Annotated in this window: 53 protein-coding genes (1 of these 53 cut by a window edge); 26 read left to right on the top strand and 27 right to left on the bottom strand. The window is 42.9% G+C overall.

Annotation, left to right across the window (positions count from 1 at the left end):
- Positions 1-26: 26 nt before the first annotated feature.
- Positions 27-1670, bottom strand: coding sequence for an arylsulfatase (locus tag FTU72_RS01115; RefSeq protein WP_180010682.1), 1644 nt, complete (start codon positions 1668-1670; stop codon positions 27-29).
- A gap of 193 nt (positions 1671-1863) precedes the next feature.
- Between FTU72_RS01115 and FTU72_RS01110 the strand changes: the two genes are divergently transcribed.
- The 10 genes from FTU72_RS01110 to pal all read left to right on the top strand — a co-directional run bounded on the left by FTU72_RS01110 (position 1864) and on the right by pal (position 12365).
- On the top strand, positions 1864-3204 hold the full coding sequence (locus FTU72_RS01110) for a deoxyguanosinetriphosphate triphosphohydrolase (RefSeq protein WP_166138742.1): 1341 nt from the start codon (positions 1864-1866) through the stop codon (positions 3202-3204).
- 120 nt (positions 3205-3324) lie between these two features.
- Positions 3325-3927: a Holliday junction branch migration protein RuvA gene (gene ruvA / locus FTU72_RS01105; RefSeq protein WP_180010680.1), complete on the top strand. Its 603-nt coding sequence runs from the start codon at positions 3325-3327 to the stop codon at positions 3925-3927.
- A 245-nt stretch (positions 3928-4172) separates the two neighbouring features.
- Entirely contained in the window at positions 4173-5174 is a 1002-nt protein-coding gene (gene ruvB / locus FTU72_RS01100; RefSeq protein ID WP_180010678.1) for a Holliday junction branch migration DNA helicase RuvB, read from the top strand.
- Positions 5175-5699: 525 nt separating this feature from the next.
- Complete coding sequence (locus FTU72_RS01095; protein ID WP_373684852.1) at positions 5700-7049, top strand: amidohydrolase; 1350 nt, start codon at positions 5700-5702, stop codon at positions 7047-7049.
- A gap of 260 nt (positions 7050-7309) precedes the next feature.
- Complete coding sequence (gene ybgC, locus FTU72_RS01090) at positions 7310-7717, top strand: tol-pal system-associated acyl-CoA thioesterase (RefSeq protein ID WP_034170923.1); 408 nt, start codon at positions 7310-7312, stop codon at positions 7715-7717.
- Positions 7718-7744: 27 nt separating this feature from the next.
- Positions 7745-8443, top strand: coding sequence for a protein TolQ (tolQ, locus tag FTU72_RS01085; protein ID WP_179992679.1), 699 nt, complete (start codon positions 7745-7747; stop codon positions 8441-8443).
- Positions 8443-8892, top strand: a complete 450-nt coding sequence (tolR, locus tag FTU72_RS01080) for a protein TolR (protein ID WP_159124030.1) — start codon at positions 8443-8445, stop codon at positions 8890-8892. The genes tolQ and tolR overlap by 1 nt, the downstream gene beginning before the upstream one ends.
- A gap of 3 nt (positions 8893-8895) precedes the next feature.
- Positions 8896-10251, top strand: coding sequence for a cell envelope integrity protein TolA (gene tolA / locus FTU72_RS01075; protein ID WP_180010676.1), 1356 nt, complete (start codon positions 8896-8898; stop codon positions 10249-10251).
- Between the two features lie 202 nt (positions 10252-10453).
- Complete coding sequence (gene tolB / locus FTU72_RS01070) at positions 10454-11737, top strand: Tol-Pal system beta propeller repeat protein TolB (RefSeq protein ID WP_175968221.1); 1284 nt, start codon at positions 10454-10456, stop codon at positions 11735-11737.
- 55 nt (positions 11738-11792) lie between these two features.
- Positions 11793-12365, top strand: a complete 573-nt coding sequence (gene pal, locus FTU72_RS01065) for a peptidoglycan-associated lipoprotein Pal (protein ID WP_159124033.1) — start codon at positions 11793-11795, stop codon at positions 12363-12365.
- A 90-nt stretch (positions 12366-12455) separates the two neighbouring features.
- Here pal and FTU72_RS01060 read toward each other — a convergent pair whose 3' ends face one another.
- On the bottom strand, positions 12456-12641 hold the full coding sequence (locus FTU72_RS01060; RefSeq protein WP_159124034.1) for an NF038105 family protein: 186 nt from the start codon (positions 12639-12641) through the stop codon (positions 12456-12458).
- 183 nt (positions 12642-12824) lie between these two features.
- Between FTU72_RS01060 and FTU72_RS01055 the strand changes: the two genes are divergently transcribed.
- The 5 genes from FTU72_RS01055 (at position 12825) to FTU72_RS01035 (ending at position 16118) form a co-directional block, all read left to right on the top strand.
- Positions 12825-13799 carry a class 1 fructose-bisphosphatase gene (locus tag FTU72_RS01055; RefSeq protein WP_159124035.1) on the top strand — a complete coding sequence of 325 codons (975 nt, stop codon included), beginning with the start codon at positions 12825-12827 and terminating at the stop codon, positions 13797-13799.
- 49 nt (positions 13800-13848) lie between these two features.
- Entirely contained in the window at positions 13849-14625 is a 777-nt protein-coding gene (locus tag FTU72_RS01050) for an RNA methyltransferase (protein ID WP_159124036.1), read from the top strand.
- A 167-nt stretch (positions 14626-14792) separates the two neighbouring features.
- Positions 14793-15407, top strand: a complete 615-nt coding sequence (locus FTU72_RS01045) for an RNA polymerase sigma factor (protein ID WP_159124054.1) — start codon at positions 14793-14795, stop codon at positions 15405-15407.
- Positions 15404-15721 (top strand): hypothetical protein, encoded by a 318-nt coding sequence (locus FTU72_RS01040; RefSeq protein ID WP_004784617.1) that lies wholly within the window; start codon positions 15404-15406, stop codon positions 15719-15721. The genes FTU72_RS01045 and FTU72_RS01040 overlap by 4 nt, the downstream gene beginning before the upstream one ends.
- Complete coding sequence (locus tag FTU72_RS01035) at positions 15711-16118, top strand: DUF3106 domain-containing protein (RefSeq protein WP_159124038.1); 408 nt, start codon at positions 15711-15713, stop codon at positions 16116-16118. The genes FTU72_RS01040 and FTU72_RS01035 overlap by 11 nt, the downstream gene beginning before the upstream one ends.
- A gap of 48 nt (positions 16119-16166) precedes the next feature.
- Here FTU72_RS01035 and FTU72_RS01030 read toward each other — a convergent pair whose 3' ends face one another.
- From FTU72_RS01030 to cxpE, 4 genes are all read right to left on the bottom strand, one after another.
- Positions 16167-18578 carry a CSLREA domain-containing protein gene (locus FTU72_RS01030; RefSeq protein ID WP_180010674.1) on the bottom strand — a complete coding sequence of 804 codons (2412 nt, stop codon included), beginning with the start codon at positions 18576-18578 and terminating at the stop codon, positions 16167-16169.
- Positions 18579-18587: 9 nt separating this feature from the next.
- Positions 18588-20387 (bottom strand): rhombotarget A, encoded by a 1800-nt coding sequence (rbtA, locus tag FTU72_RS01025; RefSeq protein ID WP_159124041.1) that lies wholly within the window; start codon positions 20385-20387, stop codon positions 18588-18590.
- Between the two features lie 121 nt (positions 20388-20508).
- Complete coding sequence (hda, locus tag FTU72_RS01020; RefSeq protein WP_159124042.1) at positions 20509-21213, bottom strand: DnaA regulatory inactivator Hda; 705 nt, start codon at positions 21211-21213, stop codon at positions 20509-20511.
- A gap of 15 nt (positions 21214-21228) precedes the next feature.
- A complete protein-coding gene (gene cxpE, locus FTU72_RS01015; RefSeq protein WP_180010672.1) occupies positions 21229-22449 on the bottom strand; it encodes a chloramphenicol efflux transporter CxpE in 1221 nt (406 codons plus the stop codon).
- A 135-nt stretch (positions 22450-22584) separates the two neighbouring features.
- On the opposite strand from cxpE, the gene purM reads away from it, so the two are divergent.
- Both purM and purN read left to right on the top strand, forming a co-directional pair.
- Complete coding sequence (gene purM, locus FTU72_RS01010) at positions 22585-23655, top strand: phosphoribosylformylglycinamidine cyclo-ligase (RefSeq protein ID WP_159124044.1); 1071 nt, start codon at positions 22585-22587, stop codon at positions 23653-23655.
- 5 nt (positions 23656-23660) lie between these two features.
- Positions 23661-24290, top strand: coding sequence for a phosphoribosylglycinamide formyltransferase (purN, locus tag FTU72_RS01005; RefSeq protein WP_179992669.1), 630 nt, complete (start codon positions 23661-23663; stop codon positions 24288-24290).
- A 63-nt stretch (positions 24291-24353) separates the two neighbouring features.
- Here purN and FTU72_RS01000 read toward each other — a convergent pair whose 3' ends face one another.
- Positions 24354-25157 (bottom strand): alpha/beta fold hydrolase, encoded by an 804-nt coding sequence (locus FTU72_RS01000; protein WP_179992668.1) that lies wholly within the window; start codon positions 25155-25157, stop codon positions 24354-24356.
- Positions 25154-26176, bottom strand: coding sequence for a signal peptide peptidase SppA (gene sppA, locus FTU72_RS00995; protein ID WP_180052282.1), 1023 nt, complete (start codon positions 26174-26176; stop codon positions 25154-25156). The genes FTU72_RS01000 and sppA overlap by 4 nt, the downstream gene beginning before the upstream one ends.
- A gap of 127 nt (positions 26177-26303) precedes the next feature.
- Here sppA and FTU72_RS00990 point away from each other — a divergent pair, with 127 nt between their 5' ends.
- Positions 26304-27278 carry a lysophospholipid acyltransferase family protein gene (locus FTU72_RS00990; RefSeq protein WP_180052283.1) on the top strand — a complete coding sequence of 325 codons (975 nt, stop codon included), beginning with the start codon at positions 26304-26306 and terminating at the stop codon, positions 27276-27278.
- On the opposite strand, the gene FTU72_RS00985 is transcribed toward FTU72_RS00990, so the two are convergent.
- From FTU72_RS00985 to FTU72_RS00975, 3 genes are all read right to left on the bottom strand, one after another.
- Positions 27267-29726, bottom strand: coding sequence for a DNA internalization-related competence protein ComEC/Rec2 (locus FTU72_RS00985; RefSeq protein ID WP_180052284.1), 2460 nt, complete (start codon positions 29724-29726; stop codon positions 27267-27269). The genes FTU72_RS00990 and FTU72_RS00985 overlap by 12 nt on opposite strands.
- 84 nt (positions 29727-29810) lie before the next feature.
- Complete coding sequence (gene lolD, locus FTU72_RS00980; RefSeq protein ID WP_159124049.1) at positions 29811-30494, bottom strand: lipoprotein-releasing ABC transporter ATP-binding protein LolD; 684 nt, start codon at positions 30492-30494, stop codon at positions 29811-29813.
- Positions 30487-31722 carry a lipoprotein-releasing ABC transporter permease subunit gene (locus FTU72_RS00975; RefSeq protein WP_179992665.1) on the bottom strand — a complete coding sequence of 412 codons (1236 nt, stop codon included), beginning with the start codon at positions 31720-31722 and terminating at the stop codon, positions 30487-30489. The genes lolD and FTU72_RS00975 overlap by 8 nt, the downstream gene beginning before the upstream one ends.
- Before the next feature lie 26 nt (positions 31723-31748).
- Here FTU72_RS00975 and FTU72_RS00970 point away from each other — a divergent pair, with 26 nt between their 5' ends.
- Positions 31749-32312 (top strand): PilZ domain-containing protein, encoded by a 564-nt coding sequence (locus tag FTU72_RS00970; RefSeq protein ID WP_159124050.1) that lies wholly within the window; start codon positions 31749-31751, stop codon positions 32310-32312.
- Positions 32313-32332: 20 nt separating this feature from the next.
- Here FTU72_RS00970 and FTU72_RS00965 read toward each other — a convergent pair whose 3' ends face one another.
- Both FTU72_RS00965 and FTU72_RS00960 read right to left on the bottom strand, forming a co-directional pair.
- The gene (locus tag FTU72_RS00965; protein WP_159124051.1) at positions 32333-33226 is read right to left on the bottom strand and encodes a DMT family transporter; all 894 of its coding nucleotides are present in this window, start codon (positions 33224-33226) and stop codon (positions 32333-32335) included.
- 15 nt (positions 33227-33241) lie between these two features.
- The gene (locus FTU72_RS00960) at positions 33242-33727 is read right to left on the bottom strand and encodes a YaiI/YqxD family protein (RefSeq protein ID WP_159124052.1); all 486 of its coding nucleotides are present in this window, start codon (positions 33725-33727) and stop codon (positions 33242-33244) included.
- 249 nt (positions 33728-33976) lie between these two features.
- On the opposite strand from FTU72_RS00960, the gene FTU72_RS00955 reads away from it, so the two are divergent.
- Positions 33977-34909 carry a hypothetical protein gene (locus tag FTU72_RS00955; protein ID WP_159124053.1) on the top strand — a complete coding sequence of 311 codons (933 nt, stop codon included), beginning with the start codon at positions 33977-33979 and terminating at the stop codon, positions 34907-34909.
- 598 nt (positions 34910-35507) lie between these two features.
- On the opposite strand, the gene serC is transcribed toward FTU72_RS00955, so the two are convergent.
- Positions 35508-36590 carry a 3-phosphoserine/phosphohydroxythreonine transaminase gene (serC, locus tag FTU72_RS00950; protein WP_166137710.1) on the bottom strand — a complete coding sequence of 361 codons (1083 nt, stop codon included), beginning with the start codon at positions 36588-36590 and terminating at the stop codon, positions 35508-35510.
- Positions 36591-37026: 436 nt separating this feature from the next.
- Here serC and FTU72_RS00945 point away from each other — a divergent pair, with 436 nt between their 5' ends.
- Genes FTU72_RS00945 through FTU72_RS00930 form a run of 4 tightly spaced genes read left to right on the top strand, consistent with a single transcriptional unit; the run spans position 37027 to position 41830 of the window.
- On the top strand, positions 37027-38508 hold the full coding sequence (locus tag FTU72_RS00945; RefSeq protein ID WP_180010668.1) for a TolC family protein: 1482 nt from the start codon (positions 37027-37029) through the stop codon (positions 38506-38508).
- Between the two features lie 11 nt (positions 38509-38519).
- Positions 38520-39599: an HlyD family secretion protein gene (locus FTU72_RS00940; RefSeq protein ID WP_179992663.1), complete on the top strand. Its 1080-nt coding sequence runs from the start codon at positions 38520-38522 to the stop codon at positions 39597-39599.
- Positions 39600-40742, top strand: coding sequence for an ABC transporter permease (locus FTU72_RS00935; RefSeq protein WP_125278445.1), 1143 nt, complete (start codon positions 39600-39602; stop codon positions 40740-40742).
- Positions 40739-41830 (top strand): ABC transporter permease, encoded by a 1092-nt coding sequence (locus tag FTU72_RS00930; protein WP_179992662.1) that lies wholly within the window; start codon positions 40739-40741, stop codon positions 41828-41830. Before FTU72_RS00935 ends, FTU72_RS00930 begins: the two co-directional genes overlap by 4 nt.
- A gap of 33 nt (positions 41831-41863) precedes the next feature.
- Here FTU72_RS00930 and FTU72_RS00925 read toward each other — a convergent pair whose 3' ends face one another.
- The 6 genes from FTU72_RS00925 to FTU72_RS00900 all read right to left on the bottom strand — a co-directional run bounded on the left by FTU72_RS00925 (position 41864) and on the right by FTU72_RS00900 (position 49240).
- Positions 41864-42283 carry a DUF3887 domain-containing protein gene (locus tag FTU72_RS00925; protein ID WP_125278447.1) on the bottom strand — a complete coding sequence of 140 codons (420 nt, stop codon included), beginning with the start codon at positions 42281-42283 and terminating at the stop codon, positions 41864-41866.
- Positions 42284-42352: 69 nt separating this feature from the next.
- On the bottom strand, positions 42353-45325 hold the full coding sequence (gyrA, locus tag FTU72_RS00920) for a DNA gyrase subunit A (protein WP_179992661.1): 2973 nt from the start codon (positions 45323-45325) through the stop codon (positions 42353-42355).
- Positions 45326-45582: 257 nt separating this feature from the next.
- Entirely contained in the window at positions 45583-46194 is a 612-nt protein-coding gene (locus FTU72_RS00915; RefSeq protein ID WP_373685596.1) for a hypothetical protein, read from the bottom strand.
- A gap of 223 nt (positions 46195-46417) precedes the next feature.
- Positions 46418-47350: an electron transfer flavoprotein subunit alpha/FixB family protein gene (locus FTU72_RS00910; protein WP_125278450.1), complete on the bottom strand. Its 933-nt coding sequence runs from the start codon at positions 47348-47350 to the stop codon at positions 46418-46420.
- Positions 47351-47368: 18 nt separating this feature from the next.
- Positions 47369-48121: an electron transfer flavoprotein subunit beta/FixA family protein gene (locus tag FTU72_RS00905; RefSeq protein WP_159124425.1), complete on the bottom strand. Its 753-nt coding sequence runs from the start codon at positions 48119-48121 to the stop codon at positions 47369-47371.
- Between the two features lie 513 nt (positions 48122-48634).
- Positions 48635-49240 carry a LysE family translocator gene (locus FTU72_RS00900; RefSeq protein WP_180016992.1) on the bottom strand — a complete coding sequence of 202 codons (606 nt, stop codon included), beginning with the start codon at positions 49238-49240 and terminating at the stop codon, positions 48635-48637.
- A 113-nt stretch (positions 49241-49353) separates the two neighbouring features.
- Between FTU72_RS00900 and FTU72_RS00895 the strand changes: the two genes are divergently transcribed.
- Positions 49354-49848, top strand: a complete 495-nt coding sequence (locus tag FTU72_RS00895; RefSeq protein ID WP_180052285.1) for an Lrp/AsnC family transcriptional regulator — start codon at positions 49354-49356, stop codon at positions 49846-49848.
- A 48-nt stretch (positions 49849-49896) separates the two neighbouring features.
- Here the strand turns inward: FTU72_RS00895 and FTU72_RS00890 are convergent, their stop codons facing one another.
- The 7 genes from FTU72_RS00890 to FTU72_RS00860 all read right to left on the bottom strand — a co-directional run bounded on the left by FTU72_RS00890 (position 49897) and on the right by FTU72_RS00860 (position 56004).
- Positions 49897-50271, bottom strand: a complete 375-nt coding sequence (locus tag FTU72_RS00890; protein WP_159124423.1) for a hypothetical protein — start codon at positions 50269-50271, stop codon at positions 49897-49899.
- Positions 50272-50478: 207 nt separating this feature from the next.
- Complete coding sequence (gene xerA, locus FTU72_RS00885; RefSeq protein WP_171069894.1) at positions 50479-51369, bottom strand: site-specific tyrosine recombinase/integron integrase; 891 nt, start codon at positions 51367-51369, stop codon at positions 50479-50481.
- 26 nt (positions 51370-51395) lie between these two features.
- On the bottom strand, positions 51396-52013 hold the full coding sequence (locus FTU72_RS00880; RefSeq protein ID WP_179992658.1) for an alpha/beta fold hydrolase: 618 nt from the start codon (positions 52011-52013) through the stop codon (positions 51396-51398).
- Positions 52014-52108: 95 nt separating this feature from the next.
- Positions 52109-52954: a diaminopimelate epimerase gene (gene dapF / locus FTU72_RS00875; protein WP_004784684.1), complete on the bottom strand. Its 846-nt coding sequence runs from the start codon at positions 52952-52954 to the stop codon at positions 52109-52111.
- A gap of 12 nt (positions 52955-52966) precedes the next feature.
- Complete coding sequence (lysA, locus tag FTU72_RS00870) at positions 52967-54211, bottom strand: diaminopimelate decarboxylase (protein WP_159124420.1); 1245 nt, start codon at positions 54209-54211, stop codon at positions 52967-52969.
- Positions 54212-54235: 24 nt separating this feature from the next.
- The gene (locus tag FTU72_RS00865) at positions 54236-54469 is read right to left on the bottom strand and encodes a lipoprotein (RefSeq protein ID WP_005236736.1); all 234 of its coding nucleotides are present in this window, start codon (positions 54467-54469) and stop codon (positions 54236-54238) included.
- A 131-nt stretch (positions 54470-54600) separates the two neighbouring features.
- Positions 54601-56004, bottom strand: a complete 1404-nt coding sequence (locus FTU72_RS00860) for an amino acid permease (protein WP_159124419.1) — start codon at positions 56002-56004, stop codon at positions 54601-54603.
- Between the two features lie 321 nt (positions 56005-56325).
- Between FTU72_RS00860 and FTU72_RS00855 the strand changes: the two genes are divergently transcribed.
- A protein-coding gene (locus FTU72_RS00855; RefSeq protein WP_180052286.1) for a sodium:alanine symporter family protein crosses the window boundary here: on the top strand, positions 56326-57671 show its 5' portion. Its footprint extends 1 nt past the window's final position; the window shows 1346 of its 1347 coding nt (coding positions 1-1346); the start codon lies at positions 56326-56328; its stop codon straddles the right edge of the window (only 2 of its three bases are visible, at positions 57670-57671).

Genomic DNA, 57671 nt, shown 5'->3' with positions numbered 1-57671 from the left:
AAATTCGATAATTCATTAGAAATAGCTTAGGCAGTTTTATTTAATAAAATTCCCCCGCCTTCAATTTCTACCACACCATTTTCTCGTACATAAACTTTCCAGTCGGCCAGCAGCTCCTGTAATTTTTCTGGATAACGCTCTGCTAGATCTTCAGTTTCACCCACATCTTCTGCCAGGTTATAAAGTTGCCATCTGTTTGGGCCATTCGGTGCGGGAATAAATAAAGCCTTCCAATCCCCTTTACGCAAAGCTTTTTGTCCGAACAGCTCCCAACCCGTGATATGGTCTTCAGCATGAATATAGGCCTGCTGTTGCTGCAAATACGGCAGAATGCTTTTACCACGTAGTGGCACCAGTTTCCGACCTTTATACTGCTGTCCCGGATGCTGAATATTTAATGTTTCCAGTAAAGTAGGCAGTAGATCCATCACCGTTAAAAACTCATGACTGATGCCATTTTGACGTGCAAAGCCCTGATGCTTGATAAATGCCGGTGTACGAATTCCACCTTCACTGGTATGCGCTTTATAAAGTCGAGATGGCGCTGTGGCCGCCTGTGCCCAATGCTCACCGTACCAGACATAGGAATTACCCTTGCCAATATTTTCCAGACGATTGTCATAATATTTGGCAATCACGGTCTCAATATCAGGACCAAAGACTGGTAATGCTTCCAGCTGCGCACCTTCTGCCCCATTGTCCGAAAGAAAAATAATAATAGTATTGTCGTATTGATCAGTCTGTTTTAAATGTTCAATCACACGACCAATATTCTGATCCATGCGATCAACCATTGCTGCGTAGACTTCCATGGTACGCGCCGAGAACTGCTTTTCATCTTCCGTCAAACTGTCCCAGAATTTAGTTTTTGCCAATACTGGATGAATCGTAGCATCTTCACCTACTAAACCAAGCTCTTTGATTTTAGCTAAACGCTTCTGACGTAATACTTGAGGACCTTCATCATATACACCTTTGTATTTGGCAATATCTTCCGGATGGGCTTGCAAAGGCCAGTGTGGTGCTGAAAATGGCAAATACGCAAAGAATGGGCGTTCTGCACGACTCTCATCATCTTGCAGATAATCCAGCAAGCGATCTGTAAAATAGTCTGAACTATAGAAGTCTTCCGGCAATGCAGTAATGTATTCATCATTTTCTGCATAGAGCCCCCGAGTTACTTTCAACAGGCCCGGAATTTCTTCTTCTGGAATATCGGGTTCAAACGCATAGTGATTGGCTGCACCCGGGAGCAAGGTAAATGACTTTTCAAAACCACGGCGTGCCGGAAAACGGTCTGGAGTTAAGCCCAGATGCCATTTTCCAGACATGATGGTGTAATAGCCTGCATCATGTAACAGTTCCGGTAGAGCCGCAACCTGATCATTTAAATACCCCTCATAACCCGGTTGGCCTTTCTGTTCAGGTCGTATGGCTTCGGCCATGGAACCCAATCCTGCCAGATGATGGTCTGTGCCGGAAAGTAGCATGGAACGGGTGGGTGAACAGGTCGATGCGGTATGAAAGTTAGTCAGGCGTAATCCTTCCAGGGCAATTGCATCTAAATGTGGTGTCTGGATCTCTCCACCAAATGCACCCAGATCAGAAAAGCCCAGATCATCAGCGACGATGAGTAAAATATTTGGTTGAGTAATTTGTGCTGTGGTCATATTTGGTCTACAAATTGATTTTATTATCGTGGTAATTTGCCTGAAATTGTTGGCTCAATCCTGTCACCAAATTGACAATCTTTCGCTGTATTTCAGCTAAGCTAATTCAAAATGACATTTCATGTCGCACTGCCCTAGTGCTTTACGCTCTTTTTTGGCATGATGCAGAAAGTAGAGAACTGAATAATGATAAATGACTCAAATGCGTTGGTTGGAACTGCTTTCGACAGTTCGGATTGGTAGTAAAAAGCAGAGTACAGAACTGGCCCGTAGCCCGTTCCACAAAGATTATGACCGTATTATTTTTTCCCAGAGCTTCCGGCAGCTCAACCGTAAAACCCAGGTGCATCCTTTAACCCAGCACGATGGTATTCATACGCGCCTGACGCATTCACTGGAAGTCTCCTGTATTGGCCGCTCGCTAGGGATGTTGGCCGCAGAGAAAATTAAAGACCAGCTTCCACCCTGGGTGTCTCCAGCGGATGTGGGCGCCATCATTCAAGCCGCTTGTCTGGCCCATGATATTGGCAACCCGCCTTTTGGCCATGCCGGTGAATATGCGATCCGCGAATGGTTTGATGATGTATCACATACTGACTTCTTAAAAGATTTAAGTCCTGAACAGGAAGCAGATGTACGTCAGTTTGAAGGCAATGCCCAAGGCCTGCGGCTTCTAACCAAGATTGACTATCATCCAAATGATGGCGGCATGCGCCTGACCTATGCCACTTTGGGTGCTTATTTAAAATATCCGTGGCTGTCAAAAACCATGGCATCACAAGTAGATTTACCTGCCAGTAGCCGTGCCAAATTTGGCTGCTATCAGGCAGAAAAAGAGATTTTAAAGCAAATTGCGGAAGAGCTTGGACTAATCCAGCTCGGCGAGTATCGATATTGTCGTCATCCACTGACCTATCTACTCGAAGCAGCCGATGATATTTGTTATGCCCTGATTGACCTAGAAGATGGCATCAGCTTGAACATGCTCAGCTATGCTGAAGTGGAACCGGTATTTTTAAATCTGCTCGGAGATTATGGAACGCCTTCTGAAATCGGCATGCCTGATACGACCTGGCAACAGAAAATTGCTGCACTGCGTGGCCGTGTGATGAAACGTCTGGTGAATGAAGTGACGACTGCTTTTGCACGCCACCATGACCAGATTCTATCTGGTCAGTTACAAGGCACTTTATTGCAATATTGTTCGTCAGATATTGAAAGTGGTATTAACCGCGCCAAAGAACTGGCACGTGACAAGATTTTTGAACATCCACAGAAAGCGGGCCTAGAGATCATTGCCCATCAAAGTCTGCAAAATATTCTGGATGCCTTTATTCCGCTGACCACACCACATAAAAACCTGAGCTTTAAGGAACAGCGGTTAATGTCGATTCTGCAACGTTCAGGTGCAAACTTTAAAGACAGCCATTATGACAATATTATGCAGGTATTAGATATTATCTCGAAATTTTCGGATCATCAGGCTTATAACCTGTCACAGGAATTGCAGGGTAATAAAGCCGGATTGTTATAAAACATCTGGCTGGATTAGATGATTATTGCAGCAAAATCACCTGTTTTGCAGAAGGAGATTTTGCCTTTCCTGAAAATGCTGACTACTATGCTGCAAAACTGAATTGAGTAATGATAAAAGATGATTGGATGCCTGATTGGTGAAGTGCTGGCGCTGGAAGCACCGACTGTATTATTAAATGTGAATGGTGTAGGTTATGAAATCGATACGCCGCTCACTACTTTTTGCCAGTTGCAAAAAGGCCAGAAAATTACCCTGTGGACGCATCTGGCTGTGCGTGAAGATGCACAATTGCTATATGGTTTTTTAAATGCTCAGGAAAAAACTATTTTCCGTACTTTATTAAAAGTGAACGGCGTTGGCCCCAAAATGGCACTCGGCATTCTATCTACCTTAAGTGTAGAAATGCTAATTCATACAGTTGAGAATGAAGATGTAAATACCTTGGTTAAAGTTCCAGGTGTCGGCAAGAAAACTGCTGAACGTTTGATGATCGAACTGCGCGATCGCTTTAAAGCCATGTCTGCGGGCACTGCTCCAAGCAATTCGACAGCTCCACAAATTCAGTTTATGGGCAATTCAGCCGTGGCTGAAGCGGAAGCTGCATTACAGTCATTGGGCTATAAACCTGCTGAAGCACAAAAACTGGTGAACGCTGCCAAAGGTGAATTTACTGAAGCCAGCGATATTATCCGCGCGGCATTAAAGTCGATGAATAGATAATAGGAAAATGACTTTACTTTAAATAAGACTGTTTATTCTCCTATTTATATAAATTACTCGCGACATGGATGTCGCCGGTTGAGTTGAGGTACAGGAAGTACCTTCAACTCAACAAAAGATTTTTGTTACTTTTGATCTTTCAAAAGTAAGACAACGCCTACACAATGGCAGTTAAACACAAATCATTATTTGAGGCTGTTTCTGCAGCATCAAACAGCTTCGATAAAGAGATTAAGTTAATAGATATGCAAGACCGTCTCATCAGTGGTTCTGAAAAACCCGAAGATCATTTTGATCGTGCCATCCGCCCGACTTCCCTCGATGACTACATCGGTCAGCCGGTGGTCCGCGAGCAGATGGAAATTTTCATTGGCGCAGCACGTGGCCGTGAAGAAGCCCTTGATCACACCCTGATTTTTGGCCCGCCAGGTCTGGGTAAAACGACATTGGCCAATATTATTGCCCGTGAAATGGGTGGCAATCTCAAATCGACTTCCGGTCCAGTATTAGAACGTGCGGGCGATCTGGCAGCAATGCTGACCAATCTTGAGGAAGGTGATGTTCTGTTTATTGACGAGATTCACCGCTTGTCACCTGTGATTGAAGAAATCCTTTATCCAGCCATGGAAGACTACCAGCTGGATATCATGATTGGTGAAGGCCCTGCTGCCCGTTCGATTAAATTGGACTTACCACCATTTACTTTGGTCGCTGCAACCACACGTGCTGGTCTACTCACTTCTCCACTTCGTGACCGTTTCGGGATTGTGCAGCGTCTGGAATTCTATTCAGTCGATGACCTCACTCATATTGTGAAACGTTCTGCAAGCCTCTTGGATGTTCCAATGACCGAAGATGGCGCAAAAGAAATTGCACGTCGTTCACGTGGTACACCGCGTATTGCCAACCGTTTATTGCGTCGTGTACGTGACTATGCTCAAGTCAAAGGCACAGGTGAAGTCACTCAGGAAATGGCTCAACGTGCATTAGATATGTTGAACGTGGATAAAGATGGCTTGGATACTCTCGACCGTCGTTACCTGTCGATGTTGCTAGAACGCTTTGATGGTGGCCCGGCGGGTGTAGAAGCTTTGGCAGCAGCAATGGCAGAAGATTCAGGTACGCTGGAAGATGTGATTGAGCCTTATCTGATTCAGCAAGGTTATGTGATGCGTACTGCGCGCGGTCGTATTGCGACCAATATGGCTTATTTACAGTTTGGCATAACGCCGCCTGAGCCGAAGTAAGGGTTAAAATTCTTTTGGCTTAACCATTTTTTATCATAAAGAAAAAGAGCTAATTGACTACTGCAATCAATTAGCTCCAAAAGCACAAACTCGAATCTTTATTATTAAGTAGTTTATTTAGCTATTATAGTTATTGCTCTTTAAGCAAATACTTAGGCTATTTCTTTTAAATTTTATCAATAATAATTATGAAATAATCAAAGCAACTTTAATGCCAAAATAGTATTTAACTTAGAGAAATAGTTGAAACTTAGATAATGAAAGATTTTTAAATCAGATACAAATTCCTTTTAATAATTCCCTATTAGTTTGAATTTTTTAAATAAAATAGACCGTTAAATTTTTATAATTACATAATTTTACAATATCTACCTCTGTAAAATTCCCTTTATCAGCAAGTACTAAAAATGAATATACCGAAAAGGTATGAAATCCATATTCAGAGGGTTTTGGTCAAATGTAGTGCATTATGTAATGCTCAGGCATCTCTTTAACTCTATTCAGATTTTTAAGGTTCTCCCTGATATGAACATGCATAAGACGCTTTCATTTTGTCTCCCTCTTTTATTTTGCAGTCAACTGGCTTTAGCAGATTGGGTAGATGATTCTGTTAAAGCAGCCGAAGCGCATACCATCAAACTACGCCAGCATATTCACCAATATCCTGAACTGGGCAATATGGAATTCAAAACCTCGGAATTAGTACAAAAAGAATTAAAGTCCTATGGTATTGAAGTACGTAAAGGCTATGCCAAAACAGGTGTGATCGGCGTTCTAAAAGGTTCAAAACCTGGCCCCGTCATGGCATTACGTGCAGATATGGATGCCTTGCCCATTCAGGAAACGGCAGCTGTACCTTTTGCCAGCAAGCAGAAAGGTATTTATCAAGGCAAGGAAACTTATGTGATGCATGCCTGCGGTCATGATGCGCATACTGCAATGCTATTAGGTGCAGCCAAAGTGCTCGCTACCAATAAAGATAAGATTGCCGGAACCGTAGTTTTTGTATTCCAGCCAGCAGAAGAAGGCGGTGCAGATATTGATAACTTTAGTCAAGGTGATCAGATCGGCTCACGTAAAATGCTGGCTGATGGCGCACTCAAGAATCCTCAGCCTGAAGTGATTTTTGGAATGCATGTGATGGCGGGTATGCCAAGCGGCAATATTTTCTATAAAGATGGTGCAATTCTCAATAGCGCGGATCATTTACGTATACAGGTAGATGGCCATCAGGTACATGGTTCAATGCCTTGGGCAGGTCGCGATCCAATTTATGCTTCTGCACAGATGATTAATAATTTACAAAGTCTGGTGAGCCGCAAAGCAGATCTGACCAAAGGCATGGGCGTGGTCAGTATTGGAAGTATTCAGGGTGGTACCACAGGAAATGTGATTCCTAATCAGGTGAATATGGTCGGTACGATTCGTTCTAACAGTGAAGATGTCCGTCAAGGCATTTTAAAAGACTTGCCGGAAATGCTGGAACACAATGCCGCAGCCAATGATGTCAAAGTCAAAGTAGAAATTGCGCCCTATGCACCTGTTACTACCAATGATAAAACCTTGACCGAGTTGATGCGTCCGACTCTAGCTAAGGTGAATGGTGAAGATAAACTGCATCTACTCGATAACAATGCCAGTGCCAGTGAAGACTTCGCTTATTATGGCAAGCTGATGCCATCATTGTTTATCTTCGTCGGTGCAACGCCAGCAGATCAAGACTCAGCCAAAGCAGCACCGAACCATAACCCGAATTTTATAGCCGATGATGCGACTTTAAAAACCGGCGTAGAAAGTCATGTCCGTTTTATACTGGATTATCCAAAAGTAGCCAATCAGGTACAAATGAGCTGGAAGCAAAATAACAAAAGCTGATTCTTAGTTCCTCCAGCATGAGTGACTGGTCTCATTCATGCTTTTACTTCGCCGTATTAATAAGCAATTGGTCGTTCCGTACTGGCTTAGCCCCTACTCCATCCAGATTTGACATCTTGTGCCATTGGTCTCAAAGCTCACAGTGCTAAACTTTGACGCGCTAAATTGCTTGACTTTTGGAATGAATAAGGCAAATTCTAAGCCTGCTCCAGCCTCCAAAAACAAGCAATAATTTCGTAAAATCTGCATGGAACAAAACTATGGCGAATCACTTTGAATTCAATATCCGCGTCTATATTGAAGATACTGATGCGGGTGGCATTGTCTACCACGCTAACCATATTCGCTATATGGAACGTACCCGTACTGAATGGTTACGTGCTTCCGGAGTGAGTCACTACTGGCATCAATCCGACTATAACTTTGTTGTGCACAAAATTAACGTCAAATATATGCGCCCAATCCTCATGGATGACCTGATTACCGTGACTGCACGTGTCATTTCATGTAAAGCTTCATCATTTGTATTGCAACAAAATATTTATCGTGGTGAAATCATGCTTGCATCTGGTGAGGTCGAGTTGGCATGTATTAGTGCAGACATGAAACCACGTCGTCTTCCTGATGAAATCCGCGAACTGATTCATAAAGAATTGGAACAAGACTAAAAAAATTATTTGGCACACGTAACAGCTATGGCAACTCAGTTAGAATCATCTCTTCAAGTCTCAGATCTTATTTTACAAGCAAGCCCTGTCGTACAACTGGTGATGCTTTCTCTCCTGTTAGCCTCGTTGTACAGCTGGTACCTGATTGCCAAGTTAACCATGAGCTATAAAAAAGCTCAGGCTGATGACAATCATTTCCAGAAAATTTTCTGGTCAGGTGCCGAACTCAAGACGCTTTATAACAATGCCCAGCTCAATTCCAAACGTACTGGTCTGGAAGATATCTTCTATCAGGGTCTGGGCGAGTTCCTTAAACTTAAAAAACGCCATGCTCCAACTGCCCAGTCAATTGAAGGTACTGAGCGTATTCTGCGTGTAGGTTTAAGTCGTGATCAGGGGCATCTGGAACAAGGCTTGGGTGCGCTGGCCAGTATTGGTTCAGTCGCTCCTTATGTCGGTCTGTTTGGTACCGTCTGGGGCATCATGAATGCCTTTATTGGTCTGGCAGATGTCGATCAGGTTACTTTGGCCACTGTCGCACCTGGTATTGCAGAGGCCCTGATTGCAACGGCGATTGGTTTATTTGCTGCAATTCCTGCGGTTTTAGCCTTTAACCATTTCACATCTAAAGGTGAAGCACTGTACTCTGACCGTGCTCTGTTCGCTGAAGAAATGGTGGCTCTGCTGCAACGTCAATCTGTGGGCGCTACGCAGGACAATGACTAATGGCCATTCAACGTTCAGGACGCTTCGAGCGTATTAAAAAACCACTGAAAAGTGACATGAATGTGGTGCCATACATCGATGTGATGCTGGTACTTCTGGTCATTTTCATGGTGACTGCCCCAATGATTACCAGTGGCATCAAGGTCGATTTGCCGCAAGCCAATGGCTTACCAATCGAATCCAAAGATGCGCCTACGATCGTCACTTTAAAAGAAGATGGTACTTATTTTCTGGAATATAAAAATCAGACCACAGGTCCTGTCACCCTAGAGGCTTTGACGCAGACTTTGATAGAAGCGCAAAGCACTGCGGAAAGTGAAAACAAGGTCCTCAATGTCGTGATCAATGGTCATACCACCCGCCCTTATGGCGATGTGATGGCCTTAATGTCAAGCCTGCAGGATGCGGGTTTGTCCCAAGTGGGTTTACTGACCAAGCCATTAGAATAAAGTATGAAAAATTATCAGAAACCACCGTTTCAGAAGAAAGCAATTGCGATTGGGTTTACGTTAGGAATCCATGCAGTTGCTTTGGTGGGCCTGCTTTTTCTGGGCATGAGTAAGCCACCTGAACCGCCAAAACAGATTAAAACGGTCTTAATTAAACCTGAAGACCTCAAGCCGGTGACTCGTGAAGAAACTGAGTTTGAAGAAACTGCACATGAAAATATTGCAGAAGAAATTACCCAAACTGCTGAACCGAGTGTAGAGCCTGCACCTGTAGTGCCAACGGCAGCTGCACCGACACCTCCGGCACCGCAGCCTGCACCAGCACCCCCACAGATCGATATTCAAAAAGCTCAGCAAGAAGCCAAAGCGGCAGAGCTTGCTCAAGCCAAAGCCGCCCAGCAAGCAGCCGAAGCAGCAAAACGTGCTGAAGCCGCCGAACAGGCAAAACAGGCTGCTGCCAAAGCCAAAGCAGAGGCTGCACAAAAATCTAAAGCCGAAGCTGAAGCAGCGCGTAAGGCGGAAGTAGAAGCACAGCGTAAAGCCGATGCTGCGCAAAAAGCCAAACTTGAAGCGCAGAAAAAGGCTGATTTAGCCGCCAAGCAAAAAGCAGAGGCTCAAGCCAAGGCAAAAGCGGATGCTGCGGCAAAAGCCAAGGCAGATGCCGAAGCTAAACGTAAAGCCGATGCGGCTGCAAAAGCTAAAGCAGAGGCGGATGCTAAACATAAAGCTGACGCTGCGGCAAAAGCCAAAGCAGAGGCTGAAGCTAAACGTAAAGCTGACGCGGCTGCGAAGGCTAAAGCGGAAGCAGATGCCAAGCACAAAGCTGACGCTGCGGCGAAAGCTAAAGCAGAGGCCGAAGCTAAACGTAAAGCTGATGCCGCTGCGAAGGCCAAAGCGGATGCTGATGCCAAGCATAAAGCTGATGCCGCTGCAAAAGCTAAAGCAGAGGCGGATGCTAAACATAAAGCTGAGGCTGCGGCAAAGGCTAAAGCAGATGCAGATGCGAAAGCCAAAGCAGAAGCTGATGCCAAAGCCTCTGCAGCCAAACAGGCTGCTGAAGAAGCTGCACAGAAAAAAGCGGAATCTAAGCGAATTGCCTCTACTGCAAAACGTGATTTCGAAAATAAAATCAGACGTGCATGGGATACCCCAGTGGGCTCCTCAGGCCAGAAAGCGACTGCTCGGGTCACTTTGAGCGATAGTGGTTCTGTGGTTTCTGTGGTGGTGAGTGCCAGTGATCCAGATATGAAAGCCAGTGTAGAAGCGGCAGTACGTGCTGCTGCACCTTATCCAATGCCTTCAGATCCGGATGCACGCCGTGAAGCACGAAGTTTTACTTCAACCTTTACAGCTCATTAATGAAAAACAGCCATAATAAAGAAAAAGTGTTATGGCTGTTTTTTTGAGTTAAACTTCAATTGAAACAGATTAAATAATAATCACTCCCCATAGTGATATAACAGTTTGATGATAAATTCGTGGTCTATTTCGCATAAATCCATGCGATGATGTAGCCCAATCACTTATAAATAACTCCGTTGATTTGAGTAAATAACGAATGATGGAAAAGACACGCAAACACCTACTCTGCCTTGCAATCATGACCACTTTGGGTGCGGTCACTGCGACCCAGTCTCAGGCCCAACTGCATCTGGAAATTACCAAAGCTCCTGAAGCTGCTCCTAAAATTGCCATTGTGCCTTTTAGCCAGGATCAGAGTATTTATCCGGTGGTGGAAAATGACCTGAATCGTTCTGGTAAATTTGCCAGTGCCTCGAAGAATTTACCTGCTACAGCACAACTAAATTCGCCAAATGCTGAAGCTTGGGCAGCTGCAGGCGTACCTTATGTGGTGACTGGTTCATCCAAGACCAATCCTGATGGTTCTTATAGCATTCAGTATCAATTGTATGATGTCGAAAAACGTCAATACTTACTGAATGAGTTGCTGACTGTTCCTGCTTCACGTACCCGTCAGGCAGCCCATATGATCAGTGATGCCATCTATCAGGCATTAACCGGTATTCCGGGAGACTTCACCGGCCGTATTGCTTATGTGTTACGTAATCCGGCAACGCCTGATCAGCGTTATACCTTACAGATTGCCGATACGGATGGTGAACAGCCAAAGACCATTTTGACTTCGCGTGATCCAATCCTGTCACCTGCCTGGACACCGGACGCGAAAAAAATTGCATATGTATCTTTTGAAACCAAACGTCCGGCCATTTATGTACAGGATCTGGCGACTGGTCAACGTGAAAAGCTGGCCAGCTTCCGTGGATTAAACGGTGCACCAAGCTTCTCTCCAGATGGCAAGAGCATGCTGTTCACTGCGTCTATGCACGGTAACCCGGAAATCTATCAGATGAATCTGGAAACACGTCAGTTAAAACGCATGACCAACGATAGCGCAATTGATACAGAAGCACGTTATGCACCAGATGGAAAATCATTTATCTTTACTTCAGATCGTGGTGGTTCTCCGCAGATTTACCGCTATGATTTCAATAATGAAAGTACTAAACGTCTGACTTTCCGTGGCGCATTTAATGCCCGCGCGACCTTAAGTGCAGATGGTAAGAAACTTGCATTGGTTCATCGTCCAAGTGGCAGTAACTATAAAGTGGCTGTACAAGATATTAGCTCAGGTGTGACCAATATCCTGACGCCAACCAGCCTGGATGAATCACCTAGCTTCTCGCCAAATGGTCAGATGGTGGTCTATGCCACTCGCGAAGGTAACCGTGGATTGTTATCCATTATGTCTCTCGATGGCCGGTTCCGCATGAATTTGCCAAGTGAAACAGGTGAAGTCCGCGAACCTGCTTGGGCACCAAAATAATAGTTCAATATTTATAAATGCTTTACCCCATAATCAACCTTCATGGAGATGAAGAATGAACAAAGTAAAATTATTTGCACTTCCTTTACTTGCAGCTGCAGTCGTAATGACTGGTTGTGCCAGCCGTAAACCAGCAGCTGAAGTCCAAACTGGCAACCTGGATACCAGTGGCACCACCACTGTAAACACTGAAGGTCTAAGTGAAGATGCAGCTTTAAGTGCTCAAAATATGGCCGGTGCATCTGCTAAAGGTGTAACTGCGGAAAATAAGGCTTATTTAGCTAAACGTGTAGTTCACTTTGACTATGACAGCAGTGAACTGAGCAATGACGATATCCGTACTCTGCAAGCACATGCCCAGTTCCTGATGGCAAATGCCAATTCTCGTGTAGCTCTGACAGGCCATACAGATGAACGCGGTACACGTGAATACAACATGGCGCTTGGTGAACGTCGTGCCAAAGCAGTAGAAAGTTTCCTGATCACTTCTGGTGTAAATGCAGGCCAACTTGAAGCAGTGAGCTATGGTAAAGAAATGCCAGTTAATCCTGGCCATGATGAAAGTGCGTGGAAAGAAAACCGCCGTGTAGAAATCAACTACGAAGCTGTTCCACCACTACTAAAATAAGTGATCATTTAAATAATACATCATTCATAAAAAAGCACTCAATCGAGTGCTTTTTTATTAGAGGGATATTTGAAAGATCAAAGAATAAAATTACTCTTTGCCTTCACCTTCTTCTGCAGTTTGCATGGATTCAATCATGTCGTGTTTATTGAATTTTTTATATTCAGGTTTTGCTTCGTAATCCTTCCACGCTTCTTTCATCTTGTCTTCAGAAATTTCATCGAGATTAATCGCTTCGCTCGGCGTTGGAGTCGCATCAAACTTTAATGTTGTCATCTCTGTGCTCCTATGATCATTTTTTCCTTTGATTCAACATAGCACTTTCCACAGGAGTTGCAAGGGCAAAATCACAACAAATAATTCAGTTTAATTGTCCTTTTCGGACGTTCTCCTCTAAAATATAGCCGTATATCGTTTTGATCTTTTTCCCCCGATTATAAGTCTTGGAGTTTTTCCCTTATGTCATACCGCACCTTATCCCAATTCCTACAACAACAAAGCGGGAACCTCACACCTGAACTTGCACAAGTAATTGAAACAATTGGAAATACCTGCAAGCGTATTGACCAACTCCTGCAAAAAGGTGCTCTAGCGGGTGTATTAGGTAGTGCTCAGCATGAAAATGTTCAAGGCGAAGAGCAAAAGAAACTGGACGTGATTTCTAATGATTATCTGATTGATGCATTAAAAGTACATCCACATGTAGGCGGTTTAGCGTCTGAAGAACTGGATGAATTCACTTCAGCTCAGGAAAATGGTCAATATCTAGTATTGTTCGATCCACTTGATGGTTCAAGCAATATTGATATCAACATGTGTGTGGGTACCATCTTTTCAATTCTTCCTGCAAAAAATAGTGTAACTCAGGCAGAAGACTTCATGCAGGCTGGTGTCAATCAGGTTGCTGCTGGTTATGTGCTGTATGGCCCATCAACCATGATGGCACTGACTGTGGGTGCCGGTGTGGTATTCTTCACTTTCGATCCTGAAACTCAAGAGTTTCTGTTGACTTCTGAAGCGATTCAGGTAGCTGCTGATACTAAAGAATATGCAATCAATGCATCAAACCAACGTCACTGGGAAGCACCTGTACAGCGTTATATCGATGAATTGCTGGCAGGTAAAACAGGTCCTCGCGCCAAAGATTTCAATATGCGCTGGGTCGCTTGTATGGTCGGCGATATTCACCGTATTCTGTGCCGTAGCGGGATCTTCATGTACCCATACGACTTAAAAGACCCAACTAAAGCAGGTCGTTTACGTTTAATGTATGAAGCCAATCCAATGAGTATGCTGATGGAACAGGCTGGCGGTGCATCAACGACTGGTCGTGTCCGCATTCTTGAAATCGAACCTACAAATCTGCATCAACGTGTTCCTGTCATCATTGGCTCAAAAAATGAAGTTGAGCTTGTGACCAGCTACCACCACTAATTTTTAAACGGCAGTTGATCTTTGATTGACTGCCGTGGACTTTCTTCTTATGCCAACCATCTTCCTTGAATCCAAAGACAATCCTAAAATTAAACACTTACGCGGTTTAATTGAACAGAATTCTTATCGAAAAAAACAAGGACAGACTGTGCTTGAAGGCACGCACCTGTGTCTTGCATGGTTACATGAAAACAAGAAAATCAATTCGATCTTCACGACTGAACATGCTTTAGCGCATCCTGATTTCGACATTATTTTAAACAAATATACCGGTGTGGTCTTTGTCATTGGTGAATCGCTTTATAAGGACCTGAGTACCTTAGGCACTTCGATTGCATGTATGGCGATTGTCGATATTCCAAGCTCAAGCCAGGCACTTGATTTTACGGCTGACACTCTGATCCTTGAAAATGTGCAGGATCCCGGTAATGTTGGCACCCTGCTACGTTCAGCAGCAGCTGCCGGTATTGATCAGGTCATTTGTACTAAGGGTTCAGCATCTCTTTGGTCACCACGGGTATTACGTGCGGGTATGGGCGCGCATTTTTCTTTGCAAACTTTTGAAAATATCGCACTGGAAGATCTTTTACCGCAATTCAAGATTCCGGTATATGTCACCAGCTCACATCGCTCTAGCAGCCTGTACAGTAAAGACTTGCGTAAAGCCTGCGTCTGGATTCTGGGCAATGAAGGTCAAGGCGTATCTGACTATGCCCTGCAACATGCCGAAGCGGTGACTATTCCACAGCCAGGTGGACAGGAATCCCTGAATGTTGCCATTGCAGGCTCTATCTGTTTCTTTGAGATGGTGCGTCAACGTATTTAATACGGTATTTAGGTTACATTGTTTTAATTACAGTCAGTGTATTTATAAAATAGATTACACTACAAAAATAATAAGTTTTATTGTCAACCAAATCGTTATTCCCAACGTTATATGCACATGAACTTGGGAATAATGGTGGGTATCCAATGACAGGATTTTCCATCTCTATGGATTTAGCACCGAAACCGTTGCAGTCACAAGATGCGAGTATTCTAAAGAGTACCGCTGAGTCTCGCCTGAAAAATTTCATGCAGGACGTGACCGGGCGTGCTTTGGTGATGATGGAAAGTGCGACTCAAGGACAACATGGGATCGCAATGGATCTGGTTCAGGAAGCTTTTATTGCTTTGCATAAATCTTATGCAGAGAAAAGCACTGAAGAGTGGTATCCCCTGTTCTATACGATTCTGAATAACAAATTACAGGATTGGCGTCGTAAAGAAGCACGTCGCAACCAGCCCTTTTCCTTTTTCAAAAAAGTCAGCCTTGATGACGACGAAGTCGAATTTGACAATCTGGTAGATGAATCTACGCCCTCACCTTTAGAATTTCTGGATCAGGCAGTAACTGCTGAAGAAATTCAGGAGGCGATTGCCAAATTACCTGTGCGTCAGCAGCAAGCATTTATGCTCAGAGCCTGGGAAGGCTTTGATACTCAAACTACAGCGCAAATTATGAACTGTACAGAAGGCAGTGTGAAAACCCATTATCACCGTGCTATTCAAGGTCTACGTGCCTCTCTAGCACACTTAAATCCATATCTGGGAGGATCATCCGAATGAAGCAAGATGATTTCTTAAAGCAAGTAACTTCCAAACTTGATGGACTGGCACAGCACCACAAGGATAAACCGGTGGTGATGAATCATGTGCTGGAGCATATTCAGGACGCACAACATTCACGCTTTGCATTTCTAAAAATGTCTGGCTTTGCTCTGGCTGCTGCGATTGCTGGCGTGGTAGTGCTACCGAATATTGTCAGCCATAACGAACCTCAGACTCAGGCAGTATCTACCCCCAAACTCTCCCCACAGATGCTTGAAGATCTGGAAATGTTAATGGTTTTAGGTGAGGACAAAGTTCCACATGGCAGCTAAAAGATTAGCAATTGCATTTTGTGCATTCAGCTTCCTGCAAACCAGCTTTGCGGGATTTGAACGTTTTTGGATTTTTTCCAAAGATGCCAATACGCAGGTCAACGAAACCTGGGATACACTTTCTGATTCCGAGCAACTGGCATTAATTAAACGTTATCAGTCCTTAAAAGAAATGCCTGAACAGCAACGTATTAATTTACAGCAACGCATGGATTGGTTCACCCAGCTTCCTGAAGCTGAAAAGCAGCGTATGCGTGAAACCTGGCAAATGATGAGCAGCCAGGAACGTAAGGAGTTAGGGGCACGGATGCAAAAAGCAACACCAGAAGAACGACTGGCGATCCGTGAAGAATATATCCAGAAATACCAGCAACTCACTCAACCTAAAACTCATTAATTGTAGTTAAAAAAAGCCTCCATCTGGAGGCTTTTTTTCATACTGCAATTATTTTCTAACTCGGCGATATCCTGCCAGACCTAATAATCCGAACAATCCCCAAATTCCAAATGAACCACCACCACTTGATGATGTATTGGTATTTTTAGCCGTATTTTTTAAGTTAATTCTAGCTGTATCTGACATCAACTCATCTGCATCAAAAACATGATACTGCATATCATAATCTGACTGACTAAAAGTATTTTTCACACTAAAGGTTAATTTTCCACCATAGCAGGTTTCACCTGCAAAATTTCCTGGGCATGGTCCTTCTCGCTCTGCGGAAAGGTTTACTCCGGCAGGAAGCTTGACAATGCGAATTGGAATCTCACGACCATCTTTATCACGATAGAAAGCAGCCTTGCCATTCATCCGTGGACCATCACCATCATCGCTGTCATTCTCTAATGGATTCACAGTTACGGTCAGATTGTTCTCTGCGCTAATTCTATATTCATCATTTTTTACAATCGGTTTAATATTTACAAATGCGCCCTGCAAAATACCTGTACTGCTGGCACCTGTCTGCTTGTCTTTAATTGTATAACGGCAATACTCCGTATCCGAGAGACTGGTTACTTTGCCATCAGTACGATACATCATGATACGGTTTAAGTCAGGCTTCCATTCACATTTTAAATTTGGGTCATTCGGCGCACCTTGAACAATTAATGAACTGCCTGATCCAGATAAAGACCCTACACCTAAAGATTGCACTGTAATTTCATAATTTTGTGAATTTAATGCTTTAGCTTGTACTTGAGTATTATTTAAAGTTTCTTGAGGCATGACCAAACTAAATGGATTAACGTATATGGCACGATATTTCTGGTATTGCTTGGTATATTTTAAAAGATCCTCATATTCTTTTAGCTCTTCCTTTAAGCCCTGTATTTCCTCAGGTTTTGTATTCTTATCGGCCAGAATAGAATTAATATCATCAATATTTTCCTGATAATAATCCAGCAACTCTGTTAAAGAACTATTTTTTAGGCCAGAAATATCTGCTGCAGTTAAGCGCCGGATTTCTACCGACCCAATTTCACAGGAATTTTTTGCGTCCGGATTAAATAATAAGGTTGCCTTAGTCAACCGCTCAATTCCACGCTGATCAGTTTCTTCACAACTTTCTGTACCGATATTGACCAGATCCGTATTCGATTGTCGATCAATAGGATAATACATCCCTAAATAACGGTTATTTACAGAAGGTTCGATATAAGCAGTTAACAGATCTGTGATCTGATTACTGGATACATCAATATTCGTTGAAACACTGTTTTCTGCCAGTTCAGGTAATATACAGCGTGAGGAACCACTTGTATGAATCGCATTATAAGCAGTAAATAAATCTACATCCTGTTCTTTACTTGGATTCCCACCATTCAAGGCATATTCACAAGACAATCCCTGATTAAATGCTAATACATTATAAGCCAGACTCGAATTACCAGTATTGTCATAAAAGATGGTTGAGCGAGCAGTATTTTCGACAATCGTGTTATTAATAGCACTAAAAGTGAAGAAAGAACTTAATGGACGGCTGATTTCATTGGCCATTCGGAAAATATGACCTGTGGCACTGGTCGTATTTTTTGCAATTGTAGAGTTACTAATATCAGCTTTGGCATAACCACAAAAGTCCAGAATACTGGCCGTATCAGTAGAACCATTTTTGACAATGCTGCTTGCGCTAATTTCTAGCTTGGTCTCTGTACTGCCCAAATTCCCCACACAATCCATAGCCAAGACACTGCCATATGTAGCTGCTTTATTCTGATGAATTAAGGAATCCTGAATCCTGATAACTTTTTCATTATTCATCGCTACTGCATAAATTGCTCCCCCTTCTGCAGCCGCTCGTGAATTTACAATTTCACTATTCACGAGGCTTAGAGGACCGGCGACATAAAATGTTCCACCATTACCTTTATCCAGACTGGTTTTTGCAGCATAACCATCTTTCAGGATGACACCATTTACCACCATGCTGGCTTGGCTAGCGACCGTATTAAATAAGCGAGTTTTCCCTTGGCCTGAAATGGTGGTTGTTAAAGCCTCACGTGTTGGATATAAAAAGGTAATAGGGCTTCTTTGAGTATAATTGAAGGGTGATTTTCCCAAAATATTGACATGGGATTCAACAATAATTTCACTATTGAGTTTGTATTCCCCAGCTTCGAGTTGGATGACATCTGGAGCGGAACCATCATTACGCAATGTACGGCCAACATTGCATCCTCCATAGGATTTATCCAGCTTGGCTGTCTTAATGGCTTCACGCAAGGAACAGGCATTGGTATTTTCCCCGTCCTCGTCAGCAAATGTAGTGACATATATGGTTTTATCTTCGGCTGCCATTAAACTCATGGCAGATAAAATCATGGCTGCAAGCAGTCCTTTTTTATAATTTTTCATGATTTTTCCTTAATCTTTTAATCTGCGACGTAGGCCGATCAACCCTATCAAGCCCATTAAGCCAGCGATTCCCCATGCCCCACCAGAGGTTTTCACAGACTTGTCTTTCATTTCATTTTTAGGTTCCTGTACAATCTGGGTACTTAAAACCAGATAAGGTTTGGACTTATTAAATCGTGTAGATGAAGTAACTACCTGAATTTCAAAAATGTCAGCACCATGCCATTGTGAATCTGGGGTATAAACAACATTCCCATCAATATCAATGACTGTTTTGCCCTTGGAAACAGTTTTGGTTTGGATAACCTGTAAGCAGCCATCTTGCCAAGGCTCACCCTTTGGATTCTCTCCAATAATGTTATTGCATTGCTCTTTAGGAATTAAATCACTATCTCCTAAAGCAGATTCAATTGAAAACTTTGCAGTCTCTCCTTTTAGAAGATCCTGTCCAACCAGACTGGTAGATGTTGGAACTGTAATTTCAATCGCACCACGGTCACAAAATAAGTTATCCAGTAAACGGTCTACACCGCGTTGGTCTGACGCCTCACAGCTGACTGAAGGATTGCTGCTATTGTAGCTAGTCCCTCTATTTACAATCGGTGAATCACTAACCTGATTATAATTCAACAGGATACGAGGACGTAGATAGCCCAAGAACTGATCTTTAGGAACGCTATAAGGACATAGAATAGCATCGCTATTTTGTTTTAAATTTAGACAGACACCTTCACTTTGATCTGAAGCCTCTGCAAACAAGCGAGTACCTGTCCAGATCTGGTTTGGATACGCAGCATCACCTGTACCACAAGATGCTGTTACCAGGTTATTGTGAATCGTACTTTTATCCGTAGTTTCAATCTGACAATCCTGCGTACCATTTCTTAAAATAATACTGTTCGCCACATAGGCTTTACCATTCGGGGCACTAATACGTAGTGCTGTACCTGTATTATCCACTATAGTCAGGTTGTTGATTCCCACCCCATCAATCACATTGATCAGTGCTCCCTTATTTTTTAACAGGGTACTGCTTAGGACTTCAGCATTAATGGATTGAATATCGGCAGGATTATCGACTTGGCCCGCTGTATAAATATTGGTAGCATTATTATTCAGCGTCTGGTTATTCTTTAAAACGCTTTGATAAACCAGAAAGTATGGAAGCTGGCTATAGAGTATGCCACCCTGTTGCGCCTGATTATTTTCAATCAGGCTGGTTTTTATTTCGGCAAAAGCAATCAGATTCTGGCCAAATTTCCCCACATTATAAATGGCACCACCTTGACTCGCAGCTCCCTTGTATAAGCGGCTGTAATCAATCACCAATTTACCTTTATTATGAATTAGGCCACCTTGTTCGGCACAGCTGCTTTTACCGCAACCTTCAAGGTCGAGTTCTTTTAAATTGACTTGAATCAGCTCTTCATCATTGCTAATACGGAAGAGATTATCTGTCCCTTTCATTTGAATATGAGCGTTATATAACCCCATTACCTTATCGGTACTACTAAATTCACCATCTACTTCTGCGATAGATTTAATCGTTACTGATTTCTTGATCGGGATATGCTTATTCAGTACATAGGTCGTTTTTTCTTTTAAGATAATGGTGCCAATAGCATTTTCGCCACCACAGCCCATATAACCTTCTTTAGCCAGGCCACGATTCACATATTCAACAGCTTCTCGAAGTGAACATTCCTTGTCATCTTTTTCAATATCTTCTGTGGTAGTTACAATAATTTCTGCACTATATGCCTGCCCCGCCATACATAGCAAAGCCATGCCTATGCTCTTCTTGAGCATACCCTTCTCCTTAATTTTTTATTTCTTTCTTTTTCTTCTAAAGTTGCATCTTCCTTGCAACAGCGAATTATTTTGCCTTACTTTCGCATAGACTGAGTAATTACTCAAGATGTTTTATAATTTAACGATATTCATCAATTAATGCATAAATCTGCCGCAGGTTAGCATTGCTGACCTTCAGCTTTTCGCCTTTAAGTAATTGAATAATCTGTTCTAATGTTTGTAGAAGCACGGAAGTTTGATGTGGTCCGTGATTTAGCAAATAATCAAAAATCTGTGGGTCAAGATGAATACCACGTCGGTCCAATACCGAGGACACCAAGGCAAATCGGTCCGCATAAAGACTGCCATTTGGGACACGGACACTAACTGCCTGCGTGAGTCGGGACTGCAAATCGGGCAATTCAAGCTTTAACTCAATGGGTGCAAAACGGGAAGAAAATACCAGCTGACCACCGCCTTCATCATTATAATTAATCAAGTGAAAAACGGCGCGTTGCCAGTGTGGAACCCCACTAATGGCTTCAATATCATCCAGTGCGATCAGGTCAAACCGGTCCAGCGAAGTAATCGCTTCAGTAGGCGCATCCAGAAGCTCCAGCAAAGACACCTGTATAGCAGTCTTACCGATTTCCAGATAAGAATCACAAATGGCAGAGAGTAAGTGACTTTTCCCTGTTCCAGCTCCGCCATACACATAAAAGCGGCTGATTAGGCCTGCATGCAGCTGTCGGACTGCATCAATTACATGCCCCCATCCCGGGCCCGAAAAATCACTAATTCGAGCATCGAGTTGAGGTTCTATATCTAGCTGCAATTGACGCATATGATTCTGATGGCCTTATGAGTCTTTATGAAGAGGTACATCCATCTTACTTGATTTCTCTCCCTCTTGCAGTGGTTTTGCTTCTGACTTTTTCATTTCAATATCAACATCTAAGTCTGAAGTTTCTACGCTTATGGAACCTGTAGCCGGATCATTCATAATGACAGCCTGATTTCCATAAAAGTGTGTATGTTCGTAATATTCACGTGCATGTCGCAATAGAACCACAATGACGGCTGCAACCGGCAATGCAATCAGCATTCCCATGAAACCCGCCAGTTGAGCACCCGCCAGTACCGCAAATACAACTGCTACTGGTGATAAGCCAATTTTATCGCCAAGCAGGAATGGTTGCAGTACATAACCTTCTACCGCCTGACCGACCATAAAGACCACACCAACCAGAACCAGTTGCCACCAGTCAATCCCAAACTGCAGGAAAGTTGCAATCACAGCCGCAATAATACCGACAGCAAAGCCCAGATAAGGAATAATACTGGCCAGGCCTGCCACCATACCGATAATCAAACCGACTTCAAGACCAATCAGTTGTAAGCCCACTGCATAAACAATTCCCAGCAGAATCATCACCAGAAACTGTCCTTTGACAAAGGCGCCCAGCACACTGTGGCATTCACCTACAATTCTTAAGGTGCTTTCTTCATAAGGGCGTGGAATCAGGCGACGCAAGCTTTCCAGCATACGATCCCAATCCAGCAGGAAATAGAATGCAATAATTGGAATCAGGACAATCGTACCGCCAATCTGCAAGAAGTTAATTCCAGATTGTGCAAGGCGTAGCAGGAAGGCCTGAATACTGTCAGCACTATAATTGGTTTGCACATAGTCCATGACCACATCAGAAATCTGTGTGGTATCAATTTCCATTTCAACGACATTGAAGGTATTCGACAACCATGGCAAAAAGGTTGAATTAATCCAGCCAATGACCGCAGGTATATTGTCACGCGCATAAATCAGCTGCTGCCAGATCAACGGCACCAGATACCAGATCGCCAGGATCATAACGATCCCGATTCCAGTAAAAACGATACTAATAGAGAGCCAACGCGGCAGACCGATATCGTGCAGTTTATCTACCAGCGGGCTGAACAGATAAGCCATTAAAAACGCTGCAACAAATGGAATTACAACGGGTTTTAGTAAATATAGAATCCACAACAACAAAGCTATCCCAGCTAGGATAAACACGCGACGCAATGTGCGATCTACCATAAAGTTTCGCCTTCTCTCTATTAATCGTTATAAAAAGTAAAATATTTTAATAAAGATAGCATTTTAGGGCATAAATACCATAAGAGTTTTGCATATTCAGGTTATAATCCCCCGCGCGAATGCGGAGACTTCATTATGAGCAACTCAACTTCTACCCCAAACACTGGTTTAAGCTACAAAGATGCAGGTGTCGATATTGAAGCGGGCGACGCGTTAGTCGACCGAATCAAGTCCGTCGCTAAGCGTACTAAACGTCCTGAAGTAATGGGCGGATTAGGCGGTTTCGGCGCCCTTTGTAAAATCCCTAAAGGTTATGAAGAACCTGTTCTCGTATCAGGCACAGATGGTGTTGGTACAAAATTACGTCTGGCACTGAATTTGAACCGTCATGACACCATTGGTCAAGATCTGGTTGCAATGTGTGTGAACGACCTTCTCGTTTGTGGTGCTGAACCACTCTTCTTCTTGGACTATTATGCGACTGGTCACCTAAATGTGGACGTGGCTGCAAATGTCGTAACAGGAATCGGTGCTGGCTGTGAACTTGCAGGCTGTGCACTGGTTGGTGGTGAAACTGCTGAAATGCCAGGCATGTACGAAGGTGAAGATTACGATCTTGCAGGCTTCTGTGTCGGTGTAGTTGAGCAAAGCAAAATTATTGATGGCTCTAAAGTAAAAGCGGGTGATGTACTTATTGGTGTTGCATCTTCTGGTGCACACTCAAACGGTTATTCGTTGCTTCGTAAAATTCTTGAAGTTAAAAATGTTGACCTGAATCAAATCGTTGATGGTCGTCCACTTGCTGATGTTGCAATGGAACCAACACGCATTTATGTGAAATCTATTCTTGAACTGCTAAAACAGGTTGATGTACATGCGATGGCACACATCACGGGTGGCGGTTTGCCAGGCAACCTGCCTCGCGTATTACCAAACGGTGCTCAAGCAGTCGTAAATGAATCTTCTTGGGAATGGCCTGAGCTGTTCAAACTCCTTCAACGCGAAGGCGGTGTAGAACAGTTTGAAATGTATCGTACCTTTAACTGTGGCGTAGGTATGGTTCTTGTTGTTGATGCAGCCGAAGCAGACAAAACTGTAGAGTTACTCAACGGTTTGGGTGAGAAAGCATGGACCATGGGTCATATTGCAGATAATGCCGAGTCTGTAGAAGGCGCTGACGAAAAAATCCGTGTGATCTTCGCGTAATTCGCATGATTAAAATTGCTGTACTTGTTTCAGGCAGTGGATCGAACCTGCAAGCCCTGATAGATGCCAATCTGTCAGGGGAAATTGTCGGAGTGCTTTCCAACAAGCCTGAAGCATTTGCTTTAGAGCGCGCTCATAAAGCAGGAATTCCGACCGCAGTCATTGAACATAAGCAGTATCCAAGCCGGGAAGCTTTTGATGATGTCATGCATCAGCAGCTTCTGGACTGGGATGTTGATCTAGTGGTACTTGCGGGCTTTATGCGAATTTTAAGTGAAAAATTTGTGAAAGCCTGGGAAGGGAAAATGCTGAATATTCACCCTTCTCTTTTGCCACATTACAAAGGCATGCATACCCATCAGCGTGTCCTGAATACTGGTGATGTTCTGCATGGTTGTACAGTGCATTATGTCACTCCTGAACTGGATGCCGGCCAAGCCTTAGCACAGGGTGTGTTAAAAGTATCGCATCAAGATACGGCTCACACTTTAGCTCAGCGGGTACATGTACTGGAACATCTGATTTACCCACAAGTGGTAGAATGGATCTGTAATGGGACAATTCAACATACTGAACAAGGTGTGTTGTATCGTAATGCAAAAATGCAAGAACCTGTTCAATTCTGCAAATTCTAAAAGTCCAAATATAAAAAACGCATCCTCGGATGCGTTTTTTTATTTCTTTAGATGAGGTGAACTTTAAGCAGACAGTTGCTGAATCAGTTGTTTGACCAGACTCGCTACTTGCTCAGGCTGCTCTAATGGGAACATATGCCCACCATCTACTACTGTAAATGGAATGCCAAATTTCTTTTGCACTTGCTGCGGAAATCTGCGCGCCAAAAATGGACCTTTCTTGGCAACCACCAGATGTACTGGTACTTTTGGTTTTGCCTGAGGTAACCACCATAGCGATGGATTGGTTCTAAAGATATTCACTTCATCCATTTTAGGAATAGTGAGTTCAACTCCACCTCGAACCGGATCATCCTTTAAAGCATAGTCAATATAAGCCTGGAAGCAATCTGCATCAAAATCCTGATAAAAGCCTTTTGGACGTAACAGTTCAGCTGCCTGTTCCCGAGACTCCCAATGATCACGACGGCGTTTCGACAAACCTGCAGGTGACATCTGGTCCAGTGCTTTTAAGCGAAAAGTTTTTGCAATATGCAACGCAAAGGCTTCTTTGCCCATGATCATCGGCGGATCAAGCATAATCATTTGCGAAAAAAGTTCCGGACGCTGTAAGGAGGCCTGAAAACTCAGGACTGAACCTAATGAATGCCCCAAACCAATTACCGGACGTCCATGAGATTGGCGCACAATACTGTCAATCACCTGCTGAGTCAGACTTTTCCAGTGATTATCAATCGGATAACGCTTATCAGGCCCTAATAACGGCACATAGATAATATCGTAATCATCTTGTAGTCCTTCAAACAGCTTTTGATAGACTTTAGATGGCACGCCATTGGCGTGCGCAAAATGAATCAATGGTTTCATTGTAAGGTCGTTTTATTTTCTGACTGAAGTTTCTGTGCCACTGAAGTTGCAATTCCTTCACCAATCGATGAACCCATACGACCCAGTACTGACTCAAATGGACTATATTCAATAGTGTAGTTCAGTGCTTTTTCAGTTTTTAGTTCACGCTTCAAAGTATTTAAACTGCCAATACGGTCTGCAATACCCAATTTCACCGCCTGTTCACCGGTCCAGAATAGACCTGAGAAAATAGCAGGATCAGTCGATTTTAATTTAGCTCCACGTCCCTGCTTTACAGCATTAATAAAGTGACCATGCACATTATCCAGCACACCTTGTACATGCGCTTTTTGCACAGGATCAACCGGCTGTGTCATGGACAGCAAAGCTTTATTTTCACCTGAAGTCATGGTGCGGTCTTCAACTCCAAGTTTTTGCAGCAGGTTATTCACACCATAGTTCGGCATGATCACACCAATTGAACCGACCAGACTCGATGGATTGACAATGATTTCATCTGCAGCGGATGCAATATAGTAAGCACCAGAAGCTCCGGTATCACCAATCACGGCATAGAGTTTTTTCTCAGAATGCTGTTTTTTCAGATACTGGATTTCCTGCCAGATTTCATCTGACTGGACTGGTGAACCACCCGGTGAATTAATATTTAAAACAACAGCCTTACTTTGCTTGTTTTCAAAGGCTTTTTTGAGTGATTTGATGGTATTGCTACTATTTACGCTTTGCTTGTCTGCGGCAATCGTGCCAATAATATCAACCACAGCAATGTGTGCACCTGCGCCTGCACTTGGATCAGAAGCACTCATGCTACAGCCTTTACCCAGCGCAAGAATGACAACCAGCAGATAAGCAAAGGTTAGAAATTTAAAGAAGATCCCCCAGCGACGTGCCCGTCGTTGCTCTTCTACTGAAGCTAAAACTGCTTTTTCCAGCAGTTTCCATTCTGGGCCAGTCGGTTTAACTGGTTGTTGCGTATTTTGTATTTGATTTTCAGGTTTTGGTGGCCAATCGGACATAAATAATCCAATAAATTAATTTATATTGAACCCATTATATACACCGAAAAGGGTAATTCTGTCTAAAGAAACCGTTTTCGCCTATAATAAGTGCTATTCTTTTTTATTTTATCAATATTACAACTCAATGACTGAACGCAGCTCAAAGAATTCAGCTTACGGTTTACTCAAATATATTAGCCGCCAACCGCTTTCAGTTTCCCGATGGATTGCGCGTATTCTTGCCTTAATCGTTAATATTTTTAAAGTTTCTAAAACTTCTGATGTAATTCGCCTGAACCTTGAGATCAGTTTGTCTGAACTGTCGACACAGGAAAGAGAACGGATTACCCGTGCCACGATTCGCAATGAACTGATGTCTTATTTCGAATTTTTCAGTATTTGGGGTTCGAGTAATCAGAAAAATATTGAGAGAGTGCATAAGGTTATAGGCGAAGATTTACTGCATGATGCCTTGGCACAAAATAAAGGTCTGGTACTAATTGTGCCGCACTTTGGCACTTGGGAAATCATGAATGCCTATGTTGCGCAATTCACTTCAATGACCATCATGTATAAGCCTGTAAAAAATCAGGCAGCGGATCAGTTTGTACGTGCAGCTCGTAGTCGCGAACAGGCCAATCTGGTGCCGACAGATGAGTCTGGTGTACGACAGATTTTCAAAGCCTTGAAGCAAGGTGGCACCACTGTCATTCTGCCGGATCATACACCCAACGTTGGCGGTGAATATATTCCTTACTTTGGTGTTCCTCTAGCTACCAGCAATCTGAGTGCCAAGCTGATCCAGAAAACTAAAGCTCGTGCCCTGTTCCTTTATGCCCTGCGTAATGAGGATGCTGGCTTTGATATTCATATCGAGGCCATAGATGAAAAAATTTATCAGGGAAATGCTAATCAAGGTACAGGCATCATCATCAACACGATTGAAAACCTGATTCAGCGTCATCCTGAACATTATCACTGGAGCTATAAACGCTTTAGAGCTCACGAAGATCTGGGAAATATTTATAAGCTTGATCATAACCAAGCTTTGTCCAAAGTGAACCAGTTAAAAACTTCTAATCTGGCTGCTGTTGAACCATCTCTAGAATCAGTCAGTTAGATTTTGTTTTTGTAACCATTTCCAGCGACTTCTTTCAGTTTCTAGAATGATTTGAGTTCCTTGCTGATGAAAATGCAGGCTGCCATGCTCTGCTGTAGTCAATAGAGGAATATCCAATTCTTTGAGACGCTGTTGAGTCAACTGACTTGGATGCCCGTAACGATTAAATTTTCCAGCAGACGCAATCGCCAGTTTAGGACGATAGTGCTGCAAGAATTGATAAGCTGAACTGTGCTGACTGCCATGATGGCCTAAGACCAAGACATCCACTTTTAAATCGGGGTAGTCTTTGAGTAACTGATATTCAGTCTGCCAACCTGCATCTCCCATCAGCAGAAAATTCTGATAAGGCCAGACATCTTTGAGCTGCAAATACACTACACAAGACAGGTCATTTTTATTGAAATTAGCAGTATTTAATTGTTCTAGTTTTGGTGCAATGACCTTAATCTGCACATCATTCTGCCATTGCCACCGCTGTCCCTGATAACATAATTGAAAGTTTGAAGAGGCTGCAGTTTCGGTCACTTCATTGGCATAGATATTCTTAATCTTGAGCTGGTCTTTAATGCTGTGATAAGCACCACTATGGTCCTGATCCAGATGCGTTAAAATCACCTGCTCCAGTTGAGAAACACCTTGTACCGACAGAAATGGCATGATTACCTGCTTCCCAATACTAAATTTTTCCTCATCATAATAACCGCTCATATCGATCATCATGTTATGAGTTCCATAACGAAAGAATATCGCCTGCCCTTGCCCGACGTCCAGCACCGAAAGCTGAAATGGCGGATGATTAAATTGAGGAACACAAACTGGTACCGCCGCGACAGCTATCCAGGATTTTGGTAATACGCCTCGTGGTAAGAATAAAATCAGCAAAGACAGAATACATAGCCCAATCATCCAGTGATTCATTGCAACTGGAATTAACTGCGGTTTAAACCAGTGATCCAGCAGATTTAAGAAGCCCAACAGGATATTCAGCAACAGATCATTAAGCTGAAATAGCATGCTTGAGACCGGTTCAGCGATAAAAAAGAGAATTGCTGCCAGAATATCGATCGGTACAATCAAAAGACCGATCCAGGGAATTGCGACCAAATTGCTGAACGGTGTGATCCAGGCAATCTGCTTAAAAAACAGCATCATTAAAGGAAATAAAGCGAGAAAGATTTTCCACTGTGATTCCACTAGCACTTTAGCTGCAAAATACAGTTTTTGTATTGCTGTCTGATTTTGCTCGGATGGTCGCTGTTGAATGGTCTGATAAATTCTGAGCAATACAAAACAGGCCCCATAGGATAGCCAGAAAGCCGCGGACAAGATACTAAAGGGATCAATGAATAACAGTAAGGCGGCGCTCAGAATCAGAAGTTTTAAAGCCTGCAGATTTTGTCGAAGCAGCATGAGGATGACACCAATCATACAGATCAGCAGAGTGCGGATTGCCGGGATTTCAAAACCCACAAAGGCACAGTACAGCACCACACAAAACAGAAAAGGTAAAGCCAGAAAATACTGGCGTGGCCATCTTAGATAAAGCTGAGGCATACTTCGTGCGACAAGTAGCCGAAGCATAGTACAGACCATCAGGGCAAAGATCAGCACATGTGGTCCGGAAATCGCCAGTAAGTGACTCATACCCATACGTCGAAATTGCTGTTCAGTTGCAGGATTTAAAAGGCTTTCATCTCCGGTGAGCAAAGCCAGAAGCAAACCTTTATTTTGTACAGGTTGTCGTGCTATGAACTCTCTTAATTGCAGCCGCTTCTTCTCTACCCAAAGTAGAAATTGCTGAGTTAAAGCTCTTTGCTCTCGAATAAACTGACTATACCCCAGTGTAGAAACAGTAGCTGAATCAAGTTGCTCTATCTGTTTGATCCGGAAACCTGCCATCATATTCTGTTGCAGTGCCCATTTTTCAGCATCAAAAGCACCGGGCGTTGCATAACTGTGATTAGGACGTACCTGCCCTTGCAGCCGGTAATAATGCCCCAGTTCAAGTGCATTATTTTCATGATTCGCTGATAGTTGTGAAGTATTCGATGAGGTTTTAGGTAGAAAACCCATCCAGGTTACGGTGCGTCCATCGAGGTTTAATACTTCCAAAGGCTGCTGGATGGATTGTTCACCGAGTTTATTCAAGCGTTTGACATAAACGATAATGTCTTTCTGCAGTACTTCATGCTCGACATTCAATAGCCGTTGGCTGAGCTGTTGATTGGCATAACCATATCCCAAAAATGTCCCGAGTAGAATACAGGTACTTACCAGCAATCCTTTATGTAAGGGCTTTTTCAGAACAGTATTGAGCTTGGAACTACAGAAATAAAAGAGCACAGCAAGAAATATCACTGAGATTGAATTCAACTCAATATTCAGAAAAGATTTTCCCATACTGGCAAGGCCTAAAATCCAGCCCAGACACAACCATTGCAACATGAAGATTTTCTTTTTTATTATTATTTTCAGGCAATAATAAAGCCCACCGAAGTGAGCTTCAATTAAAGAAGATTATTTCTGTAATTAGTCATTCATCCATAGACCATCACGCATATGTAGAATCCGGTCTGCCGAATGTGCCAATTGTTCATCATGGGTCACAATTAACATGGCCATATTGAATTCACTACGTAATTCAGTCAGCAACTCAAAGATTTTATCGGCTGTTTTACGGTCCAAGTTACCTGTTGGCTCATCTGCCATCATTAACTTCGGCTTGGTCACCACGGCACGAGCCAGTGCTACACGCTGACGCTCGCCCCCTGAAAGTTCGCCCGGTTGATGGGTTAAACGATGGGTTAATCCAACACGCTCCAGCAAGTATTCTGCCTGCTGTTTAGCCTCTTTAAACTTGACGTTTTTACGAAGCATTAAAGGCATCGCGACATTTTCTAGTGCAGTAAACTCTGGCAATAAATGGTGGAATTGATATACAAAGCCCAAATTTTCATTACGGACATAGCCGCGTTCTGCTTCAGATAAATTGTCAAAACGGCGGCCATTGACCATCACTTGTCCGGCAGAAGGACGATCCAATCCTCCCAGAATATGCAACAAGGTACTTTTACCGGAACCACTTGAACCGACAATAGAAACAAATTCCCCGGCCTTTACCTGCAATGAAATCCCTTTGATCACATCAACCGTAGATTTTCCATCTGTAAAAGATTTCTCGATATTTTGGGCATCCAGAACCAGATTACTCATAACGCAATGCCTCCGCCGGTTGAATTTTAGCAGCACGGAATGCTGGATAAATAGTGGCTAGGAAACTTAAGGCAAGTGACAGAACTACAATCACGACCACATCCTGCCAGCGCAGATAAGAAGGTAAATAGTTGATGAAGTAAGCATCAAACATATTCAGGCCAAGTGAATTGTTTAACCAGCCAATAAAACTACTAATACTGGTGGCGGCAATAATCCCGAGAATGGCACCCGCACAAGTTCCGATTACGCCGATCACAGTACCTTGAACCATAAAGATTCGGGTAATCGTGGCAGGTGAAGCACCCAAAGTACGTAAAATTGCGATGTCGGATTTTTTATCTGTGACCACCATTACCAGTGAAGACACGATATTAAATGCTGCGACCAGGACAATCAGGAATAATAATAAGCTGACCATTGCTTTTTCCATCTGAATTGCGCTGAACAGATTACCGTGGGTATAAGTCCAGTCAGAGGCATAGAAGTTACCCGGTAAATCACGCACAATTTCCTGAGAAACCTGAGGCGCTGCGAAAATGTCATCCAGCTTCATACGTACGCCTTGTGCACCATCTGGCAGACGTAACAAGGTTGAAGCATCGTTCAAGGCAATATAACCCATCATCGAATCAACTTCTGCACCAATGCTGAAGATCCCAACCACTTTAAAGCGTTTAAAACGTGGCACAACACCCGCTGGTGAAGGCGTCGCTTCAGGTAGAACCAAGGTAATATTATCGTTCAAGCCTACGCCCATGGCATCTGCCATCTGTTTGCCTAAAACAATCCCAAATTCACCTTTTTTCAGGTTATCAATACTACCCTCGACCATATGGTTCTGGATGATCGAAACTTTCTTCTCATACTTTGGTTCAATTCCGCTGACCATAATTCCGGCAACTTGCCCTTGAGCCGTGAGCATCCCCTGTAACTGGGTAAAAGGAGCCACACCTTGAACGTGTTCATGCCGCTCAATCTGCTTTGCAAGTTCAGGCCAATTTGTTAGAATTTGCGTCGAAGAAACAGTGGCTTGAGGAACCATCCCCAAGACGCGATTTTTCAACTCTCGGTCAAAACCATTCATGACAGACAAAACTGTAATGAGGACTGCTACACCGAGCGTGAGACCGATCATTGAGACCAATGCGATAAAAGAAATGAAGTGGTTACTACGCCGTGCGCGAGTATATTTCAACCCTATATACAGCGAGATTGGTTTGAACATAACCATCTAGTCCGAGGTAATAAATTATGGAAAATGTACAGCATCCAAACGGATTCACTGAAAGACGAGTCCTGTCTCGAATCGATGCTGCTTTACGAATCAATTATCAGATTATTTCCGATGATGTTGCCTTGAATGATCCTTACGATGCTAATTTCGTATTGCCCCGCTATTTTCTACTACTTGCAGAGCTAGATCAATTTGATCATGCTGTTAACTACGAATTAGAACAATTATCTGAAAAAGATCAACAAATTGCTCGAATCTTATCCTTATTCAACCAAAAATTAAACCTTATTACCGGTTCTTTGTATGACGCAATTGTACAAAGCATGTTACCTGTACCGGAACATGTGAACTTTTCAGAGACTGGTTTTAGCTTCTTTAGTGATCAGCCGATTAGTGAAGGAACCTATCTGCATGTGACTTTAAGTCACCCGGAAAACTTCTTCCACATCGCGGCAACCGCTCAGGTGGCCTACAGTCGTGCAGAAGAAAACGGGAAATATCGTACGGGTGCTTATTTCATTACCCTGCATCCTCAGGATCGCGTCAAACTGGGCGAATGTGTGAAAGCCAGCTTTGCTTAAGACTGGTATCTATCTTTTTATTAAAGGCGGGCTTTATAGCTCGCCTTAATTTCTTTAGCGAAATAAACCACTAAGCCAAACAATAAGATTACTACACCCACCAAAGCAATGAGCGGCAATTTTTCATTATTCAATAATACACCTACCAGCAAGGCCAGCATCGGTGTCAGAACGGTGGTTAAAGATAGAGTCGTCGGCTTAATCTTCTGTACCAGTTTGAAATAACAGAACATCGCAATCAGTGATGCCATAATTACCGCATATACCAGACCAAATAAGGACTTGGCATGTGGCATAGCAGTGGGTGCGTATTGCCAGATAAATGGCAACATACCCAGAGAAAAAACGACTGACAAACCAATCGAACCGGCCGCCTGTGCCATAGGATCAATTGGTGCATTGATTTTCTTCACCCAGAACATAGATACGCAATAAACTAATACACCAACCAGAGCGATCACGATTCCAATTGGCTGTATATGCTGATCTGCATCACCTAGACAGATCACCGAAAGTCCGATTAAAGCGATTCCCATTCCCAGCCATTGATTTAGCGAAAGTTGCATCTGAAAGACAAAACGCCCAATCAGACCTGAAATTAGGGGTGCCAAGCCGAACATTAAGGCAATGATGCCGGAACTTAAATAATCCGTAGACCAGTAAGTAAAAATTTGCGAGCCGATAAAACTGCATGCACCCGCCAAGTAACTATGCAGGGAAACACGATCAAGCGGTAATCTGGTTTTAAATAACCACAATAATCCTAAGGCCAGAGGCAAAGCCAAAAAGAAGCGGATCGCCAATGCCCACATCGGATGCAAATCTTCCACACTCCAGACAATCGCCAGTGGTGTGGTGGACCAGATGAAAACCAGCAAGGCATAGGTCAACATCAGGTTACTTTTTGGGGGCATACTTGATCTCGTTTTTTATTTAATCGCAGTTTTACGTTTCTGTTTTTGAATGGTTTGATCTAGAGAGCTGGAAAATTCACGTTTATCACGTTCAGAAATCGGCGGTGGGCCACCGGTTTGTACACCAGCCCCCCGCAAGGTATCCATAAAATCACGTAAATGTAGACGTGCTTTGACGTTAGCCACTGTATAGATTTCGCCACGCGGGTGAATCGCGATACCGCCCTTCTCGATGACTTGAGCAGCCAAAGGAATATCCTGCGTCACCACAATGTCATGCTCTTTCATACGATCAACAATTTCCTGATCTGCTGCATCTGCCCCGCTCATCACCTGAATAGAATTGATACGAATCGACGGTGTAATCCCTACCGGCTGATTAGCCACAAAAGTGACTTCAAGCTGATAACGATCGGAGGCACGGATAATCACATCTTTCAGAATACGAGGTAATGCATCTGCATCGACCCAAAGTTTGAATGGCAACACACAGCTTTCCATAAGGGAGAAATTTGGACTAGTGTAGCAAATCAGAGGATGCAGGTTGATGCCTAAAACTGCTCTTTCTCTGAATATCCTGGTATTTAAATACTCAACTCAACCGTATTAAATGAGTCAGCCACTCACAACTAGAAAAATATTTGACTTCACATGATTTGCATTTTAATTTTTAAATTCATTCGAGTGACTTGAAAAATCGTAATGACCCTCGATTAACTATAAATAAGTCATCCAAGATCAATTGTGCATATGAAAAAACAGAATAGCCCAGAGATCATCACTATTGATGATCAAAATTTCGGTAGTCATGTCGAACATTGGACCTTGCTTACTGAAAACCCAGGCACAGATGTTCCCCAGTGGTTAGGCAAAGCCCTTGACGCACCTGTAATGCCGATGGGCTTGTGTACACAAGAATGCGATATGGATGAAACCACCTGGCTGATTCAGGGACCGAGCAAAGCTGCGGTACAATTAAGCCAAGTGATTGCCGTAGAAAATAACAAGCCACAGGCTGTGAAAACCGCATTTCCGGGTTTTGACAGTCCCTACCAGGTGAAAGCCACGATTGACCGGATTATTTCTTGTAAATCCGACACCCAAGCTGTGTTGCGTCTCAATCTGGGTGCCAACAATATCATCTATGCCTTTGATACGCTGTACAGCGTCAACCGGTCGCATTATGAAAAAGACCAGTCTTATATCGTCAACTTAAATGCTTGGGCTTATGAACTGGAAGTGGTGACTGACCATGAACATTTAGTCGTGGATGATCCTGCCTCTATCAAACATCACCGTGCCCTGAATGCAATTCTTGCGGAAAATAATGGTGTTGCACCGGATAATTTACAGGAACAGATCGATGCTTGGGAGCCGAAATCTGAAGAAGACAAAGAACCGGTAACGGTTGATTTCTCCAAAATGGTCGCTTATCTCTATGGTGAGACCATGGGTCAGGAAGATGAAGCCTGGTTCCAGGGCAATATTGTCGGTAAAACTTCAATGCAATTTATGGATCAGGACTACATGCTCTATGATGTTACCCTGATTCATGATGAAGGCCAGCCGGCTACCTTGATCCGTGTAGCCACCCGCAATGACAAGCATAAAGATTTCCAGATTGGTCAATATATTCGGGGCAATCTGTGGATTCAGGCCAATATCTATCGAAAAGCAGCTTAAGCTGAATATCCAGATCGGAGGCTCATATTTTTATATGAGTCTCCTGTTTTTTATTTATTTTAGTGCGATATTCTCTCAATTCTGATTATTTTTTATCCACAATTGAAATCAGAATTAATGGATTTTGAATTTATTAAAAATAGATTTATCCACAGATTTAAATTCAAATAAATTCATTTTCAATGTTATCTTAAACTGAATAATCATATTAAAACATTATAAAAATAATGACTTAATATAATAGTTCTATTTTTATGAATATATTGAGGCCAGTTATTTAAATAAAATTAATACTTTATGAAGTTTAGTTAAGAATGTACTTTATTTAATCAATTTTTTATGGTAAAAATACGATCAACAAATAATCATTTACGATAAATAGATCGGATAATAAATATCTATGAAAATCGTTCAAGAAGAAAATTTACAGCAGGTTGAGCATCATCTTGGCTCGCGTTATCAGCTTGATATGATGTCATGCCTATTTTTCGTATTGGGTATGCTCATTTGCGGCTATATCTTACATAACTTTGTTTTTTAACCCGAATTAAATGATAAAAAAACCCGGCCAATTGCCGGGTTTTTTAATTCTCAGGAATTAAGCATTGCGTTTAGCAAAGTCATCCATGAAGTTTACCAATGCCTGTACACCTTCTAACGGTACGGCATTGTAAATGCTGGCACGCATACCGCCTACTGAACGGTGGCCGGCAAGGTTAAGCAAATGGTTTTCTTTTGCTTCTTGCAGGAACTGTTTTTCAAGTTCAGGATTTGCCAAGGTAAATGGAACGTTCATGATTGAACGGTTTTCTTTGGCAATCGGATTTGCATAGAAGTCGCTAGAATCGATATAGCCATAAAGCAATTCAGCTTTTTGCAGGTTCACTTTATGAATCGCGTCTACACCGCCCTGTTCCAGTAACCATTCAAATACCAGACCAGATAGATACCATGCATAAGTTGATGGTGTGTTGACCATCGAACCATTTTTCGCTTGATCTGCATATTTCAGGATGCTTGGAATTTCAGGTTTAGCCTGATCAAGCAGATCTTCACGGATAATAACCAGTGTTAAACCTGCAGGGCCAATATTCTTTTGCGCACCGGCATAGATCAGACCGAATTTAGAAACATCAATCGGTGCAGACAGAATGCTTGAAGAGAAATCACATACGAGTGGCTTATCAGTTTCTGGCACATGGGCAAATTGCAGACCGCCAATAGTTTCGTTATCTGCATAATGCACATAAGCGGCATCATCAGAAAGATTCCATGTGCTTTGATCAGCAATCGCTAATTTACCATCTTCAGTTTTAATGCCTGCTTCAACCACATTGATATCGCCATAGCGTTTAGCTTCTTTCAATGCTTTTTCAGACCAGATACCGGTACGGATATAGTCAGCTTTGTTGTTTTTACCCAGCAAGTTCAATGGAATTGCCGAGAATTGCAAAGATGCACCACCCTGCAAGAACAGTACTTTATAGTTCTCAGGAATATTCATGAGTTTGCGAAGGTCTGCTTCTGCCTTTTCCGCAACTGCAACATAGTCTGCACTACGGTGGCTCATTTCCATGATCGAAAGACCTTTGCCCTGCCAGTCAAGCATTTCAGCTTGAGCCTTTTCAAGTACGGCAGTAGGTAATGCAGCAGGACCAGCACAGAAGTTGTACGCGCGCATGATTTTTCCTTTCAGAGTGAAACACAATAAAATGATGGCATTTAACCATATCTGGACGCCGCTTGCACAAAATTATTTCTATCCAAGAATGAAGATAGAGTCAAAAAACCAATCTAGATTCGAGGGATAATTTGAATATCTTTGATTTTTTTGTTCTAACTCGGTGATTTCATTTATGAGAAATTGTACAGCTAAAAATATTCAATCTCATCCAATGCTTAGAAGATGTTGAATCGGCCGCTAATATAAAATAATTGAAAAATGAATTTAAACTCGGCTCAAGTTTTAGAGTGACATAGAACTATCAGCTTGAAACTTGAGAAGTGAATTGTTTCAAATTACAACAATACTACAACTTAACCCATTCCTGCACTGCAAGCACTTGATTTATAATGCAGCTTAGACTGAATTAATGTGACTTTTACATTACCACTTTATGAATATGAAGAAAAATAAACAATGTGTCTGCTGGGGTCTGACTGTGCTTGCATCTATGATGTATGGCAGTTTTGCTTATGCACAAAGCATCAGCTTTAAGGATGCAGAACAACAATTGTTGCAACGTTCCTATAGTAGCCAGGCTTTTCAAAGTCTGGAGCAAGCGTCAAAACTTGAAGCAGAAGCTGTCAAAGGTATTGGCCTACCTCGTGTTGACCTGAATGTTCGTGCCTATGCCTTTCATAGTGAAGTCGATATTCCATTAAAGCAGTTTAAAAATAATCTGGAAAATTCACTCTCTCAAGGCGTGAATGGCCGGCTTAATGAGTGGGAAGCCAGTAATGGTGTGGATCTACCTGCAGGTATTACTGATCCACTGCGTGAAGGACTTAACAATACTATTCATAGCGGAGTTGGTCTGATTCCGGATACGTCTAATGTCGTCCTTGAAGATCAGGTGATTCGTCCCACTGTTTCCGTGATGATGCCACTATATACCGGAGGCCTCACCCGTAGCGCCAAAGAAATTGCCAATATTCAGTCAGGACGTAGCGAACTTAGCAATCAGCAGCAACAGGACACGCAGCGTTTTGAACTGATTCAGTCTTACTTTAATGTTCAACTACAAAAACAGTTACTGGATGCAGCACTCTTTAATTCAAATGCCATGCAACAACATTATCGTAATGCTCTGAAGCTGGAACAGCAGGGTTTTATCAGTAAAGGTCAACGCATGCAGTTCGAAGTGGCACGCAACAATGCTGAACGCGCACAACAAAATGCCCAAGCCAATCTGAATGCTGCCCTATTTCAGCTAAATAATCTGTTGCTGGATAGCAATATCACCGAGCTAAGCACACCTTTATTTGTGAATCGTGCTGAACCCCAAAATGTGAATATTCTGCTCAGCAGTTTTAGTCAGAACTCTCCTCTGATCAAAAAAATGCAGATGGATACCGAGCTGGCCAAAGCCAATGTCAAAGCCCAGCAGGCCGCTAAAAAGCCAAATGTTTTTGCGTTTGGTGAATATAGCCTGGATCAACATCAAAACTGGATTGTGGGTGTAGCTGCACGCTATAACCTGTTCTCAGGCATTGATAAAAATAAAAATATTCAGGCTGCTGAGCTGAAACGCTATGCCGCTGAACTCATGACGGCGCGTACCCAACAGGAGATTGAAAACCTGATTTATAAATCATTTAGTGAAGCAGTCAGCGCCCAGCAAAGTGATGCTCTACTTCAGCAGAATCTGAAAGCAGCTCAGGAAAATCTGCGTATTCAGGAGTTATCCTTTAAGGAAGATGTCGGGACAGCCACTCAGGTCATCGATGCCCAAAACATGCTCAGCAGTTTAAAGGCAGAAATGGCATTAAACGCTTATAAATATGTAATATCTCTCGCGACCTTATTACAGAGTCATGGCTCAATTGTTGAATTTCCAAATTACATGCAACATGCCAATACCCACTATATTCGTTAATGGAGCCAGACATGACAGATGAGCAAAAGCCAGAACATCCTGTTGATGAAACGGCTTCAGAAATCAATTACAGTGAATCAGAGCCAGATAATCCTGAAAGCACAGAAAAAAAATCGCGCAAAAAATATCTGCTTTTAGCTTTAATTCCAGTGATTCTTGCTTTGATTGGGTTTGGCCTATGGAAAACCTATCAACCCAAAGAAATCGAGCTACAAGGCCGGGTTGAGGCAGAAACCGTTCAAGTGGCCACCAAAGTTCCAAGCCGGATTGAAAAGATTTATGTACAGGAAGGCGATAACGTCAAGAAAGGCCAGGCGCTGGTAAAATTGCATAGTCCTGAAATTGAGGCGAAAAAGCAGCAGGCCTTAGCTACTTTACAGTCTGCATTAGCACTTCAGTCCACCGCAGAACGTGGTTCTCAGGAAGAAAATATCGCTTCTCTGTATGCCAACTGGCAGTCACTAAAAGCACAGGAGCAACTCGCTAAAACTTCCTATCAACGTGGAGCTAACCTGTTTAAGGAGGGTGTCATTTCCCGCCAGCGCCGAGATGAACTGTTTGCAGCTTCACAATCTGCATCCCAAATGACCGAAGCTGCTTATCAGCAATATGCCCGGGCTAAACGCGGCAGTACACCAGAACAGAAAAGTTCTGCAGATGCTCAGGTCGATATAGCCCGTGCAGCAGTCGCCGAAGCCAATGCACTAGAAGCAGAAACTGAATTATTGGCACCGATTGATGGTACCGTCTCCAAAACCTATGGAAATGCCACTGAGCTGGTGGCAACCGCAGTGCCAGTGGTCAGCCTGATCTCGGCAGAACGCTGGATTAGCCTGAATATTCGTGAAGACCAATATGCCGCTTTAGGTAAACAGCAACAGCTTGAAGGGTTTATTCCGGCACTGAATCAATCAGCTACTTTTAAAGTAAAAAATATTAGTGCTGAAGGTGAATTTGCCACCATTAAAACCACGCGCCAAACCGGTGGTTATGATGTCCGCAGTTTTAAAGTTCATCTTGTGCCAGTCACTGAAATGCCTGAGTTAAAAGTCGGCATGAGCGTGCTGTTTAAATTGAAAGAGCCAAAATAAATGGCTTCTGGATTCTGGGCGGGTATTCAGCGTGAAATACGCTATTTATGCAGAGAGAAATGTGATCTGACTCTGGTTCTGCTCGCCCCAGCCTGTATTCTGATTTTACTTGGCAGCATGTTTGCCAAAGGCAAACCGGATCATCTACCAGTCGCCATTATTGATCAGGATCAAAGTAGCCTGAGCAGCAAGATTTATGATCATTTATCTTTGAATCATACCCTACAAGTGCATACCATTTCTGATCAAACGGTCGAAATCGAAAAGCTATTAAACGAAAATAAAATCTGGGGCTATATTCATATTCCTGCCGGAGCCGAGCAACGACTGGTCAAAGCTCAGGATGCTGAAATTAGTATTGCTTTTAATCAGAGTTATTTTAGTATCGGGAATACCATTTCTTCGGCTATGCTACTTAGCACCTTGCAGGCTCTGGCTGAATTTACCGGCAAGCAGTATCTGGGCAACACGCTCCCCTATCTGGAAGCACCTACACCGAATATTAAAATTTCCCCACTGTATAATCCGCAGCTGAATTATGAATTTTATCTGGAACCTTACATGGTGCCGGCAATTTTGCACTTGCTGTTATGTTGCTGTGTGGCTTTTGCTGTGGGTCAGGAAATTAAACGACATACTGTTAGTCATTGGATTGCCCAACAAAACTTGTGGTCGGCACTGCTGTCTAAAAATCTGGTTTATGTAGCAATATTTTGTTGCTGGACCTGGGCTTGGATGTTTTGGCTGGTCGAAATTCGCGGCTGGTTTATTGCCGGGTCATTATGGCCAATTCTTCTGGCGCAAATACTGTTCTATAGTGCCTATGCCTTTATCAGTAGTGCGGTGGTTCTGGCCACTCAAGACCTGACCAAATCTTTTGGTCTACTAGCAGTTTATGGTGGTTCATCGCTCAGTTTTGCTGGGGTGACTTTGCCCCTTAATAATGCCCCACTATTCACCCAGTTCTGGGCCAATATTATTCCCTATACACCCTATGCCAAATTACAGACGGAGCAATGGGTGATTGGCAGTCCGCTCTCTCTTTCACTGCAACCGATGTTCGTGCTCGTCATTTATGTCGTGCTTTATGCTGTGCTGGCCTATGTCTTTCTCAAAAAAACAGCCAAAGGAGTGTCACCATGAAATCACTCTGGAAAGCTTATTGCCAAACTTTTAAAGACATTATTAGCAATACCAGTATTTTTACCACGCTGATTTTATCGGTTCTGTTTTACAGTTTTTTTTATCCGACCGCATATAAGGCAGAACAGGCAGAAGCCTTGCCGATTATTATTGTCGATGAAGAGCAAAGTGCTTTAACCAATACTATTATCAGTCATGTCAGCCAAAGCCCGAATATAGAGATTAAGGCGGTGACTGGAAATTTTGCTGAAGCTAAATATTGGGTGGAAACTCAAAAAGCTGACGGGATTTTATTATTACCAGATAATCTTTCTCAATCTATCCTGCATGGTGAAAATGGCGGGATTGGACTGTACTTAAGTGCTGCTAACTTTTTAATTACCAAACAGATTGGTTTAGGCTTGGTCTCTTCAGTAGAAAATACCTTAAGTGAATATGCTGAACGCTTTAGCGAGATTTCACACTTCTCTCCTGCCCTATCCATTCACCAGATTCCATTATTTAATACGCTTTCTGGCTATGGCAGCTATGTGTTTCCGGCTGTTGCGCCATTGATTATTCATCAGACTATTTTTCTAGGCCTGAGTATGTTAATTGCGTTGTATCGAGAAAGTAGACAGGTGATTAATCTGACCACCTTAAGTGGCATCAGTTTGGCGATTCTGACCATTGGCTGTCTGGGCTGTTATTACCTGTTTGGTTTTACTTTCTGGTATTTTGATTATCCCCGTGGTGGAAATTTCTGGGGCATGCTGCTTGCTGTACCTGTCTTTGTATTCTGCATGATCGGTATCACAGTGCTGTTCGCCAGTTTTCTGGACATGCCAGAACGCGCCGGCCATATCATTGTTTTTACTTCGATTCCGCTCTTTATGCTTTCAGGAGTCGCCTGGCCGCATGCTGCCATGCCAGTCTGGGTCCAACTTATTGGGCAAGCCTTACCTTCGACCCAAATCGTGCAGATGTTTATTCAACTCAATCAGATGGGTGTGCCCACTTATATGATTCTAGGAAAGCTTGCTTATCTATTGGTGATCGGCATCATCTGTATGGTCTTAGGCTATTATCGGCTACGCCCACGTTCTTAAATCTGGATTTACTCAGGCTATTCGCATTGAAAATTATTCACCAAATACCTGAATATTAAAGTTGCGGATTTTAGTACTGCCATTCGGCTGGTCAAAACTCACATCATACTGAACCAGATTTTTTGGATAGACAATTTCATAGCTGACCTTGTATTCACTCGGTTTACCGTTATTTTCCTCGAAGTTCTTTCTCATGATAGTCTTGGACTTATATTCACCTTGCGGAATTGAACGTGAAAAACGCTTCATGATTTTTTCATTATTTTGAAACTCTGCCTGTAACTTCGGTTCAAGCTGAGCTAAAAACTCGTCATATTTTCCATCACGCAGATCTTCATAAGCTACTTGCGCAGCCTTTTCCTGTTCAGGGCTTGGATCAGGCATACTATCCATTGCATTATTACAGCCACTAAGTGCAATAGCTGCGGTCAAAAGCATCAATCTGGTTTTCATTATCTATCTCTCATTTAGCCGATGTGTAAAAAAGGACGCCGAAGCGCCCTTTTTCATCAGTAGCAGAACTTATTCCTCTACTGTATTGTCATCATCTTTTTCAGCTTCTTGTGTATCAGTTACATCATCAGCTGCAGATTCAGTATTTTCAATATCTTCCAATATTTCCAACTCATCTTCAACTGCTTCAATCGCTTCTACACCCACCAGTTTTTCGTCTTCAGCCAGACGGATCAGACGAACACCTTGTGCATTACGACCAGTCTGTGCCACTTCAGAAGCACGGGTACGAACCAGTGTACCGCCATCAGAAATCAGCATCAGTTCTTTAGATGCGTCAATCGCAACTGCACCGACCAGCTCACCGTTACGTTCTGAGGTCTTGATTGCAATCACACCCTTACCGCCACGTTTCTTGGTTGGGAAGTCATCTACCGGGGTACGTTTACCATAACCATTTGCAGAAGCACACAGCACTTCACCGGTTTCAGGTACAACCACTAGAGATACGATACGACTAATGAAGTTAGCTTCAGTTGTATCTTCATCATCAGATTCAACATCTGCATCTTCTGCATCTTCAACCTGAGAAGCACCGATGGTCACGCGCATACCGCGTACACCTTTGGCTGAACGACCCATTGAACGTACGTCAGTCTCTGCGAAACGAATTGCTTTACCTTCGTTCGAGAACAACATAATTTGTTGTTCACCGTCAGTAATCGCAACACCAATTAAGGTGTCATCGCCATTCAGTTCAATCGCACGTAAACCGTTTGAACGAACATTTGAGAACTGTTCCAGTTCTACACGTTTAATCGTACCGTACTCAGTCGCCATAAACACATAGAAGTTCTTACGAACAGCTTCGGCTTGCTGTGCAAAGTCATTGATGATGTCAGCATCAAGATCAGTGGTTGAAAGTGCTAAACCAAGCTCTTTCAATTGAACACGCAGTGCATCAGAAATATCATCTGCACCATCTTCAGATTCAGCAAGAGCAGCTTCTAGTGCCGCAAAGTGACTATTGATCACTTCATTGGTTTGCAGCTGGGCAGCATTGGTCTTCACAAATGCCTTGAAGTCAGCCAGACGTTCTTTGAATTTCTTCGGTGCATCAATCACTGGCAAGATAGCAGTAATGGTTTCGTTGTCATCCAGCGGCAACAAGTTCACCATTGGGCGACCTTTGGCACCACGCGAAGCTTGTGGCACCTCATAAACTTTCAGGCGATAAACCTTACCGACATTGGTGAAGCAAAGTACCGTAGCATGGTTCGATGTTACAACCATGTGCTGGATGTAATCGTCTTCTTTCATGCTGGTTGCAGACTTACCACGACCGCCACGACGTTGCGCAGCATAGTCAGATAATGGTTGAGTTTTCGCATAACCAGTTTTTGAAACCGTAAGAACCATTTGTTCTTCAGGAATCAGGTCTTCACGAGAGAAGTCGATACGAGACTCAACGATATCTGTTTTACGCGCATCGCCATATTGCTGAAGAATCAATGCCAGCTCTTCTTTAATCACGTTCATCAATAAGTTGAAGTCATTTAAGATGGCTGTGTATTCAGCAATTTGACCTAAGATTTCAGAATATTCAGCTTGAAGTTTATCCTGCTCAAGACCAGTTAAGCGATGGAGACGTAGTTCCATGATCGCGTTAACTTGAGTCGGAGATAAACGATACACATCGCCATCAATACCAAACGGGCGGTTTGGATCTTCGCCTTCAATTTCATCAGGACGTACAGAAACAGCACCCGCTTTTTCGAGCAAGGCTGCTACACCGCCTGCTGCCCACTCACCTGCTTGCAAACGCTCACGCGCTTCAGCCGGGTTGGCAGAAGTTTTGATGGTTTCGATGATGGCATCAATATTTGCCAGAGCAACGGTTAAACCTTCTAAAATATGACCACGTTCACGTGCTTTGCGCAGTTCGTACATAGTACGACGTGTCACGACTTCTTGACGGTGACGAATAAACGCAGCGATGATGTCTTTCAGATTCATCAATTTCGGCTGGCCATTGTCCAAGCAAACCATGTTAATGCTGAAAGAATTTTCTAACTGTGTATTCTGGAACAGGTTATTGACGATGACTTCAGCATTTTCACCACGCTTCAGGTCAATCGCAATACGCATCCCTTCCTTGTCCGATTCATCACGAAGTTCAGAAATGCCTTCAAGTTTTTTCTCTTTGACCAGCTCGGCGATACGTTCAATCGTTTTCGCTTTGTTGACCTGATAAGGAATTTCTGTGAAGACAATCGTAGTACGGCCAGATTTGGCATCTTCTTCAAAGTGATATTTACCACGAATATGCAAACGGCCTTTACCAGTACGATAGGCATCCACGATACCTGATTTACCGTAAATAATACCGCCCGTTGGGAAATCTGGACCGGAAATGTATTCCATCAAACCTTCGATGCTGATATTTGGATTATCTGCATAAGCCAGACACGCATTCACTACTTCAGTCATGTTGTGTGGCGCCATATTGGTCGCCATACCGACTGCAATACCAGCCGCACCATTCACCAACAGGTTCGGAATACGAGTTGGCATGACTTGCGGAATACGCTCAGAACCGTCGTAGTTATCTTCCCAGTCAACTGTATCTTTTTCCAGATCAGCCAATAACTCATGGGTCAGCTTACGCATACGAACTTCGGTATAACGCATTGCCGCAGCGCTATCGCCGTCGATTGAACCAAAGTTCCCTTGACCATCAACCAGTTGGTAGCGCAGACTAAAGTCCTGAGCCATACGGACAATGGTTTCATAAACAGCAAAATCACCATGTGGGTGATATTTACCGATGACATCACCTACAACACGGGCAGACTTCTTGTAAGCTTTGTTGTAGTCATTGCCCAATTCGTGCATTGCGAAAAGCACACGACGATGAACAGGTTTTAGACCATCTCGTACATCCGGCAAGGCACGTGACACAATCACGCTCATTGCATAGTCTAAATACGAGTGCTTGAGTTCATCCTCAATGGCAATCGGTCTAATTTCCGATACGCTCATGCATACTCCTTATTCTACAAGCCAGATTTGGCTTGCATTTATATGTCGTAAATCCAGCTATAAATCGGCTCAAAAAAAAGCTGAACCAATATTAAAATTTAGTCGTACAGTATAGCATAATCTAGGCTAAATTTACCTGTTTCAGCCCCAACTATCCACAGGATTTTTAGTAGAAATTTTAATCACTTCACAATATTTTGATATTAAAAAACCTCTGCTTGCAGAGGTTCATTTTTTTCTTTAAAAAAGCAAGTCACTTAAATATGAAGTTTAGAATCTATATCGGACAAATCATCTTCAGCTATGACCTGACTAGTTGATTTTGTCACAGCACAATCTTGCTTCATTAATGGATAAGCGACCAGGAATAAGCCGATAATAAGCGGAAATTCGTATAGTTCTTCCATCAAATCTTTATAGATAAAATCTGTAAAAATAAAATGAATAAAAAACCGATTATGTTCAATGCCATCAGACATCAGCAAGCCAATGAAAGCTAATATGAGTGCCCAAATTGGAAGTGATACATGCTTAAACTTATAAGCAATTTCTTGACGCAAAGGTGCTAAAAACAGCATAAACACCACGGGTGCAATCACAAGAACCGAAATACCACGGAAATAGATTTTTGGCACTTCCGGGAAATAGTCACGTCCCCAGCTGGTACTTCTACCAAACAGCATAATCCACCATGCAACTGACCAGAGCCAAAATTGTTTTTGACCTTTACTTAATTCAAATGGACGGATATAGAAAAAACTAAATACGGCAAAACCAAACAACATTAATGCTTGAATTGACTCAACTGCTGTAACCGTCATACCGCCTAACAAAGGAAGGTGCAGGCTCGGGAGAAAAGGGAAAATCAATCAGCAGATCATCATTACCAAAATACTGACTGGTAACTGAAAATCAAATTTCACGGACACTCCGCCAAATGGCAAGCTTAATAAAAGTTTAATATTAACACAAAATATACAATAACCAAAATTTCGAGTCAGAAATGGACGACTTGTTAGTTAGATTAATTATTTAGATTTAAAAAAAGAAAAACGCTCCTAAAGGAGCGTTTTTTTGAAACTGATTCAGAAATTAGATTTTAGAAACCAATTCAGGAATTACAGTGTTCAGGTCACCTACTAACCAGTAGTCTGCTACTGCATTAATTGGAGCTTCTTCATCTTTGTTGATCGCAACAATCACTTTAGATTCTTTCATACCTGCCAAGTGCTGGATCGCACCAGAGATACCTACAGCGATGTACAGGTCAGGTGCAACGATCTTACCAGTTTGACCAACCTGCATATCGTTAGGAACGAAACCAGCATCAACTGCAGCACGTGAAGCACCTTGAGCAGCGCCAAGTTTGTCAGCTAGTGGATCAAGGATTTTGTGGTAGTTCTCACCAGAACCTACACCACGACCACCAGAAACGACGATACGAGCAGCTGTCAATTCAGGACGTTCAGATTTAACGATTTCTTCATTAATGAACTTAGAAATACCAGCATCACCAGTAGAAGCAGCAGCTTCAACCGCAGCAGAACCACCTTCAGCAGCAACCGCATCAAATGCAGTACCACGAACAGTTGCAACGATTACTGATTCAGAAGATTCAACAGTTGCAATCGCGTTACCTGCATAGATCGGACGCTTGAATGTATTTGCAGAATCAACAGCGATGATGTCTGTGATCATGCTGACATCAAGAAGTGCAGCAGCGCGTGGCAGAATGTTTTTGCCAGTAGTAGTAGAAGCAGCAAGGATATGGCTATAGCCTTTACCTAATTCTGCAACCAGTTTCGCTACATTTTCAGCCAATTGGTTTGCATAAGCAGCGTCGTCAGCAAGTAAAACTTTGCTTACGCCCGCAACTTTAGCTGCCTGATCAGCAACTGCTTGAGCGCCAGAACCAGCAACCAATACAGTGATATCACCACCGATTTTTTGCGCCGCAGCAACAACGTTTAAAGTAGCAGCGTTAAGTGCTTTGTTGTCGTGCTCAGCGATTACTAAAATACTCATGATTTTTATCCTTCTGTATTAGATCACTTTCGCTTCGTTTTTCAATTTTTCTACAAGTTCGTCTACAGACTTCACTTGTACGCCAGCTTTACGCTCTGCAGGAGATTCAACTTTTACTGTTTTCAGTTTAGTTGTAGTAGTTACACCGAAATCTGCAGGTGACTTGGTATCAAGCGGTTTTTTACGCGCTTTCATGATGTTTGGAAGAGCTGCATAACGTGGCTCATTCAAACGCAAGTCAGTAGTTACGATCGCTGGAAGTGATAATTCAACAGTTTGTAGACCACCGTCGATTTCACGAGTCACTTGTACTTTGTCGCCTTCAACTTTAACTTCTGAAGCGAATGTACCTTGACCTGCACCTAAAAGTGCACCAAGCATCTGACCAACCTGGTTAGAGTCGTCATCAATTGCTTGTTTACCAAGAAGGATCAATTGAGGTTGTTCAGCTTCAACAACGCCTTTTAGAATTTTAGCAACTTCTAGCGCACCTAGCTGGCTGTCATCAGCTTCAACCAGAATACCGCGGTCAGCACCAAGCGCCATTGCAGAACGGATTTGTTCTTGAGCTTCTTTAGGACCAATAGAAACAACAACGATTTCTGAAACAGTTCCTTTTTCTTTTAAACGAACCGCTTCTTCCACCGCGATTTCACAGAATGGGTTAATTGACATTTTAACGTTTGTTAAGTCAACACCACTGTTGTCCGGCTTAACGCGAACCTTAACGTTGGCATCAACCACACGTTTTACAGCAACAAGAGCCTTCATGTAATCCTCGGCTGTTTTAGCAAATGTAAATGTTGAGAAAAGTTATAATAACTCTTCACTTAAATTTTTTTAGGTGCCCTATCTTGCAATGTGCACGGCATTTCGGTCAAGTCACAATTCAGCAAAGAGCTGTAAAAATGCGTAATTTTCCTTGAACGATGCGTTCACAATTAATCCGTATCGATTTATTACAATGAATTTTATCAATATTTAATAAAATTTAACCTTTGATTTTTATTATGTTTTTATTTGATGAAACACATCAGAACTTTTGATTTTTGCTTATTAAATGCACAAATCCGTCCTAAAATTTGTGGAAAATGACTTATATTTAAAAATGACCGCTTTGGTCAGTTTGGACATAATAGAGAATTGTTCATCATTTATTCTGCATATCTGCTCAATTTACTCCGCTTTATTTTGTTGGCAGGTCTAAAAATCGGGTTGTCATCAATCTATAAATATAAAAAAAGCATACTGGGAGCAGTATGCTTTTTTAAAATACGCCATTGCTTAATTAATAATTAACCAGCTTGCAGCAAGGGCAAGTAAACCGCCTGAGGTGCCATCAACCCATTTCTGTTTACGCTCATCAATTTGTGTATTGCGGGTAATTCTGCTGAACAGAATGCTGAGAGCACAATAAACAATGAAAATCATGCCGATAAAAATAAAAGAGAGAATTAAGCCTTGGCTTACAGTATTTCCGCTTTTATCGATAAACTGCGGCAAGATCGCAAAATAGATCAGCATGCCTTTAGGATTGAGTAAGGCCGTAAAGAAGCCTTTTTTCACTGGATTAGCAGTGGTCTTTTTCTCAATTTTCATTGAGTTTTTACTAAATACTGATTTCAACAGGCTACAAGCCAGATAGAGCAAATAAGCAATACCCAGCCAGCGAATCGCTTCAAACAATACCGGAAAAGACACGATAATCGCTGCGATTCCTATTGCTACCAAAATGGAATGTACCAGATAACCTGAACAAATCCCGATAGTTGCCATCATGCCTGCTTTTGCATCTTTACCCATCACTTGAGACAGGATAAACAGCATATCTGGTCCAGGTGTAAAAATCAGGGGGAGCACGGTCAGTGCAAAAAGTGCAAATACAGACATTTCCTTTTTCCTTTGAATCTTCGGAAAGTGAAATTAGTATCTGCGAATTTTTACAAAATAGGCTTTCAATTTATTTTATAATAAGTATTATTTTTCGAATTATATTCTAATTTATGAGAACATCTTCCAAGTCTGTGCGAGTAAAACTTGATCGTATTGATAAAAGTATCATTCAGCACCTGCAAGCCAATGGTCGTATTCAGAACAACGATCTGGCACGTGAAATTGGACTATCCCCTTCTTCCTGTCTGCGTCGGGTGAAATTGCTTGAAGATGCGGGCGTGATCCAAAATTACACCACCATCGTGGATTCACAGAAAATCGGTTTTCAACTGATTCTGTTTTCACGGATCTGGCTGGTCGGTCAGGATGCAGAAACCATTGATACTTTTATCGAGGCGATGAAAGAGCTGCCTCAGGTGATGGAGTGCTATATCATTCTGGGTGAATGTGATGCGATGTTAAAAGTTGTGGTGCCTGATCTGGAAAGTTACCGTAAATTCCAGTCCACACATTTGACCAAGAAAAATGGCATTACCAGTGTCAAAACAGATTTACCCAGCCAGATTATCAAGCAAAGTTTTCAGTTACCCTTGGATGACTTATAAAATATTTTAGCAATAAAAAAGGATGACCTTAGTCATCCTTCATGTTCATTAAACTTGCAGAAAGTCACGATGCACATGACTCAGTTCAATCAGTTCATAAGACTTCAGATCGAAAATATTCCAAATTTCGAGCGCATCTTCTTTTAGGTCAACAGCTTTACTGGCTCGCTGCGTGGTCTGCCATTGCAGATCAGAAATCCATAGATAATACTGGCCTGTTTCAGGATTATAAGCCTGCATTTTTCCTTCTGCATTAATCCCTTGCACGATTGCTCCTTCAGGGAGAACGGCTTCAATAGTGGGCAAGCTAATCTCAACAAAATGTTTAATCTGGCGTAAACCATAACCCGCAAACATATCTTTTTGGGCTGGGCTTAACTGCGCATGCTTTTGTTGTATATCCGGGATAATTGCTGTGTCCATAAAAATTCCAGTATCGAGATCGCTGATTTTCTTTTAAAAATTGATTACTATTTATACTTATATCCGAAAACAGCCATTTGAAAAATAAGACAATAGTGAAATATCTTTCTAACAGTCTGTTCAGGTCATATTTTGAGCATGATACATGAAAGTTTTATGCCATGAATCCTAATCATCCGACAAGCGGAAGAAAACTTTAAATTTTTCCTATTCTTTATGCTGTGCCCGCGGATGCGCCTGATCGTAAATTTGCGCAAGTCGATCAAAATCAATATGAGTATAAATTTGTGTAGTACTCAAATTGCTATGCCCCAACATTTCCTGAACGGCACGAAGATCACCGCTATTCGACAGCATATGACTGGCAAAACAATGCCGCAATAAATGCGGATGCAGGTCAACATTAACCCCTGCACGCTGCGCCTGAAACTTGACCCGGTTTTCAATTTGCCGTGCACCGAGCGGATTGCCTTTTTGGGTGATAAATACATTCGCGTCAGGTACAAAATCACCATTCCAGAGCGGATAAATTTTTAGCCATTCCATCAGACTGTCTTTGGCTTTTGAACCAAAAGGCACTACCCGGGTTTTATTGCCTTTACCAGTAATACGCAAGAGCTGACGATTAAAATCAACATCCTTGATTCTTAAGCTCTGAATTTCTGCCAAACGTAAACCACTGGAATAGAGTAATTCCAGAATCGCCTTGTCTCTCAACCACATTTGCTGCTGCGCTTCGGTTTCTGGAGCCGGCTGGTCCAGAATCTGGTTCACAGTTTCAATATCGACCATACCCGGCAAAGGACGTGACTGACGTTTCAACTGAAAATCATCAGCCGGATTAAATGCCAGATACTGCGCCTGCTCTGCCCATTTCATGAACTGGCGAATCGAAGAGAGCATCCGCTGCAAGCTACTCGAACTTAATCCGTGCTGCTCGACTTTTTCAGCCAGAAATTGGCGTAAATCCGTGGCTTCCACATCATTAAGCGCTAGTTGTTGTACTGCGCAGAACTCCAGAAAATCAGCCACATCACGTTCATAGGCCTGCAAGGTATGTTTAGACTGGTTCTGGATCTCACGTTCTTTGAGCCAGATTCCGAGCAAGTCTTTTGCAGAAAGCTTTACTTGCTCCATTCAATTGACTCCAGCCAAGCTTCAATCAGTTCTGCGGTCTGTACTGGATGAGTCGCCGCAAAGAAATGATCTCCGCTTTGAATTACATGCAGGTTTGCATGTTTCAAATTTTGCTTTAAGCATTGCCCCACCTGAACGGTACTTAAAGCGTCTTGGTCACCCCAGATCAGTAGAACAGGAATCTCAAGATTGCTTAACTGTTTCAGGCTAAATACGGTTTGATCTTGTAAAAACCAATCAGGAACATCTTTAAACTGCTCGCGATAATCTATCCGCCAGTCAGCACAACCGAACTGTGATAGATCCACACCACCAGAAGTTGCCAATAAAACCAGTCCTTTGACTTTCTGTGGATGATGTAGTGCAATTCCAACTGCAAGAACTCCCCCCATGGACTGGGCAACCAGAATCGAATCATCCTCAATCTGCTCTGTGATGAGTTCCTGCAGATCATGAAGATTTTGAATAGTTGAATTTGGTTCTACCCCATCGAAGCCCGGATATGTCAATATTTTTGTAGATTGATCTGTTTTTAAATGAGCCAACAACGGCTGCCAAAAGCCTTGGCTGCCTGATGCACCCGGTAAAAACACAAGCTGATTCATAGAGCTGTTGTGATATCAATTAAATATGGAATTCATCCTATCATAAAAAAAGCACCGTACTATGTGCGGTGCTTTTTAGAGAAATAAATGTGGGATTAACCCTGGAAGTAGCGCAAGTCCAGTCGACCTTCATAAACATTGGCGGTTGGGCCCGTCATCCAGACTACATCACCTTCTTTCCATTCAATCTGCAATTTACCACCCGCAAGTTCAATTTCGACCTTGCTAGATAACAAACCACGGCGCATACCAGACACTGCTGCAGCACAGGCACCTGTACCACAAGCCAGTGTTTCGCCTACACCACGCTCATAAACACGTAAACGGGCATGCTTTTCATCAATGATCTGCATAAATCCAGCATTAACGCGTGCCGGGAAACGCACATGAGATTCCACCTGTGGACCAATTTTAGCCACATCAGCAGTCAACACATCCGGAACAATCGTCACTGCATGTGGATTACCCATATTCACCACATCAATCGTCAGTTTCTCACCACCCGCCAGATCGATGTCATACAGATTTTCCGGTTCTTCAGCCACGAATGGAATTTCCTGAGGTAGGAATTTTGGATAACCCATATTCACTCGTACCCAGCCATTGGCACCAAGTTCAGGTTCCACGATTCCAGCTTTGGTCTGTACCTTGATTTTGGTTTTAGTCGTTAATTGACGTTCATGCACGAAACGGGCAAAACAGCGCACACCATTACCGCACTGCTCAACTTCAGAACCATCCGCATTAAAAATACGGTATTTAAAATCTGCACTTGGAATATCAGGCGGTTCAACAATCAAGAGCTGGTCAAAACCCACACCAAAGTTACGATTTGCCAAGCGCTGAATAGTGAGAGTATCCAGATAAGCACGCTGGCTAATCAGGTCTACCACCATAAAATCATTGCCCAGGCCATGCATCTTGGTAAATTCAAGCAACATTATTCAGTCTCCTTAAGGCAATAAACGCTCACGTTCCCAAAGTGATTCAACCGTTTCACGCTCACGAATCAGATGCGCCTGATCACCATCCACCATCACTTCAGCAGCACGGCCACGACTGTTATAGTTTGAACTCATTACGAAACCATATGCACCAGCCCCAAGAACTGCTAGTACATCATTTTCTTTAATGGCAAGCTCGCGTTCTTTGCCCAGGAAATCGCCTGTTTCACAGATCGCGCCCACCACATCCCATTCTTTTGTTTCCACATCTGTACGCGGTGTCACAGACTGAATATCCATCCATGCTTCATATAAAGCTGGACGAATCAGGTCATTCATCGCGGCATCAATGATGGCAAAGTTACGGTGATTGGTTGGTTTCAGCAGATCCACTTTGGTCAGTAAAACACCTGCATTGGCAGAGATACTACGACCCGGCTCCATATAAACTTTCAGGCCCAGTTTTTCTAAAGCCGGACGCATGGCATTGGCATATTCTTCAACCGATGGGGGTGTTTCATCTTTATATGTCACACCCAGACCACCACCGATATCGATGTGTTTCAAGTTGATGCCCATGTCTTTCAGCTTGTCGATCATGACAATGACACGATCCAGCGCATCAACAAAAGGCTGAGTTTCAGTCAACTGCGAACCGATATGACAGTCAATCCCGACCACTTCAAGATTTGGCAATGATGCTGCATAAGCATAGGTATCAAATACGCTATCTGATGGAATACCAAATTTGTTTTCTTTTAAACCAGTGGAAATATATGGATGGGTTTTCGCATCAACATCCGGATTCACACGTAGAGAAATCGGCGCTTTAACCTTAAGTTCAGCCGCTACTTTCTGAATACGATCCAGCTCGGCATAAGATTCCACATTAAAGCAGGCAATGCCGACTTCCAGTGCTTTCTTGATATCTGCTTCAGATTTACCCAGGCCTGAGAATACGATTTTTGAAGGCTCACCACCGGCTTTCAAGACACGAGCCAGTTCACCACCAGTCACGATATCGAAACCAGCACCCTGCTTGGCCAATACATTCAATACCGCAAGATTAGAGTTTGACTTTACCGCAAAACAGATTTGATGATCGATAAAGCTAAAAGCACGGTCCATATCCAGATAATGCTTTTCAAAAGTTGCTTTTGAATAAACATAAAGTGGTGTGCCAAATTGCTCTGCGAGCTGTTGCAGTGAACATTGCTCAGCATGCAATACCCCATTAATGCGGGTGAAACTCATGAATGTATCCTTTCTCTGAAAGTCTTAAGGAGATGGTGTTGAATCGGATTCAGCGGGCGCTTCAAATTGCTGCTTGACCGGCGCATCCTGTTGTTCATCTGATACTTGCGGTGCAGATTCAGTATTTTTATAGAGTAAATACTTGGCACGTTTATCGTAGTTTGGATCATTTGGAAGATGTAAAGCTCCCGACTGACCACAACCGACCAAGGCAAAACCGACTGTAATTAAACTGATGTAGCAAATGACCTGACGCATCTGACCACCTATATGAGTATTTTCGATGAAGTATAACGCGATCATCCGTATGACCAAAGCGCTAAACGCTAGAGAGTATATTCAGACATAAAAAAACGCCAGCAGATCGCTGACGTTTTTATTGATATGGATTATTTATGTTTCTGTTTATATAAGCCTAAATATCCAATAATCAGCAAAATGAACCACACCGGGCTGACCATCAAGGCACGACGGGTATCATCTTCCAGCGACAACACACCAATCATGCCGACAAAGAAAATAATCACGATCCAGCAAGTCACCAACCCACCAGGCAACTTGAATATGGATTTAGCATGCAATTCCGGACGGGTACGGTAATAGATCATGTAGCTCCAGATAATGATCAGCCATACACAGATAAACAGAATAGTCGACAAAGTTGTTGCCAAAGTAAATGCTTCAACCGTATTCGGCACGAAGTACTGTAATGCTGCACCGAGCAATAAACAGATCGCAGAGAAATACAAAGCATTCGCTGGAACGGCGCGCGAATTCAAACGACCAAAGGCTTTCGGTGCCTGTTCTTCACGAGATAAACCGAACAACATACGGCTGGTTGAGAACACTCCACTATTCATCGATGACATTACTGATGACAGCACTACCAGGTTCATGATGATTGCAGCCGCCGCAATACCTGCCTGACTGAACAGATTCACAAACGGAGAAACATTTGGATTGATCTGATCCCATGGTGTTACTGACATCACAATGATCAGAGCCAGCACATAGAAAATAATAATACGGATCGGAATCGAGTTCACCGCTTTCGGCAAGTTACGCTCTGGATCTTTGGTTTCAGCAGCCGTAGTACCAACCAGCTCTACACCTACAAAGGCGAAAATCGCAATCTGGAAACCAGCCAGGAAACCCATAGTTCCTGTCGGGAATAAACCGCCATGATCCCAGATATGGGCAAATGAAGCGACCGTACCTGCATCATTAGTAAAGCCAGTAAAGATCATCCACAGACCCACACCAATCAAAACAATAATGGCGATAATCTTGATCAAAGCAAACCAGAATTCCATTTCACCAAACAGTTTCACGGTTGCCAGGTTCAAGCCCATAATGAAGACAATAGAGGCAATACTGATCAGCACGCCTTCGCCCGGAGTAAATGGCAGGCCGTTATTAAAGAATTGCAGGTAATAGATAATGGCTGACAGATCCGCGATACCAATCGTGATCCAGCATAACCAGTAGGTCCAGCCGACAAAATAACCTGCCCATGGCCCGATCAGATCTGTGGCAAAATCAATAAAAGATTTATATTGCAGATTGGATAACAATAATTCACCCAATGCACGCATGACCAGAAACACCATAAAACCGATGATCATATAAATCACCAGAATGGATGGTCCTGCCAGGCTAATGGTTTTCCCTGAACCCATAAACAGGCCGGTGCCAATCGCACCCCCAATGGCAATTAACTGCAGGTGCCGGTTGGATAAACTACGCTGTAGCTCACCATCTTCCGATGATGAGTGACTATATTTTTCTGACATTATTTCATTTCAACTTTGAGTTTTAATCGCGACAAATTAACGTAAAAAACCCGGAATACAAAAAGAAAATTCGCATCATTTGTATTTTCCAACTAATCTTGCAAGTTAATTTATTTTTCTTATATCAATATTCATTTATCTTTAGTCTTAGTTTTAAGGCGCAATGAATACAGGATTTTTCTTGTCAAAGCGCTGAAACTATGTAAAAAATAGAATACAAATCCGCCAATATTCGCGTTTAGGATGAGCGCGCATGGCATAGCAATTGCTTTTCAATCAACATCTCAAATAAAGCTGACACGGATAAATAAGAAGAAATTTATGCAAAATTTACAAAGCATCATGGAAACCGTCAGTGGCTGGGTCTGGGGCCCATATATGCTGGTCCTCATTGTCGGTACCGGTATATTCCTGACCTTCCGCCTGCTGTTCTGGCAGTTCCGCATGTTGCCACTGGCCTTTAAACAGGTTTTTGGCAAACACCCTTCGCATGAAGGCGATATTTCCCAGTTTGGCTCACTCATGACCGCACTGTCAGCTACCATCGGTACCGGTAATATTGCCGGTGTCGCAACTGCCTGTGTGCTGGGTGGTCCTGGGGCCGTATTCTGGATGTGGATGACTGCCCTGTTCGGAATGGCAACCAAATATGGCGAAGGTGTACTGGCCGTCAAATACCGGGTTAAAAATGAACGCGGTGAAATGTCTGGCGGTCCAATGTATTACATTGAGCGTGGCCTGAAATGGAAATGGCTGGCGCTGATTTTTGCGTTCTTTGGTGCTGTCGCATCTTTGGGAATTGGTAGTTCAGTTCAGTCCAACACTGTTGCACTCGCGGTAGAAAATGGTTTTGGTCTGGAAACTTGGGTTACAGGGATCGTGATCACTGCGTTTTCTGCACTAGTGATTCTAGGCGGGATTAAGTGGATTTCTAGAGCTGCTTCCTTCATCGTTCCAATTATGGCGATTGGTTATGTAGCGGGCGGTCTGATCATTATTTTCACCCATCTCGATTTAGTGGGTCCTGCACTAAAAATGATTTTCACCTATGCTTTTACTGGTGAAGCTGCCGTAGGTGGTGCGATTGGTGCGGCGATTCGTTATGGTGTCGCGCGTGGTGTATTCTCAAATGAAGCTGGTATGGGTTCAGCACCGATTGCCGCAGCTGCTGCAAAAACCGATCACCCTGCACGTCAAGGCTTGGTTTCCATGACCGGAACCTTTATTGACACGATTATTGTCTGTTCGATTACCGGTATTGTCCTGGTAATGGGCTTCATCATGGCCGGCAGTGATTTTGGTGGACAAACCGGTGCTGTTCTGACTGTTTCTACATTTAACAAACTGCTGCCAGGTGTCGGTGGCTGGATCGTGACCTTCGGTATTATCTTCTTCGCCTATTCTACCATTTTGGGCTGGAGCTACTACGGCGAAAAATGTGCCACCTATCTGCTCGGTGAAAAATTTGTATTCCCTTATCGCATCATTTATATCGCTTCAGTATTTATTGGCTGTGTAGCAACACTGGATCTGGTCTGGCTGTTCGCAGACACATTCAACGGTTTGATGGCGATTCCAAACTTGATCGGCCTGTTACTACTGTCTGGAGTGATCGTGAAAGAATCCAAAGATTTTATTGCTCGCCGTAAATCAGGTGAATTGTATTA

Origin of the sequence: Acinetobacter sp. YH12137 (assembly GCF_013418535.1) — a bacterium.
In the GTDB taxonomy this organism is placed as follows: domain Bacteria; phylum Pseudomonadota; class Gammaproteobacteria; order Pseudomonadales; family Moraxellaceae; genus Acinetobacter.
Note: the sequence above shows the minus strand (reverse complement) of the source record. Positions and strands in the feature narration are given on the sequence as shown.

Bases quoted from the DNA above. Each gene is read 5' to 3' on its own strand.
- FTU72_RS01115 (WP_180010682.1), bottom strand. From the start codon at position 1,670: ATGACCACAGCACAAATTACTCAACCAAATATTTTACTCATCGTCGCT.
- FTU72_RS01110 (WP_166138742.1), top strand. From the start codon at position 1,864: ATGACTCAAATGCGTTGGTTGGAACTGCTTTCGACAGTTCGGATTGGT.
- ruvA (WP_180010680.1), top strand. From the start codon at position 3,325: ATGATTGGATGCCTGATTGGTGAAGTGCTGGCGCTGGAAGCACCGACT.
- ruvB (WP_180010678.1), top strand. From the start codon at position 4,173: ATGCAAGACCGTCTCATCAGTGGTTCTGAAAAACCCGAAGATCATTTT.
- FTU72_RS01095 (WP_373684852.1), top strand. From the start codon at position 5,700: ATGAACATGCATAAGACGCTTTCATTTTGTCTCCCTCTTTTATTTTGC.
- ybgC (WP_034170923.1), top strand. From the start codon at position 7,310: ATGGCGAATCACTTTGAATTCAATATCCGCGTCTATATTGAAGATACT.
- tolQ (WP_179992679.1), top strand. From the start codon at position 7,745: ATGGCAACTCAGTTAGAATCATCTCTTCAAGTCTCAGATCTTATTTTA.
- tolR (WP_159124030.1), top strand. From the start codon at position 8,443: ATGGCCATTCAACGTTCAGGACGCTTCGAGCGTATTAAAAAACCACTG.
- tolA (WP_180010676.1), top strand. From the start codon at position 8,896: ATGAAAAATTATCAGAAACCACCGTTTCAGAAGAAAGCAATTGCGATT.
- tolB (WP_175968221.1), top strand. From the start codon at position 10,454: ATGGAAAAGACACGCAAACACCTACTCTGCCTTGCAATCATGACCACT.
- pal (WP_159124033.1), top strand. From the start codon at position 11,793: ATGAACAAAGTAAAATTATTTGCACTTCCTTTACTTGCAGCTGCAGTC.
- FTU72_RS01060 (WP_159124034.1), bottom strand. From the start codon at position 12,641: ATGACAACATTAAAGTTTGATGCGACTCCAACGCCGAGCGAAGCGATT.
- FTU72_RS01055 (WP_159124035.1), top strand. From the start codon at position 12,825: ATGTCATACCGCACCTTATCCCAATTCCTACAACAACAAAGCGGGAAC.
- FTU72_RS01050 (WP_159124036.1), top strand. From the start codon at position 13,849: ATGCCAACCATCTTCCTTGAATCCAAAGACAATCCTAAAATTAAACAC.
- FTU72_RS01045 (WP_159124054.1), top strand. From the start codon at position 14,793: ATGGATTTAGCACCGAAACCGTTGCAGTCACAAGATGCGAGTATTCTA.
- FTU72_RS01040 (WP_004784617.1), top strand. From the start codon at position 15,404: ATGAAGCAAGATGATTTCTTAAAGCAAGTAACTTCCAAACTTGATGGA.
- FTU72_RS01035 (WP_159124038.1), top strand. From the start codon at position 15,711: ATGGCAGCTAAAAGATTAGCAATTGCATTTTGTGCATTCAGCTTCCTG.
- FTU72_RS01030 (WP_180010674.1), bottom strand. From the start codon at position 18,578: ATGAAAAATTATAAAAAAGGACTGCTTGCAGCCATGATTTTATCTGCC.
- rbtA (WP_159124041.1), bottom strand. From the start codon at position 20,387: ATGCTCAAGAAGAGCATAGGCATGGCTTTGCTATGTATGGCGGGGCAG.
- hda (WP_159124042.1), bottom strand. From the start codon at position 21,213: ATGCGTCAATTGCAGCTAGATATAGAACCTCAACTCGATGCTCGAATT.
- cxpE (WP_180010672.1), bottom strand. From the start codon at position 22,449: ATGGTAGATCGCACATTGCGTCGCGTGTTTATCCTAGCTGGGATAGCT.
- purM (WP_159124044.1), top strand. From the start codon at position 22,585: ATGAGCAACTCAACTTCTACCCCAAACACTGGTTTAAGCTACAAAGAT.
- purN (WP_179992669.1), top strand. From the start codon at position 23,661: ATGATTAAAATTGCTGTACTTGTTTCAGGCAGTGGATCGAACCTGCAA.
- FTU72_RS01000 (WP_179992668.1), bottom strand. From the start codon at position 25,157: ATGAAACCATTGATTCATTTTGCGCACGCCAATGGCGTGCCATCTAAA.
- sppA (WP_180052282.1), bottom strand. From the start codon at position 26,176: ATGTCCGATTGGCCACCAAAACCTGAAAATCAAATACAAAATACGCAA.
- FTU72_RS00990 (WP_180052283.1), top strand. From the start codon at position 26,304: ATGACTGAACGCAGCTCAAAGAATTCAGCTTACGGTTTACTCAAATAT.
- FTU72_RS00985 (WP_180052284.1), bottom strand. From the start codon at position 29,726: ATGTTGCAATGGTTGTGTCTGGGCTGGATTTTAGGCCTTGCCAGTATG.
- lolD (WP_159124049.1), bottom strand. From the start codon at position 30,494: ATGAGTAATCTGGTTCTGGATGCCCAAAATATCGAGAAATCTTTTACA.
- FTU72_RS00975 (WP_179992665.1), bottom strand. From the start codon at position 31,722: ATGTTCAAACCAATCTCGCTGTATATAGGGTTGAAATATACTCGCGCA.
- FTU72_RS00970 (WP_159124050.1), top strand. From the start codon at position 31,749: ATGGAAAATGTACAGCATCCAAACGGATTCACTGAAAGACGAGTCCTG.
- FTU72_RS00965 (WP_159124051.1), bottom strand. From the start codon at position 33,226: ATGCCCCCAAAAAGTAACCTGATGTTGACCTATGCCTTGCTGGTTTTC.
- FTU72_RS00960 (WP_159124052.1), bottom strand. From the start codon at position 33,727: ATGGAAAGCTGTGTGTTGCCATTCAAACTTTGGGTCGATGCAGATGCA.
- FTU72_RS00955 (WP_159124053.1), top strand. From the start codon at position 33,977: ATGAAAAAACAGAATAGCCCAGAGATCATCACTATTGATGATCAAAAT.
- serC (WP_166137710.1), bottom strand. From the start codon at position 36,590: ATGCGCGCGTACAACTTCTGTGCTGGTCCTGCTGCATTACCTACTGCC.
- FTU72_RS00945 (WP_180010668.1), top strand. From the start codon at position 37,027: ATGAATATGAAGAAAAATAAACAATGTGTCTGCTGGGGTCTGACTGTG.
- FTU72_RS00940 (WP_179992663.1), top strand. From the start codon at position 38,520: ATGACAGATGAGCAAAAGCCAGAACATCCTGTTGATGAAACGGCTTCA.
- FTU72_RS00935 (WP_125278445.1), top strand. From the start codon at position 39,600: ATGGCTTCTGGATTCTGGGCGGGTATTCAGCGTGAAATACGCTATTTA.
- FTU72_RS00930 (WP_179992662.1), top strand. From the start codon at position 40,739: ATGAAATCACTCTGGAAAGCTTATTGCCAAACTTTTAAAGACATTATT.
- FTU72_RS00925 (WP_125278447.1), bottom strand. From the start codon at position 42,283: ATGAAAACCAGATTGATGCTTTTGACCGCAGCTATTGCACTTAGTGGC.
- gyrA (WP_179992661.1), bottom strand. From the start codon at position 45,325: ATGAGCGTATCGGAAATTAGACCGATTGCCATTGAGGATGAACTCAAG.
- FTU72_RS00910 (WP_125278450.1), bottom strand. From the start codon at position 47,350: ATGAGTATTTTAGTAATCGCTGAGCACGACAACAAAGCACTTAACGCT.
- FTU72_RS00905 (WP_159124425.1), bottom strand. From the start codon at position 48,121: ATGAAGGCTCTTGTTGCTGTAAAACGTGTGGTTGATGCCAACGTTAAG.
- FTU72_RS00900 (WP_180016992.1), bottom strand. From the start codon at position 49,240: ATGTCTGTATTTGCACTTTTTGCACTGACCGTGCTCCCCCTGATTTTT.
- FTU72_RS00895 (WP_180052285.1), top strand. From the start codon at position 49,354: ATGAGAACATCTTCCAAGTCTGTGCGAGTAAAACTTGATCGTATTGAT.
- FTU72_RS00890 (WP_159124423.1), bottom strand. From the start codon at position 50,271: ATGGACACAGCAATTATCCCGGATATACAACAAAAGCATGCGCAGTTA.
- FTU72_RS00880 (WP_179992658.1), bottom strand. From the start codon at position 52,013: ATGAATCAGCTTGTGTTTTTACCGGGTGCATCAGGCAGCCAAGGCTTT.
- dapF (WP_004784684.1), bottom strand. From the start codon at position 52,954: ATGTTGCTTGAATTTACCAAGATGCATGGCCTGGGCAATGATTTTATG.
- lysA (WP_159124420.1), bottom strand. From the start codon at position 54,211: ATGAGTTTCACCCGCATTAATGGGGTATTGCATGCTGAGCAATGTTCA.
- FTU72_RS00865 (WP_005236736.1), bottom strand. From the start codon at position 54,469: ATGCGTCAGGTCATTTGCTACATCAGTTTAATTACAGTCGGTTTTGCC.
- FTU72_RS00860 (WP_159124419.1), bottom strand. From the start codon at position 56,004: ATGTCAGAAAAATATAGTCACTCATCATCGGAAGATGGTGAGCTACAG.